The organism is Paenibacillus taichungensis, from assembly GCF_003287275.1.
GTDB lineage: Bacteria > Bacillota > Bacilli > Paenibacillales > Paenibacillaceae > Paenibacillus > Paenibacillus taichungensis_A.
The window spans coordinates 229,830-287,500 of sequence record NZ_QEVW01000003.1 but is presented as its reverse complement, the minus strand read 5'-3'; the positions used below and the strand labels follow the sequence as shown (position 1 = coordinate 287,500).

General features: G+C 45.2%; 59 protein-coding genes (2 of these 59 cut by a window edge). 7 read left to right on the top strand and 52 right to left on the bottom strand.

From position 1 onward, the window contains the following. The 9 genes from DC345_RS04840 to DC345_RS04800 all read right to left on the bottom strand — a co-directional run. Positions 1–1,624, bottom strand: the 5' portion of a protein-coding gene (locus DC345_RS04840) for an ATP-binding protein (RefSeq protein WP_113052129.1). It extends 455 nt beyond the left edge of the window; 1,624 of the gene's 2,079 nt are visible here — the first part of the coding sequence; its start codon is at positions 1,622–1,624; its stop codon lies off the left edge, out of view. Next, entirely contained in the window at positions 1,621–1,824 is a 204-nt protein-coding gene (locus DC345_RS04835) for a hypothetical protein (RefSeq protein WP_062319452.1), read from the bottom strand. Before DC345_RS04835 ends, DC345_RS04840 begins: the two co-directional genes overlap by 4 nt. Before the next feature lie 93 nt (positions 1,825–1,917). After that, entirely contained in the window at positions 1,918–2,166 is a 249-nt protein-coding gene (locus DC345_RS04830) for a hypothetical protein (RefSeq protein ID WP_113052128.1), read from the bottom strand. 149 nt (positions 2,167–2,315) lie between these two features. Continuing rightward, complete coding sequence (locus DC345_RS04825) at positions 2,316–2,552, bottom strand: hypothetical protein (RefSeq protein ID WP_113052127.1); 237 nt, start codon at positions 2,550–2,552, stop codon at positions 2,316–2,318. Beyond that, the gene (locus DC345_RS04820) at positions 2,549–2,821 is read right to left on the bottom strand and encodes a hypothetical protein (RefSeq protein WP_113052126.1); all 273 of its coding nucleotides are present in this window, start codon (positions 2,819–2,821) and stop codon (positions 2,549–2,551) included. The genes DC345_RS04825 and DC345_RS04820 overlap by 4 nt, the downstream gene beginning before the upstream one ends. A 10-nt stretch (positions 2,822–2,831) precedes the next feature. Next, entirely contained in the window at positions 2,832–3,347 is a 516-nt protein-coding gene (locus DC345_RS04815; protein ID WP_113052125.1) for a helix-turn-helix transcriptional regulator, read from the bottom strand. A gap of 91 nt (positions 3,348–3,438) precedes the next feature. Further along, positions 3,439–3,684, bottom strand: coding sequence for a hypothetical protein (locus tag DC345_RS04810; RefSeq protein ID WP_113052124.1), 246 nt, complete (start codon positions 3,682–3,684; stop codon positions 3,439–3,441). Next, positions 3,684–4,001, bottom strand: coding sequence for a MerR family transcriptional regulator (locus DC345_RS04805; protein WP_113052123.1), 318 nt, complete (start codon positions 3,999–4,001; stop codon positions 3,684–3,686). The genes DC345_RS04810 and DC345_RS04805 overlap by 1 nt, the downstream gene beginning before the upstream one ends. Before the next feature lie 38 nt (positions 4,002–4,039). After that, positions 4,040–4,246 (bottom strand): helix-turn-helix domain-containing protein, encoded by a 207-nt coding sequence (locus tag DC345_RS04800; RefSeq protein ID WP_397333631.1) that lies wholly within the window; start codon positions 4,244–4,246, stop codon positions 4,040–4,042. A gap of 187 nt (positions 4,247–4,433) precedes the next feature. On the opposite strand from DC345_RS04800, the gene DC345_RS04795 reads away from it, so the two are divergent. The 4 genes from DC345_RS04795 (at position 4,434) to DC345_RS04780 (ending at position 7,449) form a co-directional block, all read left to right on the top strand. Beyond that, positions 4,434–4,769 (top strand): helix-turn-helix domain-containing protein, encoded by a 336-nt coding sequence (locus tag DC345_RS04795; protein ID WP_113052121.1) that lies wholly within the window; start codon positions 4,434–4,436, stop codon positions 4,767–4,769. Between the two features lie 32 nt (positions 4,770–4,801). Next, positions 4,802–5,530, top strand: coding sequence for a hypothetical protein (locus DC345_RS04790; RefSeq protein ID WP_113052120.1), 729 nt, complete (start codon positions 4,802–4,804; stop codon positions 5,528–5,530). A 78-nt stretch (positions 5,531–5,608) separates the two neighbouring features. Then, on the top strand, positions 5,609–6,229 hold the full coding sequence (locus DC345_RS04785; RefSeq protein ID WP_258530555.1) for an ImmA/IrrE family metallo-endopeptidase: 621 nt from the start codon (positions 5,609–5,611) through the stop codon (positions 6,227–6,229). A 14-nt stretch (positions 6,230–6,243) separates the two neighbouring features. Further along, a complete protein-coding gene (locus tag DC345_RS04780; protein ID WP_113052119.1) occupies positions 6,244–7,449 on the top strand; it encodes a tyrosine-type recombinase/integrase in 1,206 nt (401 codons plus the stop codon). 77 nt (positions 7,450–7,526) lie between these two features. On the opposite strand, the gene DC345_RS04775 is transcribed toward DC345_RS04780, so the two are convergent. The 14 genes from DC345_RS04775 to metH all read right to left on the bottom strand — a co-directional run bounded on the left by DC345_RS04775 (position 7,527) and on the right by metH (position 22,282). Further along, positions 7,527–8,168: a hypothetical protein gene (locus DC345_RS04775; RefSeq protein WP_181586482.1), complete on the bottom strand. Its 642-nt coding sequence runs from the start codon at positions 8,166–8,168 to the stop codon at positions 7,527–7,529. Between the two features lie 6 nt (positions 8,169–8,174). Next, positions 8,175–9,005 carry a CpaE/TadZ family protein gene (locus DC345_RS04770; RefSeq protein ID WP_113052118.1) on the bottom strand — a complete coding sequence of 277 codons (831 nt, stop codon included), beginning with the start codon at positions 9,003–9,005 and terminating at the stop codon, positions 8,175–8,177. Further along, positions 9,002–9,715, bottom strand: a complete 714-nt coding sequence (locus DC345_RS04765) for a hypothetical protein (protein WP_113052117.1) — start codon at positions 9,713–9,715, stop codon at positions 9,002–9,004. The genes DC345_RS04770 and DC345_RS04765 overlap by 4 nt, the downstream gene beginning before the upstream one ends. 67 nt (positions 9,716–9,782) lie before the next feature. Beyond that, positions 9,783–10,805 (bottom strand): SAF domain-containing protein, encoded by a 1,023-nt coding sequence (locus DC345_RS04760; protein WP_113052116.1) that lies wholly within the window; start codon positions 10,803–10,805, stop codon positions 9,783–9,785. 26 nt (positions 10,806–10,831) lie between these two features. Continuing rightward, positions 10,832–12,310 (bottom strand): serine/threonine protein kinase, encoded by a 1,479-nt coding sequence (locus tag DC345_RS04755; protein WP_113052115.1) that lies wholly within the window; start codon positions 12,308–12,310, stop codon positions 10,832–10,834. Between the two features lie 179 nt (positions 12,311–12,489). Further along, complete coding sequence (locus DC345_RS04750; protein ID WP_113052114.1) at positions 12,490–13,539, bottom strand: SAM-dependent methyltransferase; 1,050 nt, start codon at positions 13,537–13,539, stop codon at positions 12,490–12,492. A 6-nt stretch (positions 13,540–13,545) separates the two neighbouring features. Next, a complete protein-coding gene (locus DC345_RS04745; RefSeq protein ID WP_113052113.1) occupies positions 13,546–14,325 on the bottom strand; it encodes an ABC transporter ATP-binding protein in 780 nt (259 codons plus the stop codon). Beyond that, positions 14,322–14,639: a thioredoxin family protein gene (locus DC345_RS04740; RefSeq protein ID WP_053780884.1), complete on the bottom strand. Its 318-nt coding sequence runs from the start codon at positions 14,637–14,639 to the stop codon at positions 14,322–14,324. Before DC345_RS04740 ends, DC345_RS04745 begins: the two co-directional genes overlap by 4 nt. Further along, on the bottom strand, positions 14,639–14,977 hold the full coding sequence (locus DC345_RS04735) for a cyclic-phosphate processing receiver domain-containing protein (protein WP_113052112.1): 339 nt from the start codon (positions 14,975–14,977) through the stop codon (positions 14,639–14,641). The genes DC345_RS04740 and DC345_RS04735 overlap by 1 nt, the downstream gene beginning before the upstream one ends. Positions 14,978–14,998: 21 nt before the next feature. Then, positions 14,999–15,847 (bottom strand): deoxyribonuclease IV, encoded by an 849-nt coding sequence (locus DC345_RS04730; RefSeq protein WP_113052111.1) that lies wholly within the window; start codon positions 15,845–15,847, stop codon positions 14,999–15,001. Next, positions 15,837–16,658, bottom strand: coding sequence for an Fpg/Nei family DNA glycosylase (locus tag DC345_RS04725; protein WP_113052110.1), 822 nt, complete (start codon positions 16,656–16,658; stop codon positions 15,837–15,839). Before DC345_RS04725 ends, DC345_RS04730 begins: the two co-directional genes overlap by 11 nt. Positions 16,659–16,665: 7 nt before the next feature. Further along, positions 16,666–17,475 carry a TIGR01457 family HAD-type hydrolase gene (locus DC345_RS04720; protein ID WP_113052109.1) on the bottom strand — a complete coding sequence of 270 codons (810 nt, stop codon included), beginning with the start codon at positions 17,473–17,475 and terminating at the stop codon, positions 16,666–16,668. A gap of 354 nt (positions 17,476–17,829) precedes the next feature. Further along, positions 17,830–18,768: a ribonuclease Z gene (gene rnz / locus DC345_RS04715; protein ID WP_113052177.1), complete on the bottom strand. Its 939-nt coding sequence runs from the start codon at positions 18,766–18,768 to the stop codon at positions 17,830–17,832. Between the two features lie 73 nt (positions 18,769–18,841). Then, positions 18,842–22,282: a methionine synthase gene (metH, locus tag DC345_RS04710; protein WP_113052108.1), complete on the bottom strand. Its 3,441-nt coding sequence runs from the start codon at positions 22,280–22,282 to the stop codon at positions 18,842–18,844. A 178-nt stretch (positions 22,283–22,460) separates the two neighbouring features. Here metH and DC345_RS04705 point away from each other — a divergent pair, with 178 nt between their 5' ends. After that, positions 22,461–23,006: a cupin domain-containing protein gene (locus tag DC345_RS04705; protein WP_113052107.1), complete on the top strand. Its 546-nt coding sequence runs from the start codon at positions 22,461–22,463 to the stop codon at positions 23,004–23,006. 89 nt (positions 23,007–23,095) lie between these two features. Here the strand turns inward: DC345_RS04705 and DC345_RS04700 are convergent, their stop codons facing one another. From DC345_RS04700 to DC345_RS04665, 8 genes are all read right to left on the bottom strand, one after another. Further along, on the bottom strand, positions 23,096–23,770 hold the full coding sequence (locus DC345_RS04700; RefSeq protein ID WP_076289099.1) for a GntR family transcriptional regulator: 675 nt from the start codon (positions 23,768–23,770) through the stop codon (positions 23,096–23,098). A gap of 104 nt (positions 23,771–23,874) precedes the next feature. Continuing rightward, positions 23,875–25,506 carry an ABC transporter substrate-binding protein gene (locus tag DC345_RS04695; protein WP_113052106.1) on the bottom strand — a complete coding sequence of 544 codons (1,632 nt, stop codon included), beginning with the start codon at positions 25,504–25,506 and terminating at the stop codon, positions 23,875–23,877. 69 nt (positions 25,507–25,575) lie between these two features. After that, positions 25,576–26,445 (bottom strand): carbohydrate ABC transporter permease, encoded by an 870-nt coding sequence (locus DC345_RS04690; RefSeq protein ID WP_024630394.1) that lies wholly within the window; start codon positions 26,443–26,445, stop codon positions 25,576–25,578. Between the two features lie 12 nt (positions 26,446–26,457). Continuing rightward, a complete protein-coding gene (locus DC345_RS04685; protein WP_371121626.1) occupies positions 26,458–27,387 on the bottom strand; it encodes an ABC transporter permease in 930 nt (309 codons plus the stop codon). Between the two features lie 583 nt (positions 27,388–27,970). Next, positions 27,971–28,777 carry an HAD family hydrolase gene (locus DC345_RS04680; RefSeq protein WP_113052105.1) on the bottom strand — a complete coding sequence of 269 codons (807 nt, stop codon included), beginning with the start codon at positions 28,775–28,777 and terminating at the stop codon, positions 27,971–27,973. Positions 28,778–28,805: 28 nt separating this feature from the next. Further along, entirely contained in the window at positions 28,806–29,318 is a 513-nt protein-coding gene (locus tag DC345_RS04675; protein ID WP_113052104.1) for a hypothetical protein, read from the bottom strand. A gap of 126 nt (positions 29,319–29,444) precedes the next feature. Next, positions 29,445–29,654, bottom strand: coding sequence for a DUF896 domain-containing protein (locus tag DC345_RS04670; protein WP_062325454.1), 210 nt, complete (start codon positions 29,652–29,654; stop codon positions 29,445–29,447). A gap of 96 nt (positions 29,655–29,750) precedes the next feature. After that, a complete protein-coding gene (locus DC345_RS04665) occupies positions 29,751–30,128 on the bottom strand; it encodes a LysM peptidoglycan-binding domain-containing protein (RefSeq protein WP_113052103.1) in 378 nt (125 codons plus the stop codon). 306 nt (positions 30,129–30,434) lie between these two features. Between DC345_RS04665 and lexA the strand changes: the two genes are divergently transcribed. After that, positions 30,435–31,061, top strand: a complete 627-nt coding sequence (gene lexA, locus DC345_RS04660; RefSeq protein WP_024630400.1) for a transcriptional repressor LexA — start codon at positions 30,435–30,437, stop codon at positions 31,059–31,061. Between the two features lie 112 nt (positions 31,062–31,173). On the opposite strand, the gene DC345_RS04655 is transcribed toward lexA, so the two are convergent. Next, positions 31,174–32,475 carry an aldehyde dehydrogenase gene (locus DC345_RS04655; RefSeq protein WP_113052102.1) on the bottom strand — a complete coding sequence of 434 codons (1,302 nt, stop codon included), beginning with the start codon at positions 32,473–32,475 and terminating at the stop codon, positions 31,174–31,176. Positions 32,476–33,005: 530 nt separating this feature from the next. Between DC345_RS04655 and DC345_RS04650 the strand changes: the two genes are divergently transcribed. Next, positions 33,006–33,665, top strand: coding sequence for a CatB-related O-acetyltransferase (locus DC345_RS04650; RefSeq protein ID WP_113052101.1), 660 nt, complete (start codon positions 33,006–33,008; stop codon positions 33,663–33,665). Positions 33,666–33,774: 109 nt separating this feature from the next. Here the strand turns inward: DC345_RS04650 and glnA are convergent, their stop codons facing one another. The 20 genes from glnA to DC345_RS04550 all read right to left on the bottom strand — a co-directional run. Continuing rightward, positions 33,775–35,103, bottom strand: a complete 1,329-nt coding sequence (glnA, locus tag DC345_RS04645; protein WP_113052100.1) for a type I glutamate--ammonia ligase — start codon at positions 35,101–35,103, stop codon at positions 33,775–33,777. A gap of 129 nt (positions 35,104–35,232) precedes the next feature. After that, positions 35,233–35,646 (bottom strand): MerR family transcriptional regulator, encoded by a 414-nt coding sequence (locus tag DC345_RS04640; protein ID WP_063563200.1) that lies wholly within the window; start codon positions 35,644–35,646, stop codon positions 35,233–35,235. 83 nt (positions 35,647–35,729) lie between these two features. Further along, the gene (locus DC345_RS04635; protein ID WP_113052099.1) at positions 35,730–36,983 is read right to left on the bottom strand and encodes a methionine gamma-lyase family protein; all 1,254 of its coding nucleotides are present in this window, start codon (positions 36,981–36,983) and stop codon (positions 35,730–35,732) included. An 84-nt stretch (positions 36,984–37,067) separates the two neighbouring features. After that, positions 37,068–38,354, bottom strand: coding sequence for a GTPase HflX (hflX, locus tag DC345_RS04630; protein ID WP_113052098.1), 1,287 nt, complete (start codon positions 38,352–38,354; stop codon positions 37,068–37,070). Positions 38,355–38,473: 119 nt separating this feature from the next. Beyond that, positions 38,474–39,445 (bottom strand): AAA family ATPase, encoded by a 972-nt coding sequence (locus DC345_RS04625; RefSeq protein ID WP_076289088.1) that lies wholly within the window; start codon positions 39,443–39,445, stop codon positions 38,474–38,476. 109 nt (positions 39,446–39,554) lie between these two features. Next, a complete protein-coding gene (locus DC345_RS04620; protein ID WP_076289087.1) occupies positions 39,555–40,118 on the bottom strand; it encodes a ribonuclease FAU-1 family protein in 564 nt (187 codons plus the stop codon). A 283-nt stretch (positions 40,119–40,401) separates the two neighbouring features. Further along, positions 40,402–43,062 carry a transglycosylase domain-containing protein gene (locus DC345_RS04615; protein WP_113052097.1) on the bottom strand — a complete coding sequence of 887 codons (2,661 nt, stop codon included), beginning with the start codon at positions 43,060–43,062 and terminating at the stop codon, positions 40,402–40,404. Positions 43,063–43,230: 168 nt separating this feature from the next. Further along, positions 43,231–43,473: an RNA chaperone Hfq gene (gene hfq, locus DC345_RS04610; protein WP_017687918.1), complete on the bottom strand. Its 243-nt coding sequence runs from the start codon at positions 43,471–43,473 to the stop codon at positions 43,231–43,233. A 234-nt stretch (positions 43,474–43,707) separates the two neighbouring features. Then, the gene (locus DC345_RS04605) at positions 43,708–43,929 is read right to left on the bottom strand and encodes a hypothetical protein (protein ID WP_113052096.1); all 222 of its coding nucleotides are present in this window, start codon (positions 43,927–43,929) and stop codon (positions 43,708–43,710) included. 233 nt (positions 43,930–44,162) lie between these two features. Further along, positions 44,163–45,110, bottom strand: coding sequence for a tRNA (adenosine(37)-N6)-dimethylallyltransferase MiaA (gene miaA, locus DC345_RS04600; RefSeq protein WP_113052176.1), 948 nt, complete (start codon positions 45,108–45,110; stop codon positions 44,163–44,165). Beyond that, a complete protein-coding gene (locus DC345_RS04595; protein WP_113052095.1) occupies positions 45,094–45,879 on the bottom strand; it encodes a class I SAM-dependent methyltransferase in 786 nt (261 codons plus the stop codon). The genes miaA and DC345_RS04595 overlap by 17 nt, the downstream gene beginning before the upstream one ends. Before the next feature lie 17 nt (positions 45,880–45,896). Next, a complete protein-coding gene (gene mutL / locus DC345_RS04590) occupies positions 45,897–48,119 on the bottom strand; it encodes a DNA mismatch repair endonuclease MutL (protein WP_113052094.1) in 2,223 nt (740 codons plus the stop codon). Positions 48,120–48,140: 21 nt separating this feature from the next. Further along, positions 48,141–50,945 (bottom strand): DNA mismatch repair protein MutS, encoded by a 2,805-nt coding sequence (gene mutS / locus DC345_RS04585; RefSeq protein ID WP_113052093.1) that lies wholly within the window; start codon positions 50,943–50,945, stop codon positions 48,141–48,143. A gap of 198 nt (positions 50,946–51,143) precedes the next feature. Further along, on the bottom strand, positions 51,144–52,394 hold the full coding sequence (locus tag DC345_RS04580; RefSeq protein ID WP_258530554.1) for a putative amidoligase domain-containing protein: 1,251 nt from the start codon (positions 52,392–52,394) through the stop codon (positions 51,144–51,146). Between the two features lie 113 nt (positions 52,395–52,507). Then, the gene (locus DC345_RS04575; RefSeq protein WP_076289080.1) at positions 52,508–53,068 is read right to left on the bottom strand and encodes an outer spore coat protein CotE; all 561 of its coding nucleotides are present in this window, start codon (positions 53,066–53,068) and stop codon (positions 52,508–52,510) included. Positions 53,069–53,143: 75 nt separating this feature from the next. Next, entirely contained in the window at positions 53,144–54,121 is a 978-nt protein-coding gene (locus DC345_RS04570) for an aromatic acid exporter family protein (RefSeq protein ID WP_113052092.1), read from the bottom strand. A gap of 452 nt (positions 54,122–54,573) precedes the next feature. Further along, positions 54,574–55,365, bottom strand: coding sequence for an ABC transporter permease (locus DC345_RS04565; protein WP_371121628.1), 792 nt, complete (start codon positions 55,363–55,365; stop codon positions 54,574–54,576). A gap of 38 nt (positions 55,366–55,403) precedes the next feature. Then, positions 55,404–56,198 carry an ABC transporter ATP-binding protein gene (locus tag DC345_RS04560; protein WP_113052091.1) on the bottom strand — a complete coding sequence of 265 codons (795 nt, stop codon included), beginning with the start codon at positions 56,196–56,198 and terminating at the stop codon, positions 55,404–55,406. A gap of 30 nt (positions 56,199–56,228) precedes the next feature. Continuing rightward, the gene (locus DC345_RS04555) at positions 56,229–57,230 is read right to left on the bottom strand and encodes an ABC transporter substrate-binding protein (protein WP_113052090.1); all 1,002 of its coding nucleotides are present in this window, start codon (positions 57,228–57,230) and stop codon (positions 56,229–56,231) included. A 147-nt stretch (positions 57,231–57,377) separates the two neighbouring features. After that, positions 57,378–57,671, bottom strand: the final stretch of a protein-coding gene (locus DC345_RS04550; RefSeq protein WP_113052089.1) for a carboxypeptidase M32. The gene runs 1,221 nt beyond the window's last position; 294 of the gene's 1,515 nt are visible here — the last part of the coding sequence; its start codon lies off the right edge, out of view; it ends in the stop codon at positions 57,378–57,380.

Here is a 57,671-nt window from a genome sequence, read left to right as displayed (position 1 = left end):
ACAGCTCGTGTTCCAGCTTTTCAAACTCCGCTGCAAGCTTCCGCTCTTCCTCGCTCAACTCAGTGATCCGCTTTTCAGTAGCCGCTACTGTTGCCAGCTTCGCTTTGTCCACTTCCAGGTCGTCAACCTGACCGCGAAGGATTTGGATCTCGGCTTGTACTCTGCCCATAGCATCAGCAGCGGAAGCACGCAGCTGCTCGATCTCAGAACGGATTTGATCTCCATCTCGTTGTATGGATTGATACTTGGTATTGTCAGCAGGATCAGCAATGTTGGTTTGCAGGCTTTGCAGAATCGTTTCTGCTGCCATGACTTCTGCCGCCTTCGATGCAATTTCCTCCTGCAGAGTGGTTAACTCGCCTTCAAGTGTTTTCAATGCCTTTTCCAGTTCATTTTTCTCTGCTGCAGCAAGCTTACCGTCAGCGCTTATTGCTTCAAGACGTTTGGACTTGTCCAGATTAAATGCTTCCAATGCTTTGTCCTTAGCAGACTGCACTTGATCATCCGGGAGTGCTTGTCCGCATGTAGGGCAGTTGGCATCATGTTCGTGTTCGTGTACCGGATACTGGAGACTATCAAGGGAAGTCCATTCTGCCCGCAGCCTTGTAACCTGGCTATCAGCACGAGTGATTTGTCCTTTAAAGCGCTCTGCCTCGCGTTGTCCCGCGTTTAACCGTGACTGCAATTCAGAAGCTTCGCCTTTAAGTTGCGCGATCCATTCGCGCTGACCAGCAACTGCCTGCAAGCCATCTGCCTGGATCACTTGCTTGATTTCGGCCAACTCCGCATTGATTTCACGCAAGCGGATCTCCTTTGCCGACAACTCACCACCGGATTGAATCCGTTGAAGTTCCGCTGTCTTGGCATCCACCCTGCCGCGCATCGTTTCGATGTCCTCCTGAAGCAGCTCAGCGTCCAGGTCGGACACTTCTGGCATACTCCGACGAGCTTCATCGATGCGAACCGGAATCTTATCCAGCTCTTTGTTAATCTCAGTCCGACGGGCTGCAATCACCTTGCGGTGATCCTCAAGACTACGATCTCCCAGGATGTTGGCCAGCGGTGCCAATTGCTTATTGCCTGCAATGATCTCGGTATCCGTCATTTCACCGCAAACTTCCAAGAGAACTTTGCGACGTGCATCCGGTTTAAGAATCTCGTTGAAGTAAGCAGGATTGGTCAGCAACTTGAAGATATCTTCACTGATCAGTGCATCAATCTCAGCTTTGTACTGACCTTGTTTAACTGGAACACCATCCACGTAATAATCTGTTGTATGACCCCCAAATTCAGCCGCTGCTTGCCCCCGTTTACGTGTCCACTTCTCAGCGAACACCTTTTTGAAAGAACGGCGACGACGATCAACCATCAGGATAGCTTCGACTTCATGTTGCAAGCCGTGTTCAACAACTTTCCCGTTCTCATCCAGGCCTTTGATTTCGAAGTCAGTCCGGTTCTGACTGTCTTTTCCGAACAGCGTCCATACGAATCCATCAAACAAAGTTGTCTTGCATGTGGCGTTATCCCCGTAAACGGAAATACTGCGACCGTCAGCTTCCAATACAAAATCCCGTAACCCTTTAAAATTGCGAAGGATCAGGGAGGTCAAAGTAATTTGTCTCATGCGCTCTTCTCCTTTGATTTGAAGTGCTGGCTGATTGCATCCGCTACAGCCGCAAGTTGATCGTCATCGGCCATCAGTTCAACGGAACCAAATGTACCCGAGACGGAAAGTATTGCAGGCGTGTAGTGCATCGCTGGTTTAACAGCAGCGTCAATGGTTTGAGCGGATAAGTCGACAGTAATAGCAGTCGTTTTACTCATAACGTCCTCCTTGTTTGGAACGGTCACCCATGGTAAGATGACCGTGTATCCATATTTAGTTGTGAAAGATCAGGATGACCGCCTAGCCCGCGGTCATTTTTCATTTTCTGGAACAGGTCCGTCTTCTGCGATCGTCTTCCAATCAACAATTACAGGGGCGTTCTCAACGCTTGTAATCAGTTGACCGTTCTCATCCAACACATAAAATTCAGAATGCACATGATCGGAATATTCGCACCCCATTTGTTTGATCTCAATGACCTCACGGCCATAAATCTCGGTTCCCACTTCAAAAACACGCGTGGGATTGCTTACAACCGTAAGCCGATGAATAATTTGCACGGGTTATCCTCCCTTCATATGTATTGATGCGTCAGCCGCATCTTCTGGCACCCTGGAGTCAACCACCCGAAGGCTAGGCTCCTTTTTATCGAAGCTCCCCCAGGACGCCCGAAGACAAGGCCGACAGGCTTGTCCATATCTCGTTTAAGTTAAATCTTCTCAATCTCCGCTACAGCCTGCGCCATGTATTCTGGTGGTAATTTTCTTAAGCTTTCAGCCGCATTATGCCAACGATGATAGATCATATCCCGCTCCTGCCAGAGAGCTTCGAAGTCCGTTCCCTGAACCGACCCATTGAATGCTGTCACATCCGCCGTGTTCTGGCGGAGGGCCTTGGCTGACTCAACGTAATTAATGATGATTTGGATGTATAATTGATTACTCATACCGATTCCCCCTTGCGTTTATCAGAGGAAGACGATAAAATAAGCAGCACAAGAGACTTTAGACGAGTTCTCAGACCAAGTGTCCGCCGTGCCAGGCGGGCATTTTTCATTTCTACTTCCGCAAACCGTATCATCCGGTTAAGATATTCTTCTGCGTTCTCCATTCGCCCAGGCAACATTTTTTCGGGTTGCTTCCGGATCACTTCCAAATTGTGCATCGAATTCATCCCTGCCTGCAGCGCTTCGTATGCCAACTGTTCACGAGTCATTTGCTCATCCTCATTTCATATATTTTTTAGCTTTCAGATCCGCGCGATGTTCTTTCCACGTCCCAAACCATGAAAACGAATATTCCTTACACAACACTGCTGCGAAATGCGTCAGCGCTGTGATCGCTTCGACCGTCTCCATAAGTAGCCGCTTCATGATCTGCCGATCAGCTTCGGTGAGCTGGTCGCCTGTCTTGTTGATCGGTGCCTCGGATGACAAGGCCAAAACTTCCTTTACCTCTTCCACCGTCTTGAACAAAACGCTAGCTCTATGTAGATCAACATTGTCCAGCCAGGGAGCAAACGCACCGCCTGTTACTTCCCCAGCCGCTGCAATGTATAGTTGGCCGTCATCGTAATGTTCAGCCGCACTACGCATTAGTTCTTTCGATGGATTACGAGTTCCCTTGATCACTTTTCCAATCTGAGAGCCATCCATGTGAACCGCTTCTCCGGCCTTTGCCAGCGTATCGCCAGTGCGCTTAAGCACTTCTCCCAAAGCTCCGGGAAAATGTCCGATTGTCATAGCTTTTAGATCTCCTTTGTCCGTTTTAGTCTGATGAATTTGGACAGAGAGCTGATGTAATATTGTGTTGTAAGATCTTCCCCTGATCCCTTCATCGTCCGCCGGTAGCCGGTACAGCTCCGGCGGATTTTCTTATTTGCTCAAGGTGAGCTTGGGTTGTTTCCTTCAATGTATTTAGTTCGTCAAACGTAATGTCTTCTGGATTATCCGTATGTCGACCGTTATATAATGTTTGCTGGAGTGCTTCATCCGGGTCTATGCCTTTTAATAACACTCGAATAGCTGCTCCTGCGGCACATGCTGCAGGTGAGGTTTTCCGATACCAGTGTAGTGACATTAGGCAACGCCTCCTCGCTGTTCCCAAAAGCCTTTGGCGTTGGCTTTCACCCACTCGGTATGCTCATCAATCCAAGCCATCAATGAGTGAAAAGGAACTCTCGGGTGACCAAACTCTCTGATCACTGGGAAGTCTTCTCTATTAAGAAGCTCGGCTGCTTTCGTAGCACCGATCTTTAGGAACTCCATCAATTGCTTCTTATCCATCAGGGTTGGATGCGTTTGAGAAGAAGCAAACGGTGATTGCTCGAGCGCCTTCTGAACAGCCGACATAATCATCTGTTCCAGCTCACTAGGATTGACTTCAATTTTGAACATTTTGACTTCACCTCTTTATAGAATTCTGAATTAGACAATCATGAACCCGTCTTTTCTGTAGAGTTTCCAACGAAAACTTCGCGCAACGCGTAGCGACTAGCCAAAAAAATTTCTTCTTTATTTTTCTTATAAAGTTGGGCTATCTGACCAGCACGTTCAGAACTAACTTGCCTTAAACCATTTTCAATCTGAGATAGATATCCCGCTGATATACCTAAATTTTTCGCTGCCTCTTCAAGACTCATATTTGCATTAAGGCGAGCTAATTTTGCAGAGCTACTCAATCGAATTCCTCCTTTCAAACTTTGCATAACGTGAAGTTAAGGTAATAATACATCGCATAAAGCAAAGTGTCAACGCGTTTCGCAAAGTTTTATGTATTTTATTTTCATTATGCAAAGTGCAAAGTATAATAAATAAAGGTGATGCGCTATGTTTAATGGAAAAAGATTGCGTAATTTACGCAAAGAAAAAGGTCTAACAATGAAAGACCTTGGAAAAAAATTTAGTTTGGCTGAATCAACAATTTCGGGATACGAAAATGAAACACGTAAGCCAGATCTAGAAACAGTCGATAAATTTGCTGATTTCTTCGAGGTATCAGCTGATTATCTTATGGGTCGATCTGTTTCGAAAGCCGCCTCAGGTGGTAGTGCCTATATGGATGGCGGTAAAGGATGGACGGAAGAAGAAAAAGAAGTGGCGAATGCAGCAATTCAAGCTTGGAGAGAAATGAAGAAAAAGCAACAGGAGCAGCAGGACAAATAGAATTACGACAATAGAATTTAAGAGGTGAGATTTTGCAAAGCCTATTCGTTTTAATGTTTTTATTAGGTTTTTTAGCTCTTTTCGTATTTCTCACTCTTGGAGTCTCGGCAGTCAAAAAGCAAAATGGTAAGGCTAAGAGACATTTTATTCTCACTTTAGCTTCTATCGTGATGGCTTGTGTTGGCGTTTTTGGAATTCGACTCTTCTCGGACGATTCAACCATCAGTACGACAACACAGACTGTAAATACTCCAACTGAAGCTTTAGCTGTAAATAAACAGGAAAATGTAACTTCGTCTGCGCCTGCACTCTTCAGCATGTCTACGGATGAGTTCAAAAATGAGTTTAACGCTATAGTTGGAAAATACAGATTAAATGGTTTAGGCATAACCAAACTCGATTTAACTAAGTCTCAAGAGAGCGATACGAGAACTTTCCAATATACTTTCAATGATGACTTAAGTATGGTTGGTGTTTTAAACTCAAATGAAAAAATACAAGAAATGATTCTAATAGGAACTGGCGGTTTCAGTGAGCAAACTGGTGCAACGCTGATGACAGCCGTAGCAACCCTTATTATGACAAGCAATAGCGAGTACACATATAACGATGCGCAAGATGTTCTAAAAGATATAGGCTTACTCGATAGTGATATGAACATAAACGATTTTGATGGAGCAACTGTTAGAAACGGTTATAAATATCGATTCAAAATTCAAGACAATAACATTTCTACATTTGGTATCACTGCAGCTAAGTAATTCTCTAAAGCCCTTCTGGGCTTTTCTTTTAAACCAAAAACCGAACATATGTACTATTCTACAAGGAGAAATGGCACAATGCTTCCATATTATGAACCAACAGATACAGAACTGTTGATCTGCGATTTGTATCAAGTGTTTGGAATTAAACATCCGCATGAGCTGGATATCGACCTAATTGCCTCCATATGGGGCGCGGATATCATTTACTACAATGGAAAACCGAAATCTCATTGGGAAGATTGGGGGAGCGTTATTTTTCTAAATAAAGATACTTCTCTCATACAACAACGGGCAGATTTCTTTCATGAGCTTGCTCACATTGTTCGTCACGAGGGCCACCAAGATGAACTTCCTAAGCTTTTTGTAGATCTTCAAGAGATCCAAGCATCGAACTTTAGATTAATGGCTTCTATGCCCTACTACCTTCTCCCTACGCCTTTAGATATGACTTGGGGTGAATATATAGGGCTTCTATCAGAAGAGTTCAGAGTGCCTATTGAGCTCGCTGCAGACCGTGCTGAACAAATCGCCTCCAGGTTACATGAAGAATATCATACTTACCGCGAAGATGTTGAGATGATGAAAAGTAAAATTCAAATGGCAGTTTCACTATTTCGTTCATCACAAACAAAGCAACCTTCAAACGAGTCAAGGCGGCTTCTTCGTCAATTAAAAAATCAGACTGGTGAATATTAAGGAGTTGATCTTAAATGGCATATTTCTATAAAGTCACAGCCAACAATAAACAAGGTTATAAATGGGTTTGTGTTGGAGATGCTCCACCTGACCCTTACACAGGGAAAAGAAAACAAATATCACGAAGAGCAGACACAAAAAAGGAAGCCGAAAAACGAGTTAATAAATTTATTTCTGATTTAACATCCTACGGAATTGATACCCAAAAAAATAAAAAACTCACTTTTGAAATGGTAGCTAATGAATGGCTGTCTATATATTCAAAAGGTAAAATAAAGCAACGCACCATAGATCAGCGAGCATCAACTATTATTTCAATCTGTAAGTACCTTGGACAGCTTAAAATTGATCGAATTACACATAAACAGTATCAAAACATGCTTAATGATTACGACAGTAAAAGATACTCAACCAGTGCAATTATTACTTTGAACAGTGTAGCCAATATGATTTTTAAGTACGCGATAAAAAATAAATTGAGATTAGACAATCCGTGTTTTGGGGCAGTTATTCCTAAGAAAACTCGGACAGTTGAAGAGATTGAAAACGATGTAATTGCTGAGAAGTACTTTGAAAAAAATGAGTTGATAGAGTTTTTGGAAGCAACAAAAAGATATGGTCAGTACCAGGACATTGAAATGTTTTACTTATTATCCTTTTCAGGCATGAGATCTGGTGAAATGTGTGCATTGAAGTGGACAGACATATATTTCGAAACTAATGAAATTCGAATTACAAAAACTATTTACAGTAAAAACGATAATCGCGGTAATTATATTTTAACTCCACCTAAAACAGACGGTTCGATCAGGACTATTGACATCGACAGCAGCATTATGAAATTATTAAAAGAACATAAAGAGCTTCAAAGAAAAGCACCTCGGACAATGAATTCTCATGATATGAATTTTGTTTTTTGTAGAATAAATGGATCTCCTTTTTTCCCAAAGATTGTATTAAGTCGTATGAAAAAAATTCTTCTCAAGACAACTATAACAAAACCTGCCACCCCTCATATCTTTAGGCATACGCATATTAGTATGCTTGCGGAAGCAGGAGCCGATTTGAAATCAACAATGGCCAGAGTTGGACATACAAATGCAAAGACGACTCTGCAGGTATACACTCACGTTACAGATAAAATGAAAAAAGACACCTCTAACAAGATAAAAATACGTTACTCAGATATACTTGATTCAACAGAATCGCAAGAAAAGTGATTTTTTTTGTGAGTTTTAGAAATTTTCAAACCATCTATTCCCTTGTATCCCTTGCGATATAAGGGATTTCTATTTATCTAACCTTTATAATGTTGATAGATACGTTGAACGATGATATCCGTTTTTTCTCTGAATCCAAGCTCTCTATACTCACACTCAAACACATATCGGATGTCCTCCTCGGAGATATAGTAACTTCCTCCGTCGTCTGCACCTTCACTCAGCCTCAGTCTGCCCAGATCATAAGTGTCAATCATGCGCGACAAAGCATCAACACCAAATTGCTGCCGGTATAGATAAAACACAATTTCGAATTGATCCTGAACCGTCAGCAGCTCCGTTTCACCAAAATAAATGACCTCATCAATGTTCGACTTACTCAGTCCTATACTGCGAGTAAGAAGATCACCTATCAGATTTTTGACATATGTTTTGTCACTGATGCTTCCTGATACACAACCTTTAAGCGCCTTGCGCATTTCGGCACGTTGATTGATTCTCCGGCGATATTCTTCTTCATGCAATCCGGCATCAGCAAGTTGACTATGACTAAGCTCATGAAGCGAGTTCTTTACTTTCTCCGTCAGCACTTCAATTGTGAAGGATTCACGCTCAGGGGCACGATTATGCTTTTCACGATGGGAAGCTCTATATTTGAACCAAACATACGCAAGGCATAACAGCAAAATTAAAATTAACCATAGGGTATTCCAGGGCATCAGAGGTCAGGCTCCCCTTTCTAGCCTCTTTAGTACGGTTCGCATCCCTGCTCCGTCCATAATGAGGCGAGCAAGTTCAGTCATACTTGCGGCAAAGCTCCCTTTACGAATATCTTTATTGTTGCTCAGACCTTCCAGTTGCAAGTACGCAGCCGCATCACGACGATTGAAGGCATCCAGAAATCCGGTGGAATAAGGCAACACTGATATCGAGCCTTTGTATCGAAAACGCCGACGAATGTTGGTGATGGTTGCACGTGAATGAGGATCATACTTATTCAGCACGATGTGCAGCTTCTGATCACTCATACTCTCGGGTCTGATTTTTTCAAAAAAATACTCCAGATCCCTCATATTTTGATTCAGGTTCACCACAACATAGTCCGCTTGATCCACCAGAACCTTGTTATTAGTACCTGCGCGATCTGCATCGAGAAGAACCAGATCATAATATTCGTTGGCTACGTGCAGCAGCGTTTTTAATGTATCCACATGCTCTTCTGAGGAACGCTCCAGCCTGTTAATTCTGCCAGTCAACAAATCCAGACGATCTTTGAGCAGCGGCTTGGTGTAATCCCTCAAATTGTGCTTGTTCAGACTCCCGCTGATATGCAGCCGTTCCACAGCATCCCATCCCCCCTCCTCGAATGTAAATGCTGATCCCGTGTCCTCTATTTCTTTAGGTGGAAGGGCTGCTTCTGCGCTGCTACCGACTGGACCTGTATTTACAATCAAAATTCTTGTCCTATATTGAAGGGCCATTGCATAGGCGCCGATTAACGCACTTGAGGTGCTGCCTGTTCCTGCAAAAGGACTCCAAAACGTAATGGTGCTCATGCCCTCATCCTTTCTGCTTCTTTAATAGCCCGGCGACTCTGGACATTTTCCCATCCGGTCAACTGCTCCACTAATCTGCATAGCGATCTTTTATAGTTCCGTGACAGTGGCCCCAGGCGAATACGGCGATGATGCTCGTTTTCCAGTTTGACTGCTGCAGTCAGTTCATCCCAAGGCAACATCAGCGATTCCCCTGTCCATACAAATGGACTACCTTCCAGATACGCCCACAAATATCGAGCTTCCAGTTTGCATTCAACGGCATTAATCAAAATGCGCTGGAACGGTAGTTCTGCTGGCAGGGACTGTTCTTCAAGCAAACGCTTGAGCCACCCTTTACCTCGTTCCAGATTGTAGCGTTCATAGTCACTGACCCAGACACGAGTATCTGCTGTGAGCCATAGATCACGTGACGCAAAGTGTGATGTTTCCATGTCGTAAAGGACATAATCATAACTCTCTAATTTCTCGCCATTCGCTTCAAGATGACTCTCTACCGCTGTTGAAGTTACGAACTGACAAGCGATATCAAAACCTTCAAATTCTGTAATACGCAGAGATTGCTGACTTTCCCCAACGCCGTATCCATATTTTTGTTGTAGTGTTCCATCAACAAGCAAGACACGTTTACCGGAGGATGCTAGTATTTTGCAAAGGTACAGCATCAGGTCATTCTTTTCGCATAACCCAGCAAAGATCCATGTTTGCATAGCTATCAAAGCTCCTTAAAGTTTCTTTATACGTTGTTAAATGCATAATAATTATATTTCCTACGTTTTACTCCCCGCCCGTTAGCAAGCTTTTCTGCTCATCCGTACTTGAAGTTGATGTTGAAAAATCATTGCTCTCTGTACCCGTCGTTCCGCTGCTACCTGAACCGTCATTCCAGATGACCCCATCAGTAGACGAAGAATTATTCGCTCCAGGGCGACTATTGTATGAAACGGAAGACTGTGCAACATCCTGCTCTACACCTTGGGATGGCGCTGACATGGATGCGGCGAGTGAACTTTCTAGCGAACTTCGTACTTGCCGCGCTAACTCCACTTCAGCCCGACGTACAAGATTAGGATCACTCTCCAACAGTTTTAACACTTCATTGTTGGCAGGGTATGTCGGGATTGCTGGTGTCTGGAACTGGGGTTCTACATAGGTTAGGGCATAGATTGAAGCTTTATGTAAATAGGCATCTACAATTGCACTTGAAAGGGACAGGATCTCCTCCTCCGACATTGTAATCCATAGTGTAGCTGCATTTAACCTTTCAACTTTCTTTTTGGACAGGAGAATATAGTCTTGACCCGTTGGAAACTGAATACGAATATCAATGATGTCTCCCTTCGCAAGTGAAGAGGGTAATAACACAACCTGTAGTTCACGGTTTCTTAAATCCGGCGGTGCCGGGGTATCCTCATACACCATTTCAGTTGTAATAGCAGTTCCCTTTTTTAATTCTATTTTCGCCACTTGACCATCCATCTGCTTGGAGCTGGACCACAGATTCCTTGGTGCCTGAGCATCTGGAACGGCTATCAGTTTGATATCCTCGGGCAATATCGGCTCTCCTGCTTCAACATCCCGTATAGTTACCCATCCCTGTGCCCCCGAGTTCCATTGTTGCATCAATTCAGCTTCTTTTTGTTCGTAGGCTGACGAGTAACGGGACTCCACTTCAGCTCTCGTATCACTCATGGTTTTGACATTGTAAATGACATATGCCCCAAACAATAAACCGATTGCTCCTGCTCCCGTCAATCCAGCGTAAATCAGTTGACGGCTTTGTTTTCTTAATTTAGACAAAAGAGGCTCTCCTTTCGCAATCTCTTCTAATCATGTACTCTTTTTCTTGCAAAGAATGAACGTTTCTTGGGAAGCTGCCCCATCATATGAGTCAGAATATGTGCAAAAACCTTATCCATCTGCGGCTCCCGATCAAAGGGATCGATATGTAAAGGCAGGCCGTAGACACTGGAAGTATCCAATGTTTTTCGGATGCGCTGAACGGCATCAGATGCTGCCAGTGGCAGGCAGTAGATCCATTTGTCTTTCGGGTACCGGTTGTGTGAACGGACAAAAGATCCAATCTCAGCTTGTCTCCATTCGGCACCGGAACCTATAACAATGGGCAAGTCAGCTCTGAGAAACTCTTCAAGCCGGTTCTGATCCTGACCACTGCCCAGATCCATCACAATGAACTGATAGCTGCCTCCCAATAAAGACAGGATGTCTGCACGTCCAGATTGTTTCCAGTAATGTACACCATCCACTGCAAACTGTCTGCCTGCTGGCACGGGTTTACCTGCATGCGCCACTTGTTGAATCCGTGTAAACGATTGGGAACGTGGCGACATCTCGATTATGGCCACTTTGAAGTTCTGCCGCTCCAGATAGTGACTTATGGCTATGGCCGTATGCGTAACTCCAACACCGGATGATGCCCCTGTCAAAGCGATCACTCTTGTTCCTCCGCTTATCGTCACCGTCGTTTCTGAACCACCAGCAGCTATTCCCGGTCTGCGCAGCAGCTCCTTACGAACTTCATCAGCCGATTGAAAACGTTCATTCGGATTCAGTCGCAACAACCTTCTCGCAACAGGAATATAGGTACGTGGAACATCGCTGCGAATGGAACTCTCTACTCCCTGAATCCATTCGGTATAAGTCCCACAAGTCATGAGATAAAGCAGCAATGCTCCAAGCCCATAAAGGTCAGAACGCGCATCCGTCTGGCCTGAACCATATTGTTCTGGTGCAGCGAAGCCGGCCGTTCCCAATTTAACCGTATCATCAACTCTTTGTGCTTTATAGCTCCGTGCTATCCCAAAATCAATCAGTCTAACTTCATGTTCTGGTGTAATCATAATGTTGGATGGTTTCAAATCCCGGTAGATGACAGGCGGGTCCAGACTATGCAAATAACTCAATACATCCAGCAACTGAAGCACAAACTCCGTCATATGCTCAAGCGGAATCTTCCCCCGACATTGCTTGAAATAGTCACTAAGTGTCAATCCTTCAATGTACTCCATCACAAGATAGGTATAACCGTGCTCATCAGGAACAAAAAAATCTACGATTTGCGGCAATCTGGGATGCCTCAGAGATGTAAGAAGAGCAGCTTCTGACTCCATACTGCCTTCGTATGGCATCGCCGTCACACTTTCTTTAATCGCCCAGGTTTTGCCTGGCAACTTCAAATCCTCTGCTTCATATACATGGCTCATGCCACCTGAACCTAGAATGGACACAATACGATACCTTCCTCCCAGCAGGCTTCCACGCTCGAGCCTGGCCGGATGTCTCATATAGACTCCTCCTTGTATGCATAACAAAAAAGGGAAAGCTTCACCGAAGCGGAACAGACCGGATAGCCGGACTCTTCACTTCGGGATGCTTTCCCTCAACTTGTTATGGTTAATATTGGTATCATTATAGTATAGGCAATGAGGTGTTGTAAAGCATAAAATTTAATGCCTTTAATATCTTAATACTTAATCATATATAGCGTGATTTCTTCACGGTTATGAAACAACTGTTTGGAACGTTGAATCTGCATCCGGGAGCGCTCAAATGTATCGATGACTTCTTTTATCAACGCAAGCGGCTTCTTGTGCAGTAACTTCACTGTCACAACTGCTGTCCCCCCTGATTGAAGACTGTATAACAAGTCCGATATAAGACGGCTCATCAGCTTGGGACTCCAGCTCATATCACATACGAGCAGATCGAATTCCGCTTCGCGGAAACGTACATCACCAGCATTCTTTTTCAAAAACGTCAATTTGGGAGATTCCAGCAGGGTCGCATCCATCTTGGCAGGATCAACAGCTGTAACTTCAAGCCCGCGCTCTAGCAGGAAAGAGGTCCATCCACCAGGCGCAGCACCAATGTCCAATGCTTTGTGAAAAGAAGTAAAGTCGATGCCAAATGTCTGCTCCGCTTCAAGCAATTTGAATTTGGCACGAGAGATTTGGCCCTCTTCCTTCTGAAAACGAACTGCTCCGCCACTCCAGTCCGACAGATTTTGATCCGGTCTGGATACACCGGCATATAACATGTCATCGGCAACGAAGACTGATATAACATGATCCGCATCACGGACAACCCAATCACAACCAAGGTCATCCAACTTCTCGGTCAAGAGCTGTTTCAATGAAGCAGCGTTCTCCCTCCAGAAGGCCCCTTCGGTTTTACGAACTTGTAATGCAACTTTAGTGCCTGTTAACTCCGTATGGTTCAACACAAATGAAATCAATTTTTCCATTGCTTGCGCTGAATCTTCCGTATTTTCCTGAAATTGAACAGGTTGAATATGACGTAAAAACGTCGGGCTTTCTTCCAAAAGCTTGATCGCTACCTCTTCTTCCGCAATCGGAAGACCGGCAAGCAGAATCTCACCTGGTACGAGTACCGTGCTCTTTACTGCCCCAAATGTACGGCGCAATTCCTCCTGAGCATAGGGTGCAAAACCATGATTGGCTGTGCAGATAAAACGGGAGAAGTCTCCTTCACCCCAAGATGACTGTGTACTCAAAATGTGTTACCCTCCAGAACGTACGCGAATCCAGGGACGTCCATCTTCCCACTGGATATCAACCGGAACATCGTACGTATGCTTAATTGTATCTTGTGTTAAAACTTCCTGTTTGGGCCCTGCCGCAGCAATACGTCCATCGCGGATCAAGGCCACATGTGTGAACAAAGGTACGATCTCTTCCACGTGATGTGTTACATAAACGACAGTGATATTACGCTTACGTAGCCGATCAATTTCGGCCAACATTTTCTCACGTTCATACAGATCTAGTCCGGCACAAGGCTCGTCCATAATCAGCAATTTGGGATCTGCCATCAATGAACGAGCCAGCATTACTTTTTTGCGCTCCCCCTGAGAAAGGGTGCCGAGCGGATGATTAGCAAGTTTTGCAAAACCCATTTCATCAAGCAGGTTGAATGCTTTGGCCTTCACGTCATCCGGAATCGTTTGATAGAAACGCAAAAAAGCATAAGCTCCTGTTGCGACAACTTCCCATACAGGATCTCGATGTGTCAGTTTCTCAATCAATGTCTGACTGATATAACCAATTTCTTTCCGAACCTCCCGAACGTCACATTGACCATACAGATTGCCCAATACTTCAATACGCCCCTGACTTGGAAACATATATCCATTCATCATTTCCAGCAACGTTGTTTTACCTGAACCATTGCGTCCAAGAATTACCCAATGTTCGCCTTCTTTAACATGCAGATGAACGTCATCCAGAATCTGATTGTCTTCCCTTCTAAGAGAAACATGCTCCATTGAGATTACACTCATTTCAGTACCGCCTTTCGGATTTCCCCTAACAGATGCTCGACAGAGTTCATCCGATAAACCATTCTGGGTACATCATGCTCTCCATCAAACAGCATAACAGCAGGCACACTCGAAATCTGAAACTGCTGCACAAGTTCCGGGATATCGTGAATATTCATCTCGGTCAAAATCCCTTCGGGCAGCAAATGTTCCGCGATCTCAAGCATTCGACGTGCTGCTGCGCAAGTTCCGCAAAGCGGGGTATAGATAAATACAGCCTGAGGCATGCCTTCCCATACACCGCGCATTAACATTTTGGTCGTAATTGGCTTCATCAGCTTTCTTCTCCCGCAGCAACACGCAGCATAACTTCACCCGACATCGGACCATTATGGATGGTAACAGAGTCTGGTTTATTGCTGTACAACAATTCGTACATCTGACGTTTGCCATACATGCTGGACGTGTGCAAATAGATCTGTCGTGGAAACAAACCTTCCCGGACGATTGAAGCAGCAACTTCACCGCCATTCGGCGAATCTGGACCCAGTTCAAAATCCAGGGATAGAATGTCCACATCACCTTCTCTAAGCAGCATCAGGCATTCTTCTGCGTTGGTAGCCAGAACAAACCCTTTCGGACATGCCCGGTAATCATCCAAAAAAACATGCATTACATTCGCTCCTCTCCCCATTTAAAGCCAGGAACGCATGAGCTCAATGTCACCACGGTGTGTTCCATCTTCGCCTGATTCGGTTTCCAGCACAACTACCGCTTGCTGAAATTCAGGCGCACATAACAGTTCCTGCATCGCTTTTTTTCCTATATAACCTTGTCCAATTCGTGCATGTCTGTCCTTGCATGAACCGGAAGGATATTTCGAATCATTAAAGTGAACAGCCGCAAGAGCATCCCAGTATCCCAGCAGTCTGCCTTTTTCCAGCATCGATGCCTCATTGCCTGACGTCCACATGCCTGAAGCAAAAGCATGACATGTGTCAAAACAAAAAGCAATATGTTCAGGATACCGGCATAGCTTACGAATCTGTATCAACTCTTCCATCGTCGTACCCATGGGACCATGATCTCCAGCCTGATTTTCAAGCAGAACCTTAGCCTGTCCATCCCAATCTGCTAAAGCGGTATCCAGACAGGATATGAGATTCTGATATCCTTCGAGTGGTTCATTGCTCTTGAGATGACCAAAATGAACTACAGTCCCTACTGAACCGCAGGCATCTGCAATATGCAAATCATTTTGTATCGATGCAATGGTTGCATGAAAACCCGCCTCTCCTCGGGTTTTGCCCAAAGCCGGATTCGTGGGATAGGGTGAGTGCGCAATGGAAGAAATCCCCTGCGTCTCACACCAGTCCCGACACTGTTCAGCATCTTTGAGGTCCAATTCTTTCAAGCCAAGACTCCGCGGGTTCTTCGGAAAATATTGAAATGCCGTAGCACCCATCTCATATGCCCGTTTGGCTGCCTGAAGAAATCCACCTCTGGTGCTAACATGTGCCCCGATTCCGCTTTTAGGCCTCATGCTGGCAATCTGGACAGAAGAAAGCCTTCTTGCCCGTAATTTCCACGCGCGCTATCGTTCCCCCACAACGAGGGCAAGTTTCCCCTTCACGATCATACACTCGGCACTGCTCGTCAAAACTTCCCGTCTTGGTATCTCCCTGCATCAACGGCATTTCCATATAACCGCCTTCCGAAGCAGCTTCCCGCAACACGGATTGCATAGAATGGTACAAACGTGCTGTGAGTTCAGGCGATGCAGCAATATTTTGAGTCTTAGAGCTTGGTCTCAGACCTGCTGCAAATGCAATCTCATCTGAATAACAATTTCCGATGCCTGCAATAATGTGCTGGTTAACCAGTGTAGTTTTGAGTGTACCTCGACGTCCTTTCAACAGAGCAGCAAAGCGTTCTGCATTCATGCGCCGATCAAGAGGTTCAGGTCCAAGATCAGACATAGCCTCTTCCGTCTCTTTGGAAGTAAGCAAATGTAGATATCCTAAACGGAGCCCAATAAAGTATAACGTATACTCTCCAAACTGAATTTCCACTTGCGTGGAACGATCAGGACGTTCAGCTTCCGTGCCCCAGAAAATCATTCCGCCCAGCATGAGATGAAGCACAAGCCGCTTGCCATTAGCCAGATGAAAGATCAGATGTTTGGCCCTACGCTCTACAAATATGATACGATTGCCTGTCAGTTCACGGGTAAACACATCAGGATCGGTATTAATCGACTTTTCACGGTTAACCACCACACTTGTAATCGGCAAATCGAGTATTTTCTCGGACAGCAAGGTCCGGTAGTTTTCCATTTCCGGCAATTCCGGCATCGTACATCTACCCCTTCTTGGATGCTTGGCCTGTCGTCTGCGACAGCCACTCAATCAGTTTATGCAAATCTTCAAACACATGATCAGGACGAACCTTGGTCGCCTGGATGTGGCTATCCATATTGTCCCGTGTCGTTATCCCCGTAAGAACCAGCAGAGTTTCGCATCCCGCCGCAGCTCCTGCGGCAATATCTGTACGCATATTGTCTCCGATTACAGCAACTTCATCAGACTTTAAGTTCAATCGGCTAATGGCAGACTTCATAATAATACTTGATGGTTTGCCAATGACGGTGGGATGAACTCCGGTTGCCGCTTCTATCGCTGCCCCAATCGTCCCTGCTCCCGGCGTAAGCCCATCATCAGAAGGTAGCTGCAAATCAGGATTGGTCATAACAGATTTAGAGCCACCATTGATCCAGCGAAGCGCTTTAGTCAATTTATGATAGGAAAATTCACGATCAATTCCTTGTATAACGTATTCAGGTTCATCGTCTGTTAGTGAAAGACCTGCTGCTTCAATCGCTTGCAACAGCCCTTCTTCCCCGATACAAGCCACTTTCGCACCCGGAGACTCTTGTGCCACGTATTCCGCAGCCGCCACCGCAGAAGTACATACCTGAGATGCATCGGCGGGGATGCCCATCCCATTCAGATGATCTGCCACACCTTGCGGTGTACGCGAAGAATTATTAGTCACAAACAAATAAGGCATGCCTTGTTCATTCAATGTCCGAATAAGCTTATCGGCTCCTTCGATACGATGTCTGCCATGATAGAGCGTACCATCCAGGTCGATCAGATAGGCCTTAATCATATACAGCACTTCCTTTCTTTATTGCATTAACATTTCATGTCCTTAACCATTTGCATCGAACTACAATGCTAACCTATGTATACAGTACATAAAAATGGCTTGCTCGCATCTGCACGCAACACGTCGAACTGAATCGAACCTGGACGTTTAGCCCCGCGCGTCTTCTGTACAAGCTTGTCATTTCCTGCGCTTTCCCGGAAAATAATTGAATCATTTCCCTGCTCATATTGCCCATCCTACACGCTTTCCGGCCAGATTGCAAAAGGGACCTCGGGAGTAACTTCCCCTCAGTCCCGTGTAATTAACGGCTTGTTCTCCCGTCGTGTTTGGCTGTACTCTTTTGCACATCCACCATTAGGATTCGCTCTTACGGTGAACAACTGGAATAAGCTCGTGTTCAATCGCAAGTTTGGAATTCGGGAATATCGATTGCGCCTCCTCCAGAAGTGGCTGCAACTGATCCTCATCTTTGTAACGAGAGCTAAAATGGGTCATGATCAGCTGTCCCGCACCTGCCGCTCTCGCCGCCTCAGCCGCTTGCTTCGAAGTACTATGATAGTACTCATGTGCCGTATCAGCCAAATCATGCAGGAACGTAGCTTCGTGTACAAGAACATCCGCATTTAGAGCGAGCGGCTGCACATTGTCACACGGGCGTGTATCGCCCAAGATGGTAATGACCATACCTCGCTTGGGTGCACCCAACACATCTTCTGGACGAAGGAAGTCCCCGTTGTCGAGGGTAATCGTTTCTCCCCGTTTCAAGCGACCAAATAGCGGCCCCGGCTTCAAGCCATACTCAGCCAGTTTTGCAGGGTCCAGACTGCCTGGACGATCCTTTTCGGTAATCCGATATCCATAACTGTCGATACGATGTTCTAGCAACGCAGATTCTACAATGAAGCTCTCATCTTCGAAAAGCACTCCGCCTGTATGTTCCACAATGCTTAGTTCATAGTTTAGCCGTGATTGGCTCAGCTCCATGGTTGTCATGATCATTCGTTCAGTTCCTGGCGGTCCATACACCGTTAACGGTGTAGTGCCACCCTGATATGCTCTGCTGGAGAGCAGACCTGGTAGTCCAAATACATGATCTCCATGTAAATGGGTGATAAATATTTTCTCCAATTTGCTCAATTTAAGGGGAGAACTTAAAATCTGATGCTGGGTTCCTTCCCCGCAGTCAAACAACCACAATGCTCTGCGCTCATCCAACATGCGCAGCCCTATGGAAGTTACATTCCGCTGAAGCGTAGGTACACCAGCGTTAGTTCCCAGGAAATATAGTTCCATCTGGATCGCACCTCTTTCTGCTGCCAGCAAAAAGCCTCCGACAATGCGGAGGGCTTTGCCTGACCTTTTACTTTTAAGCCTTATCCACGTTAAAATACTTCGCTTGCGGATGGCTGAATACCATCGCCGATACCGATGCTTCAGGTTCCATCATGAAACCTTCAGTCAATTCCACACCAATATCCTCAGGCTGTAACAACTTGAACAGTGGGCCTTGGTCTTCCAAGTCGGGACAAGCCGGATATCCGAATGATACCCTGATTCCCTGATAGCGTGCTCCATGACGTTGCTTCATGGTCATCTGTGCTGGATCCGGGAATCCCCAGATATCTCTCATCATATGATGAACCCGCTCAGCTAATCCCTCTGCTACTTCAAGCGCTACGGATTGCAGAGCATGTGAACGAAGATAATCACCTTGCTCCTTCCAAGCTGTCGATAACTCCCGTACACCATGCCCAGCCGTTACGACCATGAAACCAACGTAATCCATTTGTCCGGATTCCACTGGCTTTAAGAAATCGGAAAGACACAGGTATGGTTCAACTTTTTGACGAGGGAACGTGAATGTATGCAAGATATTACTTGTATTCTCCGGGTCATAGATGATGACGCTGTTACCACTGGACTGAGCTGGGAAGAAACGATACATCGCATGCGCCTGAATAATCCCGTCACGAACAGCTTCCTGCATAATATCATCCACTACCGCTTTCAGGTCAGTGGCTTTCTGATCACCCGAAGCAAGCAACTGCTCTACTGAGCCACGCAAACCAAGATGGTGACCTAGCAACATCTGCATGTTCACATACGGTAATATGTGTGATAGCGGATAGTTGCGCATCACATGTCGTTCCAGATCCGGTGGAACGAGAACCGGATTGTCTACTGCGATATCCGAACGCTCTACCCGTGTAAGCTCGGGAAGTGATGTAACGGTTTCTGCGCCAGCTGCGTCCGCCTCTTTTTCAGCGTCCATCTCCAGCTGCATCACTTCACGAGTACTTGGATTCATCAGCTTGTTGGCCAAATCCAGGCCATCCATCGCATCTTTTGCATATACAACCATGCCGTTATATTCCGGGCGTATACGATTCTTGGTGAATTTGCGTGTCAATGCCGCTCCACCAACCATAATAGGCACATCAATACCTGCTGTGCGTAAGTCCTGAGCGGTTAAAATCATCTGTTGTGCCGATTTCACCAACAGACCGGATAAACCGATAGCATCGACTTTCTCTTCTCTGTATGCCTCGATAATTCGCTCTGGTGGTACTTTTATACCCAAATTAATGATCCGGTAACCGTTATTGGAAAGGATGATCTCCACCAGGTTTTTGCCGATGTCATGCACATCGCCTTTGACCGTCGCTAAAATAATCTTTCCTTTAACTGACGTCTCATTTTTCTCCATGAACTGTTCCAAATAAGCAACCGAAGCCTTCATAACTTCCGCGCTCTGAAGCACTTCTGCTACGATCAGCTCATTATTGTTAAACAGTCGCCCTACTTCTTCCATGCCCCGCATCAACGGGCCATTGATTACTTCAAGGGCTGTATATTTGGCGAGTGCCTGCTCCAGATCGGGCAGCAAACCTTCTTTGCTTCCTTCAACAACATACGATGCGAGACGTTCTTCCAACGACAGGTTCGAAATCTTTTCTTTTTTCTCAACCTTTTTGTTACGGAACGCGGCTACGAAAGCAGCCAGTGTTTCATCATTCGTATTATATAACAGCTCTTCCGAGAGTCTGCGCTCTTCTTCGGGAATGGATGCATAACGCTCCAGCTTCTCGGTGTTGACGATGGCATAATCGAGACCTGCTTTGGTACACTCATATAAAAATACAGAGTTCAGCACTTCACGCCCAGCTTCAGGCAATCCAAATGAAATGTTACTGATCCCCAGTATCGTATGACATTCAGGCATCGCTTCTTTAATTACACGTATACCTTCGATTGTTTCTTTCGCCGATCCGATATACTGTTCATCGCCCGTCCCTACTGGAAACACCAGGGTATCAAAAATCAGGTCTTCGGCTTTTAAGCCATATTTGTTCACCAGCAAATCGTAAGACCGCTTGGCTACCTCCAGCTTGTCCTCACGACTAATGGCTTGACCGCGTTCATCAATCGTTCCAACAACGACAGCACCGCCGTATTTATGCAAGAGCGGAGTGACCAGCTCGAACTTTTCCTCGCCGTCCTCAAGGTTAATGGAGTTAATTATCGCTTTACCCTGAGAGTATTGCAGTGCAAGGTCGATGACGGCTGCATCTGTCGTATCGATCATAAGTGGCACCTTTACTTTTTTGACAACAAGTTCAAGGAATTTCTCCATGTCTTCAGCTTCTTCACGGTCCGGGTCTTGAACACAAACGTCGACAACATGTGCCCCATTTTTCACCTGAGCCCGAGCAATTTCTGAAGCTTCTTCATATTTACCTTCAACAATAAGACGCTTGAATTTTCGTGATCCAAGTACGTTCGTACGTTCCCCAACCATGTAAGGGCGATTGTCCTGTTCGACGTAGACTGGATCTATTCCTGACAACGCTGGTGGATGTGTTCCGTTCATTTCTCTGGGAGGGTACTTGGCAAGTGTATCCCGCATTGCCCGAATATGTGCAGGTGTTGTTCCACAGCAACCGCCCGCGATGTTCAACCAGCCTTGTTCGGCAAAAGCACCGATCTTCTGGGCAAGCGAATCCGGGGATTCATGGTAATTACCATTTTCATCCGGAAGACCTGCATTCGGATAACAACTTACTGCAACTGAAGCCATACCGGAAAGTGATCGAATATGGTCACGCATAAATTCCGGACCTGTAGCACAGTTTAGTCCCACTGAAATTGGGTTAAGGTGTTCTAAGGATATATAAAAAGACTCAATGTTCTGACCAGCTAGGGTTGTACCCATCGGTTCGATCGTTCCTGAGATCATCAGAGGAAGTTTGATGCCGCTTTGCTCGAATGCCTGTTGAATTCCAATGCTACCTGCTTTTACATTAAGCGTGTCTTGTGAGGTTTCGAGCAGCAACGCATCAACGCCTCCCTCAATTAAAGCAAGCGCTTGCTCGAAATAACTGTCGATGAGCTCTTGAAAAGTTACTCCACCCGTTACTGACAGCGTTTTGGTTGTAGGTCCCATTGCACCTACCACATAACGTGGAGACTCCGGTGTCGAAAATCGATCCACGGCAGCTTTTGCGATTCTGGCTGCCTCGAGATTAATTTCACGTGCACGGTCCTGAATGTCATATTCAGCAAGTACAACAGAAGTTGCACCAAACGTATTTGTTTCAATCAAGTCAGCACCGGCTTCCAGATATTCCTCATGAATACGCTGGATTAGATCCGGACGTGTAAGCACAAGCATTTCATTACATCCATCCAGGTCTTCTCCGCCAAAATCTGCGCCAGTGAGATCAACTTGTTGAATCATGGTCCCCATTGCACCGTCGAGGATCAATATTCGTTGTTTTAATGCATCATGTAGGCTAAGCTTGTCCAATATCGTCACCTCCGCAAAACGTTAAATCTTAGTTTAACAGAAACTAACTTAATGTGAAAGATCGGGTTTGATCAGTCCCCAGGCGGTTTTTATGAAGTCCGAATGAATTTGTGAATCGACAAAAATAGTGGAATCCGATATAATAGCGATTAAACCAAGTGGAAAAGAGGGAAAGAATATGGCTGAAATTGTAATCCGAAATACGAACGAACGTATCACTGGAGACGAAAATGTTCGAAATTTCTTAAACAAATATGAAGTATTATTTGAAAAATGGGACGCGTCCAAATTAAACACTGATCTGCAAAACAACTTTGGACTCACTGATGAACAAAAAGAAGAAGTACTAAAAACATTTGATTATGAAATCAGAGACTTGGCTGCACGTCGCGGGTACCAAATCTGGGATGTCATTACGCTGTCTGAACAAACACCAGATATTGAAGAGAAGCTTGCCAAATTCGAAGAGATTCATACTCATGCTGAAGATGAAATCCGTGCTATTGTAGCCGGCAAAGGAATCTTTGTCATCAAAGCTACAGATGATGTAGGTTACTTTAATGTAGAATTGTCTCCTGGAGACGTAATCTCTGTACCTGAGAACACCCCACACTTCTTCACATTGATGGAGAACAAACAAATCATTGCCGTACGTCTGTTCATTGAAAAAGATGGCTGGATCGCAGATCCTTACCCAGATTCAACGTTTATCAAACAAGCCTAATAAGCAAATTCTATTATTTGCTCAACAAACCCCTGTTCAATTCGAACAGGGGTTTCTTCATATTCAGATAGTATACAACATTAGATGTCCTATATAAAATAATGTGGATATTTTGCCTTCATCTTCTCTTGTTCAACAACAACTAGTCTGAGATGTGCTTCCATAACTTCAACAGCTCGCTCGGTTTCACGTTCCGTAATAAGCCGGTATATTTCTTTATGTTGTGAAATAATAACCTCTGCATCGGAATCTTCAGACAAGCGTAATAAACGAAGGCGATTAAAGGGAATATTGAGCTGCTGCAGCATTTTCCAAGTTCTCATTTTTCCTGTGCCTTGAAACAATATCTGATGAAACTCTTCATCCAGTTCAAAAAGCCGATAAAAATTATTTTTTCCTATACATACTTCCTGCATAGCAATATTGGTTTCAAGTCTGAATCTGAATTCTTCCGGAAAAGAAGCACAAGCCAGCGTAACAATTTCCTTCTCCATCTTCTCTCTCATAAACCGGCCTTCTTCAACATGCTCCAGATTAATATGGGAGACAATGGTACCACTCTGTGGAATGATATCCAGTAATTCTTCCTCGGCAAGCTTCATGAAAGCTTCACGTACTGGTGTTCTGCTTACTTGCAATTCATCCGCAATTTCCTTCTCGGAAATCTTGGTACCAGGCTCAAGTTCAAGGTGCAGAATCCGTTCCTTTATCAGATTGTATGAATAAGCCCGGGTCGAACCTCTAATCTTTTGATTAAGTGACATGCCTTAACCTCTTCCTCTCAGCCATATTCATCCATCTTAGCACAATTTGCCGTTCCACTAAAATTCCCTAAATGAAACGGCAACGGGCAAATTTCAGTTCAGAACTATTGTTGCTTGTTTTCTTTGTACTTCTTATATGTGTCATTGGAAAGCTGCATATACTGAGGCAAGCCTTGGCTCTCCAGCTCTTTTACAAATGCATCAAACTCGGAAAGATTACGTTCTCCCAGAATAAATTTAAGCGTATTTTGATCCGAGAAATCCTTGAGCGGTGTACTAAGCAGTGTCACCTGTTCACGATCAATATCTGAGTAAGGAATTGGCGGCTCGGCAGGGATCACTTCTTTGATATCTTTCATGTCTTGCTGGAATTTCAGCTCTTCCTCACTAAACATGGAGTGCAACAAGTCTGTCGTTCCTCCATAGGCAAACACACCACCGGAGAATCCGTAATCAATACGCAAGTCCTTCGTACCTTTTGGATTCAATCCGTTATAGTTCACATCTTCTACCAATTTACGAACGCCATCCTGTTTGGTGAAGGTTTCGCCTTCTACTCCCCATTTGGCAAATTCCTGACCTTCATCACTATAGTATAACCAGTCAATAAATTGCATGGTTGCTTTGAAATTCTCGTTGTCTTTAATTTTCCCGGAAATCATGACACCGTTTTCAAGTCTGGATCCGGACATCAATTGACCTTTTGGACCACCAGGAACTGTAATTTTGGCGATGGAGAAATTCCCTTCTCCCAACGTTTTGTTCATATCGTTACGATGAAGCACTACCGTTTGCGAGTTACCGTTAATAATAAAGGATTTTCCAGAAACAAACTTTTGAATAGCCTGGTCATCGTCCTGGGTGAAGCTTTCCTTATCCAGCAACCCTTCCGATACAAGCTTGTTAAAGTAAGTTAACATTTCCTTGTATTCCGGTGTAGTCGAAGTGTATACAAATTCATCCTGATCTTCTTTATACGTTAAACCATTTCCAAATCCCCACCCAGCTTTCGTTCCAAAACTGGTAGCAGCAATATTCAATGTACTGTTAAATTGGAAACGATCTGAGAACGGAGTTGAATCTGGATAGATTTCTTTCAGCTTTTTGGCTGCATCATACAATTCGTCCCAAGTTTTTGGAATGGCAATGTTATTTTTCTCAAAAATATCAGTTCTCACAATAAGGGTATAGTCCGGCCAAACCTCTTCATGTAAGCCTGGGAGTACATAATATTTTCCATCTTCTTGTCGAAGACCCTCAAGTTCATCTTGGAGTCCCCATTTCTCAACCTTATCTTTGAAATTTGGCATCAAATCAACATAGTCACTCACGGGCAAAATCGCACCAGAGGATACAAAAGCAGATTCTTCACCCGGATAGGTTTTCGGAATAACCAACGGGGCATCTCCAGAGCTGATTAGAAGAGATCTTTTCTGGGAATAGTCACTCATCGGAACGATGGTAGGTTCCAGCGTGACTCCGGTTTTTTCCGTGATTTTTTGAAACAGGAGCCAGTCTTTTTTGTACGGGTATGCTGGCTGGTCGCTGTACAGAATAGATAGATTAAATGGTTCAGCCGCTTTGAAGGTTTCTCCTACACCGTATGATTCCATGGCCCCCTTGGATTCTGGCTCAACTTTCTCTCCACCAGCACCACTGCTACATGCTGCCAGAACGACACTCATCATTGTTGCCAATACCATCTTGCCTACAAGCTTACGTGGTCTATGTTTCATTTAATTCTCCCCCTGCATGTGGTTTAGATTGGCCTTACAATCAAGATGTTGAACTATATCGGGTTAGGATTACTGTTTAACAGATCCCAACATGATACCGGTTACAAAATATCTTTGAACAAATGGATAAATCGTTAAAATAGGCAAAATGGTGAGTACCATCGTGACCGATTTGATATTTGCAGAAATTTGAGTCAGATTATCCGCTGAAGCACCAGCCGAAGCACCGCCAGTTGCACCTGCAATCATGTTGCGCAAGTAGATCGTAACGGGAAACAGTTCCTTTTTGTCGAGATACAGGAAGGCTGGAAACCAGGAGTTCCAATGTCCCACAGCGTAAAACAGAACCATTGTTGCCATGACAGCTTTACTCAGTGGTAGAATGATCCGCAACAAAATGCCATACGTATTCAAACCGTCAATAGCTGCCGCTTCCTCAAGCTCTTCAGGCATGTTTTCGAAAAATGATTTCATAATTAACATGTTATAGATACTGATTGCACCAGGCACAACCAATGCCCACATCGTATTATTGAAGCCCAGAGAGTTAATCAGAACATAGTTAGGAATCAAACCTCCACTGAAAAACATCGTGAACACAGCGAACATCGTCAAAAATTTACGTCCCATCAATCTTTTCTTGGATAAGGCATAAGCGAAGATGGTCGTCATGAACATGGAAATCAAGGTACCTACAACGGTATATATAATTGTGTTTTTATAGTTGGTCCAGAACATACTATCGCGTGAGATGGTCTTGTAGGTTTCCACATTAAATCCTCTTGGGATAATGCTCACCTTGCCTGAATTGATATAAGCCTCGCTGCTGAAGGATTGGGCTACAACATTCAAAAATGGATAGAGCGTGATGAATACCACAAGCAGCAGAAAGATGGCATTGAAAACTTTAAATACTTTGTATGATTTTGATTCCAGCATATTGCTCCTCCTTTACCACAAGCTTCGTTGTGTCAGTCTGCGTGAAATTGCATTAACCGAGAATACCAGGATCAGTCCAATAATGGATTCGAACAAACCAATGGCGGTAGCATAGCTGAAATTGCTCGACTGCAAACCTACCCGGTACAGATAAGTAGAAATCACGTCAGATGTCTCGTAGATCAGCGGATTGTAAAGGAGCAAGATTTTCTCAAATCCAACCGCAAGGAAATTACCCATGTTCAAAATCAGCAATGTAACGATCGTTGGCAAAATGCCTGGTATGGTTATATGGAGGGTTTGCTTCCAACGGTTCGCACCATCGATCCGCGCAGCCTCATACAAAGAATCATCAATTGTTGTTAATGCAGCCAAATATAGAATGGCTCCCCACCCCATACCTTGCCAAACCTCAGAGGTGATATAGATTGTTCTGAACCATTCCGCACGTTGCATGAAAGGAATGCTGTCTCCAGTAAAGAATGATACCATTCCGTTAATGGAGCCATTAACTGCCGTTAATTGCAGAATCATTCCGGCAACGATAACGATGGACAAGAAGTGCGGAAGATACGATGCGGTCTGCACAAACTTTTTGAAACGTTTGCTTTTCACCTCATTCAGCAGCAAAGCAAAAATGATCGGGACTGGGAAGGTGAAAAGTAACGCAAGTCCACCGAGCATAAGTGTGTTCCCAAATACTTTCCAAAAGGTTGGGTCTTGAATGAACATCTGAAAATACCTGAATCCAACCCACGTCTCTCCAAAAATACTGCCTCCCGGTACAAATCGTCTAAATGCGATTACATTACCGAGCATGGGCCCATATTTGAAAATAATAAGATAGATAATTGGAAGAATTAACAGTGAGTACAGCTGCCAATCTTTGCGAAGCAGTGCTGTAACAGTTCTTAACCTGCTTTCTTTACGTAAAGATGTCATCGTTAGCGTGGTTTTAGCGGTTTCCGACTCCATATGTTATTTCACTCCGATCCTTAGCTTGATAAAATAAAAGCGTTTTCGATCATTTTTTATCATCTCTTCTTTTTGTAGAAGACAAGTAATCAGATGCACTTCACCCCCACCTGCAGAATAAACCAAACAAGAAAAATGTAAGCGATATCAATTCTAGGAATCACTAGAGATACAGATCGGATAAGATGCTTACCCTCAATTTCTCACTAACTACTTCATGTTGTATTTCCAGAACTAAATGGTTCACTTCGATTATGTAAAGCGCTTACAAACGATGTGAAAATTATAGCCAATAACTCCCGCTTCCACTTCATTCAAGTAAGTCAACAGATATTCGCTGAATTCATTCGCATACTAGTCATACTAGTATGTTAGTTATATTCTAAATCAGCAGTTCTATAATTTCAATAACTTTTAGTAAAAAAAATTATATTTTGTTATTATAATATGGTTCAAACTGCACCAAAACAAAAAAACATTGTTAGGTTTTATGGATAAATTATATCTCATAAACCTAACAATGTTTGAGTAGTACATTAAAAACACGATTTTATGATGCACTCATTGAGAATTCAGCAATGATCCGTTCCAATTCGGATAAATGCTTGATTTGATGGTCAGGCACATACGATTCGGTATTCTCTTTATTCTCACGGTTAATCCAAACAGATTGAATACCTGCAGACAACGCTCCACGAATATCAGTCGTTAGCTTATCTCCAACCATCATACTTTCCTCAGGTTGAACTCCCAGCTTATTCAATGCGTGCTCGAAGATCGAAGGATCAGGTTTTCCTTTACCAAACGTACCCGAGATAATAATTTCATCAAAGAAAGGAGCCAATTCAGGAACGCCATCAAGCTTCTCTTGCTGTAAAGCAGGACAGCCGTTAGTTAAAAGCAAAAGCTTGAACTTCCCTTGTAGATGACTCAACGTTTCCATCGTTTCTTCATAGACATGGGGTCTTGATCTCCGCTCAGCCCCAAATTGTGAGGCAAGTCGTTCCGCCAGATCTTCACGATCAACACCCAGCTTTAACAAGCCACGATGCCATGATTCTTTTCGATATGCGGGTGCAAGCTGCTCCAACTGGCGAAACTCAGGTTGATCCCCACCCGTGAAGTTGGCCCAAAGACCTTCAAACGGGTTAATCCCAATCATTTTGGTAAACGTAAAAGTTTCATAGGACTCATACAGATTACGTGCCTCATTACGAACAGCTTCCTCAAGGTCTTCAGGTTTAACGCCAGTCTCTTGAGCTGCAATCAGGCAAGTTTCATGAAAAGCCTCTCGAACACTGCGCTCATCCCACAGTAAAGTATCATCTAGGTCGAACAAAATCGCTTTTAACGCCATTTCGGTCATCTTCCCCTTTATGCAATAATTACTTTTTCTCGTATGTTTCCACGGTGATCTGATGTGCTTTGGCAAATTTCAGAAGACGTTCAGTGATTGCATCGGTATCATAACGATTAAGTAGTTTGGTAAATACCCATCTCTTACCTCGTGCATTATGCTCAATCACAACTGTACCTGGCTCAATTCTGAATTTCACAATATCGTCGACTCCAATTGAACGCTCACGGTTCCCTTTTGTCGTCAAAATCCGATTACTTCCTATTTTGACATAAGGGCGACGGAGCATGAAGATGACTGCCAAAAATACATACAGCAACATGGTCACCCAGTCCCAAGTGGTCATCGGAGCTTTGACAAGAAATGTACTCATAAAGAGATACAGAAATGCTAGTCCGATCAGGAAAATAGGAAACAAAAGGCTGCGTCCTTTAAATACGTCCTCACCTGGTGTACCGGAAACCGGTTGACCGCTCTTTTTACGTTGCTGATTCAACTGCTTAGAATTTTTCCGAACCGTTCTCTCGAACGAACGCGACATGAGAATCCCCCTTAGATGTTCTTTGTATCGGCTTACATAACTGTAAACCAACATTTCCCCCTATAATTTGCAACCTCTAGATAACAGGAAGAAACCTAAATATCATATTGATATCATTAGGTTTCCTTAATGTTTGAGTTTGCCTTGGTGGCCCTGATCGTTCTCGTCATCTACAATTTCAATAGAATCCAGTTGTTGTCTGAAATTGCTACGAATGTTATTCAAATAGATTTCTCTAAGCTTGGCACGTTCTGCGAGCTCTTCCTCTGTCAAGCCAGTGGATTTTTGCTTACGGGCCAATTCATTAATACGTGCTACCAGACTATCTATATCCAAGCTTGTCCCCTCCAAAAATACAAAGTCATATTAACTTTGACATGATAAGGGCAGCTTGTCAAGCTGACACGCATTAGTGCGTGTGGATGTGCAGTTTTATTCTGTGAATTGAGGCAGTATTAAGACTTGCCCCACCTGTATCGAAGTTGAATGAAGTTGATTCACTTTCTTGATTGCTTCTATATATACACGTGTATCCATTGTTTCAGGTTTGTGCTCCAATGATATACTCCATAGCGTATCTCCTTGTGAAACTGCCATCTTCCCTCCAGGCAACAAATCGTTCTCATTGCCAGCGAACACAGTGAGTACTGTACTGCATCCAACCAGTATAATTAAGCTTACGATTATTAATTTCAAGACCCAAGTTGGGACATTACCTTTTGCAAAAACCTTCTTAAAATTCCTTATGTTAGTTTCAACCACATCTGAATGCACCGGTTCGTAAATGCTTTGATAAGTAGAATATCTCATTAAATATCGACCTCCAAACGTTTGTTCCTATCCGTTGAAATCAATATAACACGAACACTTGTTTTGTACAATAACTTTTTAGAACAATTGTTCGCTTTTTTTTGTTACATACTACATTCCATTATCTTTCTTCTATTGTAGGGGAACTGTCATTTGCAGTATTTGATTAGACGAAAAGAAAATTTTCATTTTTAATTTGCAAAAAAACATTGATTTTATAGCATTTTATTTAGAACTTATGTTTGTACGAACGGAGGTTCTATGTTATAATTTTCCCAAACGTTACTAAAATGGGGTTGATACGGTATGTCGAAGATATCCAGCAGGCAACAGGCTATTCTGGAGTTTATACGCAATGAAGTCCGGTTGAAGGGGTATCCTCCTTCCGTACGCGAAATTGGTGAAGCCGTTGGATTGGCCTCCAGCTCTACAGTTCATGGACATCTGGATCGTTTGGAGAAGAAAGGTCTGATTAGACGTGACCCAACCAAACCAAGAGCCATTGAACTACTTAGCCAGGAAGAGTCAGAGCATTCACATCAGTTTGCTCACAGCGTTGCTCGCATTCCTGTCGTGGGTAAAGTTACTGCAGGGGTTCCAATCACAGCAACAGAAAATATCGAAGATTACTTCCCTCTTCCTACTCATTATGTAGGCGAACAGAAAGTATTTATGCTTTCGGTCGTGGGAGACAGTATGGTTGAAGCAGGCATTGTTAACGGAGACTATGTTATCGTACGTCAGCAGCAAACTGCAGATAACGGCGATATCGTAGTAGCCATGACTGAAGACGATGAAGCAACGGTAAAAACGTTCTACAAAGAGAAAGATCATATTCGTCTTCAACCGGAAAATTCGACTTTTGAACCGTTGCGTTTGAAACACGTTAGCATCCTGGGCAAAGTCATTGGCCTTTTCCGTGATATTCATTAATATGTATTGAAGTTGTACAGTGGTCTCACAATAAGATACTTAAAGAGGTTGTCCCCTTGAACGGGACAACCTCTTTTTTCTTATACTACTTATATTGTTCTACGTTAGTCGATTATTCGCTGCGTTTAAGAATGCTTTTATGATGAGAGAACACATCAAAACTCTGTTTACCATGGTAGGAACCCATTCCACTTTCCCCTACACCGCCAAACGGGAGATAATGTGATGTCATATGAGACAAAGTATCATTAATACAACCACCACCAAAAGATACTTGATTCAGAACCTGATTCTGCAGATCCTCATCCTGAGTGAAGAGATATAATGCCAGTGGTTTTGGACGACGAACAATCTCATCTAACATGGGATCGAGGTCGGTATACTTAAATACAGGAAGAATTGGACCAAAGATCTCTTCTTGCATCACTGGGGATTTCCAATCCACTCCCCCCAGAACTGTTGGTTCAATGAGCAGCTGATCACGTTCAGAACGTCCACCGATCATTGCTTTGCCATCTTGGAGCAACACCGATAAACGATCAAAGTTACGTGCGTTGACAATGTGCGGAAAATCAGCATTTTTCATCACATCATCTCCAAATTTATCCTGAATTTCTGCACCGATCAATTCCATTAATTTGTCATGAACATCCTCGTGTACAAGTAAATAATCCGGAGCGACACAGGTTTGACCAGCATTCAGAAATTTACCGCGAACAATGCGCTGAGCTGCCAGCTTCAAATCCGCATCCTGATGAACAACGACCGGGCTCTTACCACCTAGTTCTAACGTAACTGGAGTCAAATGCTCAGCAGCTGCCTTCATAACAATACGGCCAACACCTGTACTGCCTGTAAAGAAAATATAATCAAACTTTTCTTTCAACAATGCCGTACTCGTCTCCACTTCCCCTTCCATAACTGCCATGTACTCACTAGGAAATATCTCATGAATCAAATCATAAGTTAGACGTGACACGGCTGGAGTTAATTCAGACGGTTTAATAATGGCACAGTTACCCGCAGCAATGGCTCCAATTAGAGGGCCAAAAGCTAATTGGAACGGATAGTTCCAAGGTGCAATAATAAGAGCAACTCCATAAGGTTCAGGATAAATTAAGCTTGTGCCATCAGGTATAGCAGAATTTGTAGGCACAGGTTTTGGTGTAGCCCATTCCTCCAAATGTTCCAATGCAAAATCCAGTTCACCCAACACGATCCGAATCTCAGAGCCATAAGCCTCTGTAGCTGATTTATTTAGATCCGCACGAAGTGCGTCTAGAATACGTTGCTGATACTTCTCAATTCCCTGTCTTAATTGCTGAAGAGCACGAATACGGTACTCAATAGACTTAGTTTGTCCTGTATAAAAAAATGTCCGCTGTGCGGCAACCAGTTGCTTCTCTTGTTCCATATTAACATCTCCAATTAATTGTTCAAAATTTAATTTCTAAAAACATAAATGAATTATAACGCAATTATATGAAACTATCAACATATAGATACTGTAAAAATAGAGCAAAGAATTAAAACATACTCTCGCTTCAACGATATGATCATATTTTAATTAACCATTCTATTTCTTATTGACTACATAAAAAGCCTTAACACTAATATGCCAGAACTTATGCCAGCTTCCTCTTAACATTCTTATTCCCGTCCCCGTTTTAGTCAAACATGATGTATCCATCCTTCCAAATGGTGGGCACGTGTTCTGTCTATATTTTCTCTTCCTGAATTTTTTCTTCATTATATGAAGGATCCACACTGACATCTCTTTATTAAAATTGGATTGACAAAAAAAGAGGGCATTGTTATAATCGCCCTCATATCTTATGGAAGGATGATTCAGATGATTCGTCGTTTAAAAAAACTAAAGAATGTGGCTACTGCATCACGCTTCTAAGTTGCCCAGAAATATAACTTAGAAGCGAGGAAACTAAAATGAATATAAACCAATTGAATCACTGGTCTGAAATTAAGTATTTAAAGGACATTGTAACCAATCCATTAATCGAAGTTGGCGATTACTCTTATTACTCCGGTTATTATGATAACAGTTCATCTTTTGAAGACGGATGCGTGAGATATTTATGGGGAGATGACAAATCGAGGAGCTTATTCAACCCCATTGATGAATTCGGATGGCAAATAGACCGCTTAATTATTGGTAATTATGTATGTATTGCAGCTGGTGTCGTCATTCTTATGGGAGGAAATAACAATCATCATGCGGAGTGGATCACTGTCTATCCATTTGCTGATCAAATTAGCCGTTCCTTCTCACCCAAGGGAGATACCATTATAGAAAGCGATGCATGGATCGGTATGAATGCCATGATTATGCCGGGTGTTACCATTGGTGAAGGTGCGATTGTTGCAGCAGGCTCAGTTGTAACAAAAGATGTCGCCCCTTACACGATAATTGGTGGCAATCCTGCAAAAGAAATTAGGAAGCGTTTCTCCGAAGAAGAAATCATGAAGTTAAAAGAAATGCGCTGGTTTGATTGGAAAAGAAAATCGATTGAAGCAGTCACTCACTTACTTTCTAATTCTTCTATTGACGAGTTATATGAGTACTACTTATCAGAAATTAAGGACTGAGTTCCTATAGATATAAAGCTAGGTTGGATACTATCCTACCTGGCTTTTTTAATCCCCTCACCACAAAAAGAAAAACCCCTCAGCGCTAGAGCGCCAAGGGATTCAACTATTAGTACAACGTGATATATTGATCGCGTTCCCATTGGTGGACTTGTGTACGGTACATGTCCCACTCAATTTCTTTCAGCTCATAGAAGTGAGCCAGGGCGTGGTCGCCGAGAGCATCACAGATAACTTCGCTGCGGATCAATTCGTTCAATGCTTCTTTCAGGTCAGCTGGCAAGCTTGGAATGCCTTCTTCCACACGCTCTTCTTCTGACATGATGTAGATGTTACGGTCAATTGGTGCTGGTAAGGACAGCTCACGTTTGATTCCGTCCAAACCTGCTTTCAATAAAACAGACAAAGCCAAGTAAGGGTTAGCAGCCGGATCCGGATTACGAACCTCAACACGTGTACTCAGACCACGGGAAGCTGGAATACGGATCATTGGGCTACGGTTACTGGCAGACCATGCTACATAACAAGGGGCTTCATAACCTGGTACAAGACGTTTGTATGAGTTCACAGTTGGGTTCGTAATTGCTGCAAACGCACGCGCATGCTTCAAAGTTCCAGCCATGAAGTGACGTGCAGTTTTGCTCAGACCCAGCTCGTCAGACTCGTCTACGAATGCGTTCACTTTGCCTTGGAACAAGGATTGGTTACAGTGCATACCTGAACCGTTCATGCCAAACAGCGGTTTCGGCATAAAGGTAGCATGTAGACCATGCTGACGTGCAATCGTTTTAACAACGAGTTTGAACGTTTGGATCTGGTCTGCTGCTTTTAGAGCATCAGCATATTTAAAGTCGATCTCATGCTGACCTGGAGCTACCTCATGGTGGGAAGCTTCGATCTCAAAGCCCATTTCCTCAAGTGTGATAACGATGTCACGACGACAGTTTTCACCAAGATCCGTAGGCGCAAGGTCAAAATATCCACCTTGGTCATTCAGTTCGTTAGTCGGGTTTCCTTTTTCGTCTGTTTTGAACAAGAAGAACTCTGGTTCAGGACCGACGTTGAAGGAAGTAAATCCCATTTCTTCGGCTTCTTTCAGGTTTCGTTTCAAGATGCCACGCGGATCTCCTGGAAACGGATTACCATCCGGAAGATATACGTCGCAAATCAGTCGAGCAACACGGTTCTCGGCTACCCAAGGGAAAATCAGCCAAGAATCAAGATCCGGATAGAGGTACATGTCGGACTCTTCAATACGTACATAACCTTCAATGGAAGATCCATCAAACATCATTTTATTGTCCAGAGCCTTGGTAAGCTGGCTCACAGGGATCTCAACGTTTTTGATTGCTCCAAGTAAATCGGTAAATTGCAAACGAATGAATCGTACATTTTCTTCTTTTGAGATGCGTAGTATGTCTTCTTTAGTAAAACTCACGATACCCTCTCCCTTTCTTCTCTGCATATTTGGCTTGCCTGTTATATTTGTACATTAGAATATAGCATGGGTCAAGGAGTCCTCCTACCCAAAAGCAGGATTTCCCCTGACCTACGAGGTTATACGAACTTATTTTTTATTAAAGAAACGGGAAAGCTCTCCCTGGATGAGAGATACTTGTCCAGGTCTCTTACCTGACACCAGTTGTTGTTTAAGCAAACGATGCAGTTGGGAATCCGACAGCTCTCTACGTTTCACTTCCGTATCGGCCGTAATAACCGTTGCTTCTTCTGACTCTTTGGAAACAGGATTCATCACTTGTTTAATACCTGCGATGTTAACTCCTTTTTCAATTAGAGCCTTGATTTCCAGCAATCGTTCTACGTCATTGAAAGAGAACAAACGCTGATTACCTGACGTTCTCGCAGGAACAATCAAACTGTGCTGCTCATAATAACGAATCTGACGCGCGGACAGATCCGTAAGTTTCATTACAATACCTATCGGGAATAAGGCCATATTTCTGCGAATTTCGTCACCCATCATTCATCAACCTTCCAGTCATCTATTCTTCACTCTATTGTACATTTAGTTATTACTAAGTGTCAATGATGTGTTAGATAAACTCACAATAATTTACGTTCTTTCATCGTCTGTAATGCCATCAAAACGCCATATTTAACATGAGAGTATGTTAAACCACCCTGCATATAGCCAATATAAGGCTCACGGATAGGCGCATCTGCAGATAATTCAAGGCTCCCACCCTGTATAAACGTACCTGCCGCCATGATGACAGGATGCTCGTAACCCGGCATATCCCACGGTTCAGGAACAACATGGCTATCTACTGCAGCAGCCCGCTGTATTCCTTGTACAAAGGCAATTAAATGTTCGGCCGAGCTGAATTGAACAGCCTGAATCAGATCTGTACGTATCTCGTTCCATGCCGGTTTGGTTACAAATCCAGATGCAGCAAACATCGCCGCAGCGAATGTGCTTCCTTTAATGGCTTGTCCCACAATTGTCGGAGCCATGTAAAGTCCTTGGTAGATGCCACGAGTTGTTCCCAACATCGCGCCAACCTCACCGCCAATTCCGGGAGCTGTCAAACGATAGGCAGCTAATTGTACGTACTTTTCCTTCCCGCATATGTATCCACCGGTTTCCGCCAGACCTCCACCGGGATTTTTAATCAGTGAACCTGCCATCAGGTCTACCCCGATTTCGGTTGGTTCACTTTCCTCCGTGAATTCACCATAACAGTTATCCACAAATACGATGACATCTTCCTTGATCGCCTTTACACGTGCAACCATATCAGCGATTTCTTCAATACAGAAGGAAGATCTCCAATCATATCCTCTGGAGCGTTGAATACCAATGACTTTTGTCGCTGCATTGATACTTTTTTCTACTGCCGTCCAATCTACTCCGCCATCTTCTAACAGAGCCGTCTCTTGATAGCCAATGCCGAAATCCCGTAACGATCCTGTTCCATCACCAGGCTTGCCAATGACCTTATGCAATGTGTCATAGGGCTTACCCGTAATGTACAATAACTCGTCACCTGGACGGAGCACACCGAACAAAGCTGTTGCAATGGTATGTGTACCAGACGCAAAATGGGGACGTACCAGTGCCGCCTCTGCACCAAACACATCGGCATATACTTCATCAAGCACCTCACGCCCCCGATCGTTATACGCGTAACCCGTTGAACCCGCAAAGTGAAAATCGCTGACTTTTCTACGTTGAAAAGCATTGATTACTTTCCATTGGTTATAATCGGTGATCCGGTCAATCTGTTGCAATTGCCCCGCAATCTGACTTTCAACTTGTCGTTGAAGTTCAATAATCTCTGAATCAAAGCTTGCCATCTTACTTCATTCCCCTTCATAGCACGAATCTGACGTCAAACATCAATTATCGTGTCAACTTATCATACAAATATGTCATCGATGTTACAGTTGTATGAAATCTTCAAGTAAATAACCGAATTTCTCATATTCGCCTTTTTGCAGTTCCACTTCATAAATTACATCATTATCTTCAAATGTGGTCTCAACTACATCACCAATTTTGTAAAGTACAGATGTAAGATCACCACGCTCAGCCGGAATACGGAACCGTTTCGTGTCACCAGTCAACTCAGCCTGGATAAGCTCCCGAATTTTCAGCAAGTCGTCCGCATCCAGAGCACTCACTTTAATATGCTCTTTATCCAAAGGTAGCATTTCAAGCTGCTCCGGTGTACAAGCATCCTTTTTGTTATACAATACCAATTGAGGCTTGTCCCCTGAACCCAGCTGCTGCAAAATGGTGTGTACCGTTTTCATCTGATCTTCACGCATGGCAGACGATGCATCGACCACATGTAATATAAGGTCCGCTTCATTTACTTCCTCCAGCGTTGCACGGAAAGCCGCAATCAGATCATGAGGAAGGTTCTGGATAAACCCAACCGTATCTGTGAGTACGATTTCTTTACCACTTGGCAGTTCCATCGTCCGAGAGGTTGGATCCAGTGTGGCAAACAGCTGGTCTTGAATATACACATCTGCCGCCGTTAATTGTTTAAGCAAGGTGGATTTACCCGCATTCGTATAACCTACAAGGGCTACCTGAATGATACCCGTCTTTTTGCGACGCTCCCGGTGCAGCTTGCGATGACGTGTCACTTCTTCCAAATGACGCTTCAAGTCATCAATGCGGCCACGAATATGTCGACGATCCGTCTCCAGTTTACTTTCACCTGGACCCCGCGTTCCAATTCCCCCGCCAAGTCTGGACAAATTCTTCCCGTGACCCGACAAACGTGGTAACAAATAGCTCAACTGAGCCAATTCAACCTGAATAATACCCTCTCTCGTGTTGGCGCGCTGCGCAAAGATATCCAGGATCAGCTGGGTGCGATCAATAATTTTGAGATCCAACGCTTCTTCCAGGTTACGAACCTGAGCACCAGACAGCTCCTGGTCAAAAATAGCTGTTGTTGCTCCCGTTTCCTCAGCTATTGCACGAAGTTCTTCCACTTTCCCCTTACCAATGAACCATTTGGTGTCCCGGGTTTTCAGGTTCTGTGACAATACACTCAGCACTTCCACGCCTGCTGTTTCGGCGAGTTTTACCAACTCCTCAAGGGAGTACTCCGGGTTAATACCCGAGCGTTTGACCTCATCGGTAACCAGACTCACCAACACGGCGCGATCCTTCTTCACCATATCTGTATCATGTGTGCCATTTGTCATCGTGTATATTCACTCCTTCTAATACGTTTCCGCATATATTCTGTGCCACCATGGTTTCATGGCATGCTTTAAGCCGAACCGGTTAACCCGGCCGGCTGCTTTAAAAATTATATTATCGCTTACTTTTGATCAAACTTCAAATCCTCTGTGCGGATAGTCATCAGCTCCAGTTTTCCCGGATTTCCTTGGGTATACTGTTCCAATAGTCGAACTGCCTGATGACGAATCGATCGTTCAATGGCATTTCGGACATATCGGGCGTTGCTAAACGCATGAAGAGACTCATTTTTTTCCTGAAGCAGATGCTGCTTTAGTTTGAGTATGGTCTGTGGCATGAGAATATAGTCACGTTCCTTGGCCATAATTTCGGAGATTTGTATCAATTGATCAATGCTATAGTCTGGAAATTCAACCTGGATTGGAAAACGGGAAGGTAATCCGGGATTCGTCTGCAGAAAAAAATCAATTTCTTCCGAGTAGCCCGCCAGGATGAGTATAAATTGATTCTTATTATCTTCCATTGACTTTACAAGTGTATCGATAGCTTCCTTTCCAAAATCCTTCTCGCCCCCGCGAGCCAGACTGTACGCCTCGTCAATAAACAAAATTCCACCCAATGCCTTTTTGACCAAGTCTCTGGTTTTCTGTGCCGTATGCCCAATGTATTCCCCGACCAAGTCTGCACGTTCCACTTCAATTAAGTGCCCCTTACTCAATACACCCATCTTCTGAAAAAGCTTCGCAACAATTCGTGCTACCGTTGTTTTTCCGGTTCCCGGATTGCCTTTGAAAATCATATGATACACGTGCGCCCCACTTATCAGACCAGCTTCGGTACGCATCTGGGCAATCTGTAAGAAAGCATAGATTTCAAATACTAAGTCTTTGATATTTTCAAGTCCAACCAGTTGCTCTAACTCGCCTTGAATTTCCTGAAAATGCGCATGTTTGGCTAAGCCTTTTGCTGCTTGTATTGCTGTCTCTTCTTCTTTGACCAACATCTGAGGTTCCTGGTTACGTAAAACAACATTAATTTGTCTGGATGGTCTGCCTCCCGGTTGCCCTCCTGCAGCCATGACCCGTCCGTTCATTCGCCATCACCTCTATTTTATCGGGCTGAACTCTCCTGATTATTAATGTATTCTATCAGGTGCTCTAATATTAGAAGGATGGCGAAGAATTATGGGACTTTTCCATGACTCAAATCTGAATATTTTTTCTAAACTCCCCATTCTCAAACAGGGTTTGTCTATGCTTCAGAGACAGTTGGAAATATGGAAATACATGTGCATCAATAGCATGCAACAATTCCTTTGCTGTCCGGTTAGCCAGATCATAATCCCCCGTCGTAATGTGCTTACGAGAAAGAGCATCTTCAAGTTCATCCTCGTCCAGCAAAAATATTTCTCCATCTTTCAGGACAACGACATCCAGATACAGATCATCAAACCACGGAACACCCTGATCGGTTATGCCCTGGCTACGGCATGTATCAATGTACCATTCAACAATCCGCTCCTGATCATCAAACATGGCCGTAACAACAAAGTGCTCGCCTTTCGGATAATACTGCAACCAGGAATAACCTTTATCCGCAATGCAGAAGGTACTTCCTCCATAGGTCTTCCACAAAGGCTCTTTCAAATCTTGTATCGTATACAGCGTAATGTAACCCGTAAAAATTTTGGATTGAACGAACCGGCATGTAAATTGTCGGTTCGTAATCCGGCGCCAGTTCGCGCGGTCCCCGAATTTCCGTTTCATACGAACCCCTCTTTGCCGACCACAGGTCCGTGACCTGCTGATATTGGTGAACAGCGAATAACGTCCGCATTACCGATTCCACAAGTGCCTGAATCCGCTTTGCACAACGTATTACGAATAGTTACAGCTTACCATATTTAAGTTATACACTCAAAATCAAGCTTTACCCCATCTATTGGAGAGCTATGGTTCCATGCCAAACATTACACAAACCAAAAAACCTGCTTCCCCAACATCAGGGAGCAGGTTTTAGGCTGTAATTATTTAATGCGGCTTATTCTTGTTAACCGCCAGTTCCAGCTTGAGAATCAGTAGGTGTATCCGTTTCTCCTGTGTTACCGTTGTTTCCACTATCTGGTGGCGTGACCACTTCGCCTGGTGTCGTTACAGATCCATCATTGGAACCCCCACCCGTACCTCCAGGCTCTGTCGTTCCCTGTCCAGGCGGTGTGTTTCCTTCTCCGGTCTGTCCGTTCCCTTGACCTGTCCCGCCATTGTTTCCATTTCCATTATTGCCGTTACCATTATTACCATTTTCATTTCCGTTACCGTTGCCATTGTTACCCTCAGAACTTCCATTCCCCGGGGAACCGTTGTCTGGATTTTCGGTTCCAGGCTGTTCTGTACCTGGTTCAGTTCCTGGCTCCGTGCCAGTATCTGGCTGTTCCGGTTCCAATTCTTCCGCTTCTATCATCAGCGATATGATATTGGACGGATCCGTTTCCTGTCCGGAAGCCAAATCATATGCTGTTACATAATACTCATAAGTGAGACCAGGGAGCGCACTTAGATCCTGCGCACTGGTCGAACCAACAGCATCAATGAGGTGAGTGAACTGTCCCTCAGATGTTTCTTTTCTGTAAATCCGATACTGTGTAGAGGAATCCCCCGTTGCAGTCCAATTTAACGATACAGTTTGCGTAGATGGATCATAAGCACCATTCAAACCACTCACTGAAAGCGTTGGTTGCTCTGGTTCTTTTTCCGGTGGAGGTGTCTGGGCACCTGCTGGAGCTTTGAAGTCCTTCACAGGAACTCCTTTCAAAGCATCCCCCATAACTTTGGCAAAGAACGCCGCTGACAGCTTACTGCTATTTTTGAGCATATGGTTTGCATCTGGATTGTCGTAACCCATCCATACTGCCGCAGTCCATTCCGGCGTGTATCCGACGAACCAAACATCACGGTTGGCGCTGTTGCCGGAAATACCACTTTGAACGGTCCCCGTCTTACCAGCAACTGGTCGATCCAGACGTGCTGAACGACCTGTACCGTCATTCACGACATTTTGCAGCATCTTAGTCAGGGAATAAGCATTTTGCTCACTCATGACACGTGTTGTTTCCGATTTATCGTGTTTATAGGTCGTTTTCCCCGCGCTATCCTTAATTTCCTTAATGGAATACGCCTGCTGGTACTCTCCCAGATTAGCGAACGCACTATAGGCTTGCGCCATTTCCAGCGTATTCGTCCCTTTGCTAAGACCACCCAGCGCGATCGCCAGGTTTTTGTCTTCATCCGTAAGTTGGATACCTACGCTTTTCGCAAACTGAACACCTGTATTCACACCAATTTTGTTTAGGAGCCATACTGCCGGGATATTCTCCGATTTTGTAATGGCATCCGTCATGCTAATGGTTGAAGAGTATCCATGCAAGTTACCCGGACAGTAATTGCCGAAACATTGCTTTTCATTACTGAGAGCTGAGTTTGCATTGTAATTACCTGATTCAAGAGCCGGTGCATAAGTCACAATCGGTTTAAATGCCGATCCAGGTTGTCTGCGGCTTTGTGTTACCCGGCTGTAGCCCTTTGTTTGATAATCCCTGCCGCCCATCAAGGCGACGAGACTGCCGTTTTCATGGTTCATAATTACCATGGAGCCTTGAACGGGCTGATCATCTTTACTTGACTCAAACAAACTATCATCCGAGAAAGCACTTTCCATGGCTGTTTGTGCCTGAGCATCCATCGTCGTGTAAATTTTGTACCCGCCGATATTCAGATCATCCTCCGTTTTACCAGTCACTTTTTCTGCTTCACGAAGAACATAGTCGATAAAGGCTTGATACTTTTGATCTTTCTCAGGCGGTGTATAGTCATAATCAACTGCTTTGGCTTCATCCATTTCCGCCTTCGTGATGTAACCTTGCTCATACATCAGTTGCAATACGACAGCGCGACGTGCCTTGGAATCGTTGGGATTGCTCAGCGGGTTATAAGCTGAAGGCCCTTTAGGCATCGCTGCCAATGTGGCAATTTGCCAGATCTTCAACTCATTAAGATCAGACACCCCAAAATAAAATTCAGACGCAGCCTTAATTCCATAACGCTGATGACCAAAGAAAATCCGGTTCAGATACATCGTTAGAATTTCGTCTTTTGTGTACTTGCGCTCCAATGCCATTGCAATGGAAACCTCCGTTGCTTTACGGAAGAAGGTTTTGTCACGAGACAAGAACATATTTTTCGCAAGCTGCTGGGTCAGTGTACTACCACCCTCTACCATGGAGCGGGCCATGACGTCTTTAACCGCCGCCCGTCCGATAGACCAGATATCCACGCCCTGATGCTCGTAGAATCGTCTGTCCTCCGTAGCAACAAAAGCTTCCTTTACTAACTCTGGAATATCTTCTTCATTGACCGGCTCCAGCTTTTGAATGGACAACTCGCCCATTAACTGACCGTTACGATCATATACTTTCGAAGTTTCATTGATTGTTGTTTTGTCCTTGTTGGCTTTGAGCAGATTTTCACCACTCACCATAATAAATAAATATCCACCCAGTGCACAGAATATGGCGATTGCCATGGTGAAAAACAGTGTCCATCCAACGCGTTTACCCGTAATTTTTTTCTTTTTAGAGGTCTTTGGCTTCGCTTTTTTGGTTGACTTGTTATTGTTGTTGCGATTGTTAGACCTCGACAACGGATCGTTTGGCATGTTACCTCCTGACTCCCTTTCAGTTGCATGATTTCTATTCGTCTGCTGGCTCAAACTCCTATAGAGCTTATTTTGCCCGGAATGAAAAGAACAACCCTTATTCAGGTTGCTCTGTTTCAATTCCTATACATGTAGACGAAATGGTTGATAAAAAGGTTTCGTAATTTTTTAAGCTTCGCCGCTATTATCTTGCTGCATCAGCGATACGCTGCGTTGCGGCGTGAACGTGGAGATGGCGTGCTTGTAGACCATTTGCTGGCGTCCGTCGCTGTCAATGACGATCGTAAAATTGTCAAATGCCTTGATCGTTCCGCGGATTTGAAAGCCATTAGTCAAATAGACTGTAGCTGGAATGTTTTCTTTCCGCAGTTGGTTCAAGAACGTATCTTGGATGTTGATGGACTTGTTCATTAGCCGTACCCCCATTGGTTCATTTGAATTCGTGTTATAAGTAATATTCAATATCGCTGAGTAGCTTTCGTGCTATTATATCATGAACGGATTCATATAATCCACAAAAACCCCTTGTCTGCTATTTTGCACCTATGCCTGAGCTTCGCTTGCAACTAGAAGACTTATCCATTATACACCGCTTGTCAGAATTGCAAAAGAGGGACAAATTCTACCTTTTTCCACGCTTCCCTTCTACTTTTCTTGATTTGTATACGGTTTCTCTTCTTCTCTGACTAGCGTAATATTTTTCCGATTCTTTCTATCATTGATCAAGAGTTTCAGGTATGTATTGGTATTGATTAGAACAATAATTAACCAAATTAAGGCTACAAGACCTCCAATGGCGAAACCAATTCCAATCAATCCTGAGAAAAAGAGATATAAACTCGCCACTCCGCTCGGTTCTGTACTCATAAAATCTCCCCCTCACCTTAGAAATAAATCCAAATAAACTGTCATGTGAATTCATTTTAATATTTATGTTATTTTTTTACAATGAATTTCTCTGCTTAAATCTGTAGACACCACCGATTATCCTCTCTTTTAATAATGTCATTTCATATAAAAAAAGTAAAAACCTCTACCTTTTATTTCTAAAAGATAGAGGTTCAAAAGTCCTAATAGGTGGCAAATTCCACCTTCGATATTCAGTCAAACTTGCGTTTTATCATCTCACATACATGGGCATAATTCCCTGCAAAATCTTCCGTATCCGTCATATCCACCCATTCAATGTCTTTCATATGCCGGAACCAGGACAATTGCCGCTTGGCAAAACGACGCGTATCCCTTTTCAGCCACTCCACCGCAGCATCCCAGCTTACTTCACCCTGTAGATAAGCCGCAATTTCCTTATAGCCGAGTCCCTGCATGGAGATATGTCCTCTCGCTACGCCACGCTCCAGTAAAGACTTAACCTCATCTACCAGTCCCTGCTCGATCATAAGATCAATTCGCTCTTCCACTCGGGCATACAGTTTCTGACGATCCATTGTCAACCCCACAATAAGCAGGTCATATGGGGACTCTTTTTTCTGGGAAGCCAGCTGCTCGGACAGCTTCTCACCTGTGAGGTGATAGATCTCCAGTGCACGGACAATTCGGCGCTGGTCATTCGGATGCAGTCGCTCTGCGCTAACCGGATCGATGACCCTCAGCTTATCATGTAACGCCTGCGGGCCATGTTGCTCTGCATAACGGAACTGTTCATCCCTGAACGCTTCATCTGAGCCGCTGTCCGAGAATTGAAAGCCGTAACATACCGATTCCACATACAGACCAGTACCACCAACAATAAAAGGCAACTTCCCACGCTCATGGATTTCCCCAATCAGACGTGTGCAGCTCTCCTGAAATTCCGCCACGGAATAGGGGTATTCCGGTTCGTGGATGTCGATAAGGTGATGGGGCACACCCTTCATTTCATCGCGAGTAATTTTGGCCGTTCCGATATCCATTTCGCGATATACCTGCATCGAATCCCCCGAAATAATCTCGCAATTGAACGCCTGTGCAAGCTCAATACTCATTCTTGTTTTGCCTACAGCTGTTGGTCCAACCAGCACAAGCAGCTTCGGTTTAGCTTCCGCTTTCAACATTAATCACTCCGTACAGTGTTTTTGCATTGCCCCGGTCGTGCACTTCAAAACCGAGTCTCGTAAACTCCGCGCTGCCGCGCTTCTCTTTCATAACTACCCGCTTGCGGGCAACTCTTTTCGCTTCAAGAATACTCTGTTCATCCAATGCACTTGGATTTGCATAATCTCGCAAAGGCTGAATGGCACTTGAATCGAGCATTGGCTCACGGAACATCGGATCGAAATAAACCGTGTCACAGCTTCGGTCTGGCAAGGAACGCAGCAAATCGAGATGATTCGCATGCCGCAGCTCAATGCGCCGAAAAGCTTCGTTTACCGCAGGCTTAATGCTCTCATACTGAGACATGCCTTCTACTAATAACGTGTACAGTGGCAGGGAGCTTTCACAGGCGATGACCTTACCAGTTTTGCCTACAGCAACCGAGAATACCAGTGCATCGGTGCCCAATCCTGCTGTACAATCGATAACGGTATCCCCTTCAAGGATCGCCCCCGCGTCCAGCATCGGATCAGCTTCTCCGTTTAACACACGTTTGGCTCGTACAAATCCCATACTGGGGTGAAACTCAAGCAGCGGTGAATCGGGACGAAACAAACGAACTTTCCCCTGAAGCACAACTACAATTTCATCTATCCCATAATGTGCAATCAGTGCAGGCAAAGACATTTTTTTGCGCGGTACATAGGTCCCTCCTGTTGTTTCCGCCAGGTTTCGTGCACGTTCCACAAGGTGGCCTGCTTCCTTTTCACCGGTTGTAATATACATAACTTCCTCCTAAATAGCTACATGACCCGTTTGAACAATTTCTCCAGATCATAGGTTGAAAATGACACCACAATCGGTCTCCCGTGTGGACAAGTATATGGTTGACGGCAAGAACCTAGTCGCTGAATCAACACTTCCGCCTCCTGATCCGTCAATTTCTGATTGGCTTTGATGGAAGCCTTGCAGGAGCACATAATGGACGCCGCTTCTCGCATCTTGGCAACATCAATACTACGTTCACTCAGCACCCATTCTGACATCTCTTCAATAATGTCTTTCTCATCCCCCTTAGGGAACCAAAACGGATGGGATCTCACCCGGAAGGTCTGCCCACCGAAATGTTCCAAATAGACACCTGCCTGCTCGAACCAAGCCAGTCTTGTTTTGAGCTTTTCGGTCTCGGATGGTGTGAACTCCAGTGTAATGGGCAGCAGCAACTCCTGCGAAGCCTGAGCCGGATTGCCAAACTGCTCGTAGTAATATTCATAATTCACCCGTTCATGGGCTGCATGCTGATCAATCAGATATAGACCATCTTGATTTTGTGCAATCAAGTACGTCCCGTGGTGCTGCCCAATCAGACTTAGCTCGGGAAACGCAGGCATGGAAACATCCGACTTAATGGCGGATGCCAGCCTTGCCGGGTCCGGTAAACTTGGAGCCTTCCAGCTCCGCTCTCCTTTTGCAGCCACTACAGATGAATTATATGATGAACGCCCTTCTCTAACCGGAGAATTCACCGAATTAGAACGATACGCAGAAGCCTGAGCCTGTGAAGTAGATAACCCCTTATCTTCAGTTGGAGGTAATGCACTTTTCGCAGCACGATCTGCGTTAGCACCCGTACTTCCACTCACAGTAGAAGCAGCTGGATCGCTATGGGAGTTTTCGTCAGGACCATAATTTTGCTCCAGGACATTAGATCCTAGATCTCCGCTCAACATCCCGAACGGATCATAGGATGGTGGTATCTCGGGTGGGGCTTCAGGCAACGGCAGCGTCTGACCCTCACCGGCTCCATCAGGAACTGATTGCACATTAGACGGAGCCACATCAGCCGGAGCATCCAAATCATCGTCCTCTGAAGTCGTTTTATCGAGGCCAGCAGTTTTCCCTAATGGACCCTGTTGCCCATACCCTGCAGATTCCGATTCGTCCTTTAAAGGACCTCTTGGGAACAGAAACTGTTCCTGAATAAAGGAACTATTATCTCCACGTCTGATTTGCTGCTTGGTTACCTGGGGAATGAGCACTTCCTTACGTAAGATTCCACGCAGTGTCGTTTCCACAAACTCGTACAGCTCCGCTTCCTTGCTAAAACGAACCTCCAGCTTCGCCGGATGCACGTTCACATCGACCAGGGATGGATGCATTTCCAATTGCACCACGACAAGTGGGAAGCGATTAATGGGCAGCAGCGTATGATACGCTTTTAGAATAGCCTGGTTGAGTCCGTAATTCCGAATAAATCGTCCATTCACAATGGTTGACATGCCTCCACGATTGGCACGAGTCCATTCCGGCAAACTGATCAGCCCACTCACACGATAGTCTAGACTTTCCCCCTCAATGGGAAGCATCGCTTTGGCGGCACTGGTTCCATAGATCGCTGCAACCACTTGCAGTAAATCCCCATTGCCCAACGTTTGAAGTAGCGTGTTTTCATTATGTCGCAGCGTGAACGAGATATTAGGATGAGACATCGCCATGCGATAAAGAACATCCGAGATATGTCCCAGCTCAGTCTGGATCGTTTTCATATATTTAAGTCTAGCCGGCGTATTGAAAAATAGTTCTTTCACCTCAAAGTCAGTGCCTTGAGGTGATGCCTCATCCTCATGTGAAAGAAGTTTGCCACCCTCAATCACGATTCGGCGTCCTCGCCCGTCATTCCCACTGGCCGATAATACTTCCACTTTGGAGACAGCCGCAATACTCGCCAAGGCCTCCCCCCGGAATCCAAGACTTGTGATCTGGAACAGATCGCGGCCATGAGCTATTTTACTGGTTGCATGACGATAGAAGGCCTTCTCCATATCCTCCGGCTCGATACCGGAACCATTGTCTTTGACCCGAATGCGGAGCAGTCCGCCTTCTTCCACCGTAACATCAATTTTGGAGGCGCCTGCATCCACCGAGTTTTCGAGCAGCTCCTTAACGACTGAAGCAGGCCGTTCGACCACTTCACCTGCCGCAATCTGGTTGGCAATATGTTCATCAAGCACATGAATTTTCGCCACAGGTTTTCCCCTCCCCTATACTCAGGATAATTGCTGTGCCTTTAATTTGAGATCATTCAGTATTTGCATCGCCTGAAGCGGCGTCATGTTCATTACATCAATATCTTTCATATTACGAATAAACTCCCTAGCAGGCTTATCAAGAGCAACAACCTCCGTTTTCGGAGTTACACTTGGTTCTTCATCCCCAAAGATGGACAGTTGAACCACATCGGCATGTTTGGAGACTGACTGCTGCTTGCTGGTTGGTTTATTAGCGAGTTGTTTCCGTGCTGGATCTTCAGTCGCAACAGTGAGTTCGACAGATTCCGCAGATTCCCGCTCCCGAATCAATGACGAATGGTCAGTTGACTGAAACTCTTCTCCAGCTCGAGCATGATCACCCGTTTGCTGCTTGTCCTGCCCGGCAAATTCACTTCCAACCGCAACCTGAACCGCCGCATGTTCGAAACCGTGCAGCAAGCAATTCGCCCGCTCAATGATGCTGTCCGGCAGACCTGCAAGCCGCGCGCAATAGATTCCGTAGCTGCTGCTGGCAGCCCCGGCGATCAATTTACGCAGGAAATTAACCTTGTCCCCGCTCTCCTGAACGGCCATCGAGTAATTCGCCAACTTGTCCAAACTCTCTTCCAAATGAGCAAGCTCATGGAAATGAGTTGATACCAGCGCTTTGCACCCAATGATATCGTGCACATATTCAATGACAGACTGGGCAATCGCCATTCCCTCACTGGTAGACGTTCCCCGGCCCAATTCATCAATAATAATCAGGCTGCGTGGTGTTGCTTTATCCGTCATGACCTGAATGTCGGCCATCTCCACCATAAACGTACTTTGTCCGCCGATGAGATCGTCTGCCGCACCAATCCGTGTGAAAATACGATCCATTATCGGTACTTCAGCTTGCCCAGCTGGCACGAAACAGCCAATCTGCGCCAGAATCGAAATCAGTGCCACCTGCCGCATATACGTACTTTTCCCTGCCATATTTGGGCCGGTAATCAGCAGAATACGCGCCTCATCCTTCTGCATCGCAGTATTGTTGGCAATGAAAGCTCCATCTCGCATCACTGCTTCAACTACCGGATGGCGCCCTTGTTCTAGGACCAGATCGTAACCATCGGTCAATGTAGGTCGTACGAAATTGCGCTCTGCACTGATGACGGCAAAGGATTGATACACATCAATCTCCGCGACCAGCTCAGCCAGTTTTTGCAGTCTGGCGATCTCCTGATTAAGCCGTTCCCGCAATTCCGCGAACAGGCCGTACTCAATATCAACCATCTTGTCCTGTGCTTCCAGAATCAGCGTCTCTTTTTCTTTCAGCTCCGGTGTAATATAACGTTCAGCATTGGCAAGGGTTTGTTTCCGCTCGTAACGGCCTTCTGGCAGAGAAGCCAGATTCGACTTTGTAATTTCAATATAGTATCCAAACACCTTGTTGTAGCCAATTTTCAGCGAGCGAATGCCTGTAGCTTCACGCTCTCTGGCTTCCAGTTCAGCAATCCACTGCTTACCATTGACGGAGGCTTCCCGGAGCTCATCCAACCGCTCGTGGTACCCTTCACGAATTAAGCCGCCATCACGCACGGAAACCGGAGGCTCATCCACGATTGCCTGACCAATTGCATCTCGCAAATCACTGCAATCATCCATAATGCCAGCAATGTGCTGTAGCGTCGTGGAAGGCGAAGTTGCACAATACTGACGTAACCCCGGAATTTTGTCCAGTGACACCTTCAATGCATTCAGATCCCGGCCGTTGGCGTTACCGAAGGCAATCCGCCCCACCAGGCGTTCCAGATCGTAGATGTCTTTGAGTTCTGCACGCAGGTCTTCACGCAATATAAACTGGTTATACAGCGTATCTACCGCTTCCAGACGTTCATTGATTTTGCCTTTTTGCAGCAATGGTTTATCGACCCAACGACGCAGCATCCGGGCACCCATGGACGTCTCTGTGCGGTCCAGGAGCCAGAGCAGTGAACCTTTTTTCGAACGCTCACGTACCGTTTCCACCAGTTCCAGATTGCGCCGAGTAAAGGGGTCCAGAATCATAAAGTGATCGGGCTCATACGTTGAAACCTGTGTCAATTGGCCAAGTGAACGCTTCTGAGTCTCACTTAAATAGGAGAAAAGACGTGCTATACAGGCTTGACGTTCAGGCTCCAGACGTGCCCATACCGCTTCGCCGAATTGCTGACGCACCAAATCTTCTTTGCTCTTCGTCCATGGTGTATACACCACAGGTCGGCCAATTGGAGATGCCTGGGTAGCCACCGTATCCAGCAAGGCAGCATCCCCCACCAGTTCCGAAGGTTCATAGATCCCAATCTCATCCTTGAGCCACTCTTGCGAGTACGGAACTGACGTCACATAGAGCTCTCCTGTGGACAAGTCACAGGCAGCCAGTGCAAGTGTGTTCTGGTTCCCTGTCAGGCAAACCATATAGTTGTTGGACTTGTCCCCCAATGTCTTACCTTCCATTACCGTACCGGGTGTTATAACTCGTACAATTTCACGCCGTACCATGCCTTTGGTTACTGTTGGATCTTCCATCTGTTCGCAGATGGCTACTTTGTATCCTTTTTCAATCAAGCGCTGTATGTAATTGTCAGCCGAATGATAAGGCACACCGCACATCGGGATTTTATCTTCTCCCCCACCTGCGCGTGCTGTTAAAGTAATTTCTAGTTCACGGGAAGCATTAACTGCATCCTCAAAGAACATTTCATAAAAATCACCTAATCTAAAAAAAAGAAAAGCGTCCTGCGCTTCGGCCTTCACTTGCAAATATTGTTGAATCATTGGCGTATACTGAGCCATGAGTATCCTCCATCCGTTCCATTGTTGTCAGGAAGAGAAGCTTCCCGGAAGGAGCAATAAGGCGGTTAGGCACCTTAATCGTGCCACCGCCTCATGTTTCGGCATCTGCCGCTTCCCTCACAGGTTGCTGTTCCATTTCTTCCGTAACGATGATCAAAGTCGACTTTTTTCTCATTATAACAAAAAAGTGCCCACTCTTCATGAACCTGCTCGAATATTCCAGAGTTTACGTATATCCCGACTCTCGTCCCATGTCCTACCCAGTCTTAACTGGCTAATTAATGGAGCAGCGTAAGGTTCATAACGCTCATAACCATCCATTTGTGTCAGGTCATCCAGCAGTGCCGGAATATGCGCTTGCATCACATCACGGTTGCCTTCATAAAAAGCAGTATGAATAACAGCCTTCGCCAATGGACGTTGACGCAATTGATGGTACCCTCTCGCGATAAGACCAGCCAAAGCAACAACTCCTTTTGCAACGAGAGGAGATACCAGAAAACTGGGTAACGTACGGTATTCGAATCCACCGTAAGATTTCAGTCGAAAATCACCTAGTGCCCCATAACGTGGACGCCGGCCTGATCCTCGCGGATCCTGAAGAACGGCAAGCAGCAGCGCCAGATAATTGTCAAGTGCGCGCAGCAAGTCCCCGTTTAGTGTAACACCACTGAAATGAACATGTCCGCCCAGTGGCAAGCCACGCTGGGGCATTCCCCCTGCCTGCCAGATCAGCGAGTGATCACTAATGCTGCGGGATGCGGCCGCAAAGGCTCTCATCAGATGAGCCAATAACTCGCGCGGCTCAGAGCTGGGGGCAGGTCGCAGTTCGGCTACAGGATATATTCTTCGTCCATTAATCGTCACGGAATCACAGCCGGCTACACCTGTTCGTTCGAGAAATCTGGAGGCGGGCACGATTTTGGATTCCGGCATTTGCACAAGCAGGAATTCAGGGTCCATTCCAAGTATGGGGGGTGCATTACGATGCCGCTCTTCATTCAGTTCGGACTGAAGCTGTTTCCAGCCTGCACGGTACATGGCAGAGAGATCCGTCATGCCCTTCCATGGCCTTGGGTCAATCGAGATGACAGCACATCCACTCTTACCTGACGCTTCCAGTTTTACAGCGCCGTGATCCAATCCAACCGTATACAATGTTTTGGTGGCAAGCCGTTCAATGCGTTTGAATAACGATGATGCCGCTTCACGATCCAAAACACTTTCTTGTGCTCCACCCATGCCACTGGTGTCCCTACGTTTGATGCGAATCGCTTGCAGACAGCATATCTCTACTTCGTAACGTACACGCAGACCCAACTCCCGGTCACGCCTGCCCTGCGATGCCAGCACTTCAATCCCGGATCGTTTTAGGCGATCTGCCCGTTCACGAGGGAGCATGCGTTCATATCGGCGCACCGCCTCCTCGGCCTCATCGATCACATTCATCCTGTCACACCTCCCGATACTCGCCCAAAAATGAAAAAAGAGGGCTTACGCCCTCTTCACTGCCGCTTGCGGCGCATATGATACCTTAAGTTTATGAATCCGGATCGCTGAGCTTACAGCTCATCGTCAAGCAGGTCGGGATCGAGATCATCATAATCTCCATCGCCACTGCCGTAGTCATAATCCTTGTCTTCGTAATCCCCACAGCCATCCGTGCACACTTTCACACATACTTTGGTCTCGGCGACCAGTTCAACAGCGAATTCCCGTTCTACCCGGATAATTACGCTGCCTCCACCTGCCGACACCGTGGCTTCCACACAGCTAGGTTCCTGCGTTGCATCCGCAGATACCTCTACGGTGGCGGCCCGGTGTTTCGGGTCCAGATAGGACAAAGGCACATGTTCTACATACGACACCGTTTCTTTGGCTACATCCGTCTGTGAATTTTTGTCATAGGAATACCAAATGTTGATATCGTAAGTACCAATAACTTCAATTCCGTCCCCCGCTGATACGGCTTCATATTGGTGGTTGATAATCCAAGCCCCCAAAATACTGGTCGGACCATGTGGCGGAGTCACGGTATGTGTTACGGTAGAGAACTTACGACCTTTGCCGCAGATCGCCTTCGTGATGATCTCTCTACATTGATGTTTATGACTCAATGACATCTTTAAACCTCCTCCATACAATCATTCTTTACAAGTGTATGCAGGGCATCCGTCTAGGGTGACAACTATTTTCTATTATTCATTTGTAGATTGGGACCGGTCCGATACCGGAGATGGTGCTTTGTCCTTCTTGGCTATTTTCAGATACAGCGCGAGTTCCCGGCACAGCTGGAGAATCGCGGAACGAATCTCGAATTCTTCCCTTGTATCCGGCAACTCCATTCGCTTGAATTCTTCTTGCACATCTGCGAGAAGTTTTTCTGTACGTCCGGTGTAAGATTCAGTGAGAACATCCTGACTGAGCTGGTCGAACAGCTCCGATACCATTTCCGCATGCGGCATCTTCTGATAGATCTGGGATACCAGATGCATCATATGCTGGATGGAATCCAATTGCGTTTTGCGCATATAAAAGTAAACACTCCATCCCTCGTTCGGGTGGATGACCTGATTCTCCAATGAACGTTTGGCTGCTTCAATGCCGCCCAGCACAGCCTTGTCGGCTTCAATCAGTTCTTTCCCTGCCCATACTTCATTCGGATTGCGCAGCGTGGCTGCAAACTCCTGGAAGATAACCGAGAATAATTCATCAATTCTTTTGCGAATACGCAGCATCTGCGGGTCCGCTGCCGGCATATAGGCCAGATTGACAACCATCGCGGAACCGAGACCAATCAGCAACAGCCCAATTTGGATCAAAACCACATGTACGTCCATTTCGCCGCCGCCAAATACCCGGAAAACCACGACAGAACCCGTCACAATGCCTTCCTTGAATCCGGCCCGAACTATCACCGGAAATGCAATCAGTATGTAGACCGCCAGCACCCAATAATGGAAGCCAAGAAAGTGAAAAAGTACACTTGCAAATAAAAGCCCCACTACGGAAGCGAAAAATCTCGCAGATATGGTGCGAATACTTCTTTTTCGTGTCACATCAACGCCTAGTATGGCTAACAAGCCCGCCGATGTTGGTCCGGGCAAGCCGCACCAGTCTGCAATCAGCACGGCCATCAGCGCGGCTATTGCGGTTTTAATTACCCTAAAACCCATCTAACTTCCTCTCCCCTAAGCTGCAAAAATGTCAAAGCCAGCGAGCCATACCTATCCGGGTAAGCACTTGTCCAAGGCTTGATAGCGTGTTTTGCCATATGTCATATCCCTAGTATTACACATCCTGCCAAAAACCATTTCTTATATATTCAAAAGAATCATTCTGGAAGAACCATACATCAATTTCGCTGCTGCACTCATAAACGGCATCAACCGACATGCCTATGCATGTCGGTCACAATAACGCGCCCCGGATGAGGGACGCTGGCAATTTGATTGATGCGACGGAAGCCTCTAGGCCCTCTTCTCCAATCGTCGCATTCATTCCGGACTCGCGGAATATTCGTATTAGTATGGTACTTGATTTTACGGGTTCCGGCAACGTGACACCTCTTGTGAAATTGTATACATATCATGAAGCATTCTATTTTGCACAAGCATATTTTGCAGAATTACCTGCGTCCTGCCAGCAGCTTGCGTTCCACATATACAACGAGCTGGTACATCGCTGTAGCTACAGCCGCAATGATCAACAGGCTCGATAAAACAAGGGTAAAGTTGAATACTTGAAATCCATAGATGATCAGATAGCCCAATCCCTGCTTGGCGACCAGAAATTCACCCACAATCACACCGACCCAAGCCATGCCAACGTTTACTTTCAAGGTAGAGACAATGGCAGGAAAGGAAGCGGGTAATACCACTTTGCTGAAAATCTCGGAACGATCCCCACCAAACGTACGGATAACCTTAATGTAGTTCTGATCTACTTCATTAAAACTGTTATACACGACCAGTGTGGTAATAATGACTGTAATGGATAACGTCGTCATGACAATAGCCGTAAACCCTGCACCAAACATGACAATAAAGATTGGACCCAGCGCTACTTTGGGCATGCTGTTGAACACAACCATATAGGGATCAAGCACTTTGGACAAAAAAGGAGACCACCAGATCAGAACCGCAAGCAGTGTTCCGACGAGTGTCCCCAGCAAAAAGCCGACTGCCGTTTCCCCAACGGTTACCCCAACATGCGCCCATAGTTCTCCACTGACGATGTCCTTCCAGATCTGATTGAAAATTTTGCTGGGATAACTGAACAAAAGCACATCAATCCAGCGCAATCTTCCCGCCAGTTCCCACAGCAAAAACATAAACACCAGCATGGACAGCTGCACCGCCAGCACTTTATGTCGCCATCTGGCAACCTGCTGAATATGACTTTGGTGCAGCTGTCTCATCCAATCATCACGCATTTCCTGCTTCTGATTCGTCTGATTCACCCGTTCTTCTCACCTCCTCCGGACTGATCCAGTTCACTCCATAACGCCTGGAACAACTCATTGAACCCTGGCTGCTCCCTCGCGTGAAAAGGCTGTGCGTTTCGCAAATCTTCGGGAATGATAAACTCCTTTCGAATGCGGCCCGGATTACGATCAAGCACAATGACGCGGTCACTGACGGCGATGGCTTCGGACAGATCATGGGTGACAAGCACCGAGGTTTTGCCGGATTTCTTCAATGTGTCCGAGACCAGATCCTCCAGTTGCAGCTTGGTTTGATAATCGAGTGCGGAAAAGGGTTCATCCAGCAACAGTATCCCAGGGTCCGTAGCCAGTGTACGGACCAAAGCTACCCGTTGCCTCATTCCTCCGGACAACTCAGAAGGATACTGGGCTTCGGTTCCAGCTAGACCCATACCTGCCAGCAGCTCACGTGTGCGCTCGCGACTCTCTTCATTGAGCGCACCTGTCAGTTCAAGTCCGATCAGGACATTATCCAAAATGGTACGCCATGGAAACAGATAATCCTGTTGCAGCATATAGCCAATCTGGGCAGACGGACCTTCAATGCGTTTTCCTTTAACCTTGACCTCGCCTGCGGTCGGTGTGAGCAGCCCGGCGATGATCGACAGCAATGTCGTTTTACCACATCCGCTTGGGCCAACAAGACTAACGAACTCTCCTTGGTCGACCTGAAGATTCAAATTTTCGATAACCAGTGATGCTTCACGCTCGCTGACATAGACTTGCGAAATCCCTTCCAGTCTGATCACCGTTTCGGATTCAGGCATGCATGCTCACGTCCTTTCCCGAATACCTGGTTACTTCGTTGCTGCTTGTTCTGCATAGGAATTATCGACAATCGTATGAGAATCCACACGCTGTTTCAGTTCTCCCGCAGCACTCATGACGTCCAACAAGTTATTCCATTCGTCCTCATCAATAATTGGATCGGTTGCATATGTGCCCTGTTCCTTGTAACGGTTCACACTGCTTACCAGAATGGCCGGATCGATATCTTTAAAATAAGGTTTGATGACTTCAGCGATCTCTTCAGCGGTGTGGGAATCCACCCAAACTTGTGCTTTGTGCAAGCCGTCAGTGAACTTCTGAACGATGTCTTTGTTATCGTTGATATAGCTTTGTTTAGTCATGAAGACCGTATAAGGCAGATGACCACTTTCCGATCCAAACGAGGCTACCACCTTGCCGCGACCCTCTTTCTCAAAGATGGAGGCCTGAGGTTCAAATAGCTGCACATAATCCCCCGTACCTGAAGCAAATGCAGAGGCGATGTTGGCAAAATCCACATTTTGAATCAATTCCAGATCATTCTGCGGATCAATGCCATGCTTTTTCAGCGTGAATTCGCCTGCCATTTGAGGCATGCCGCCTTTTCTTTGTCCGAGGAATGTACTCTGTTTCAGTTGATCCCAATTGAATTCACCTTCGGGATTGCGGGCAAACAGAAACGTTCCGTCCGTCTGTGTAAGCTGGGCAAAGTTAATGACGGGATCTTCTGCGCCTTGTTGATAGACATAAATGGACGTCTCTGCTCCGACCAACGCGATGTCTACTGAACCTGCAAGCAATGCAGCCATCGTTTTGTCTCCGCCAGCCGTCGTCTGAATGTCCACTTCAAGCCCCTGTTCCTCAAAAAAACCTTGGGCCACGGCCACATACTCAGGTGCGTAAAACACTGAACGTGTGACCTCACCAATCGTAATTTTGGTCTCATCCTTATCTTTATTGCAGCTGGTGAGAGCCACGATGATAATGAGCAAAATGACGATGGCCCGGATGAACCAGGGCGTGTATTTCATGATATTTCCCTCCTTAACTGGTTTCAGCTGTTCTCTCTACTATGGATATGCTGATGCCCAGCAAAAGGTTAAGAACTTGCATGCAAAAGAAGAGCCAGGCAATGATGCCCCGCTCTTCAAGAGTTTGATGATGATGTTACAGCTGTTCTACAGCTTGTAAATCTCGGCATATTTCGCTTCCAGATAATCGGCCAAATAGTCCGGGTTCAACTCTTCACCCGTTACGGCCACAATCAGTTCGGAAGGTGTACGGCTTTTGCCATAACGATAAATTTTGTCAGTCAACCATTCCTTGATGGGAATCAGGTTACCTTCGGCGATATAGGCATCGAACTCCGGCATTTCTTTGCGCAGTGTATGTAGAATCTGTGCAGCATACATATTGCCGAGCGAGTATGATGCGAAGTAACCAAAGTCTCCACCCGACCAGTGAACATCCTG

What these genes read in the sequence shown, in the direction of transcription:
- DC345_RS04755 (WP_113052115.1), bottom strand. Translation starts at nt 12,310, where the DNA reads ATGAGACATCCGGCCAGGCTCGAGCGTGGAAGCCTGCTGGGAGGAAGG.
- DC345_RS04665 (WP_113052103.1), bottom strand. Translation starts at nt 30,128, where the DNA reads ATGAGATATTCTACTTATCAAAGCATTTACGAACCGGTGCATTCAGAT.
- DC345_RS04725 (WP_113052110.1), bottom strand. Translation starts at nt 16,658, where the DNA reads ATGCCGGAATTGCCGGAAATGGAAAACTACCGGACCTTGCTGTCCGAG.
- DC345_RS04695 (WP_113052106.1), bottom strand. Translation starts at nt 25,506, where the DNA reads ATGAAACATAGACCACGTAAGCTTGTAGGCAAGATGGTATTGGCAACA.
- hflX (WP_113052098.1), bottom strand. Translation starts at nt 38,354, where the DNA reads ATGACAAATGGCACACATGATACAGATATGGTGAAGAAGGATCGCGCC.
- hfq (WP_017687918.1), bottom strand. Translation starts at nt 43,473, where the DNA reads ATGAACAAGTCCATCAACATCCAAGATACGTTCTTGAACCAACTGCGG.
- DC345_RS04620 (WP_076289087.1), bottom strand. Translation starts at nt 40,118, where the DNA reads ATGAAACGGAAATTCGGGGACCGCGCGAACTGGCGCCGGATTACGAAC.
- DC345_RS04640 (WP_063563200.1), bottom strand. Translation starts at nt 35,646, where the DNA reads ATGGGTGACGAAATTCGCAGAAATATGGCCTTATTCCCGATAGGTATT.
- DC345_RS04735 (WP_113052112.1), bottom strand. Translation starts at nt 14,977, where the DNA reads ATGCATGTTTTTTTGGATGATTACCGGGCATGTCCGAAAGGGTTTGTT.
- lexA (WP_024630400.1), top strand. Translation starts at nt 30,435, where the DNA reads ATGTCGAAGATATCCAGCAGGCAACAGGCTATTCTGGAGTTTATACGC.
- DC345_RS04785 (WP_258530555.1), top strand. Translation starts at nt 5,609, where the DNA reads ATGCTTCCATATTATGAACCAACAGATACAGAACTGTTGATCTGCGAT.
- mutS (WP_113052093.1), bottom strand. Translation starts at nt 50,945, where the DNA reads ATGGCTCAGTATACGCCAATGATTCAACAATATTTGCAAGTGAAGGCC.
- DC345_RS04780 (WP_113052119.1), top strand. Translation starts at nt 6,244, where the DNA reads ATGGCATATTTCTATAAAGTCACAGCCAACAATAAACAAGGTTATAAA.
- DC345_RS04705 (WP_113052107.1), top strand. Translation starts at nt 22,461, where the DNA reads ATGGCTGAAATTGTAATCCGAAATACGAACGAACGTATCACTGGAGAC.
- DC345_RS04765 (WP_113052117.1), bottom strand. Translation starts at nt 9,715, where the DNA reads ATGCAAACATGGATCTTTGCTGGGTTATGCGAAAAGAATGACCTGATG.
- DC345_RS04565 (WP_371121628.1), bottom strand. Translation starts at nt 55,365, where the DNA reads ATGAGACAGCTGCACCAAAGTCATATTCAGCAGGTTGCCAGATGGCGA.
- DC345_RS04560 (WP_113052091.1), bottom strand. Translation starts at nt 56,198, where the DNA reads ATGCCTGAATCCGAAACGGTGATCAGACTGGAAGGGATTTCGCAAGTC.
- DC345_RS04800 (WP_397333631.1), bottom strand. Translation starts at nt 4,246, where the DNA reads ATGAGTCTTGAAGAGGCAGCGAAAAATTTAGGTATATCAGCGGGATAT.
- DC345_RS04770 (WP_113052118.1), bottom strand. Translation starts at nt 9,005, where the DNA reads ATGAGCACCATTACGTTTTGGAGTCCTTTTGCAGGAACAGGCAGCACC.
- DC345_RS04675 (WP_113052104.1), bottom strand. Translation starts at nt 29,318, where the DNA reads ATGTCGCGTTCGTTCGAGAGAACGGTTCGGAAAAATTCTAAGCAGTTG.
- DC345_RS04820 (WP_113052126.1), bottom strand. Translation starts at nt 2,821, where the DNA reads ATGACTCGTGAACAGTTGGCATACGAAGCGCTGCAGGCAGGGATGAAT.
- DC345_RS04685 (WP_371121626.1), bottom strand. Translation starts at nt 27,387, where the DNA reads ATGACATCTTTACGTAAAGAAAGCAGGTTAAGAACTGTTACAGCACTG.
- DC345_RS04650 (WP_113052101.1), top strand. Translation starts at nt 33,006, where the DNA reads ATGAATATAAACCAATTGAATCACTGGTCTGAAATTAAGTATTTAAAG.
- DC345_RS04615 (WP_113052097.1), bottom strand. Translation starts at nt 43,062, where the DNA reads ATGCCAAACGATCCGTTGTCGAGGTCTAACAATCGCAACAACAATAAC.
- DC345_RS04655 (WP_113052102.1), bottom strand. Translation starts at nt 32,475, where the DNA reads ATGGAACAAGAGAAGCAACTGGTTGCCGCACAGCGGACATTTTTTTAT.
- DC345_RS04730 (WP_113052111.1), bottom strand. Translation starts at nt 15,847, where the DNA reads ATGAGGCCTAAAAGCGGAATCGGGGCACATGTTAGCACCAGAGGTGGA.
- DC345_RS04775 (WP_181586482.1), bottom strand. Translation starts at nt 8,168, where the DNA reads ATGCCCTGGAATACCCTATGGTTAATTTTAATTTTGCTGTTATGCCTT.
- DC345_RS04795 (WP_113052121.1), top strand. Translation starts at nt 4,434, where the DNA reads ATGTTTAATGGAAAAAGATTGCGTAATTTACGCAAAGAAAAAGGTCTA.
- DC345_RS04720 (WP_113052109.1), bottom strand. Translation starts at nt 17,475, where the DNA reads ATGATTAAGGCCTATCTGATCGACCTGGATGGTACGCTCTATCATGGC.
- DC345_RS04700 (WP_076289099.1), bottom strand. Translation starts at nt 23,770, where the DNA reads ATGTCACTTAATCAAAAGATTAGAGGTTCGACCCGGGCTTATTCATAC.
- DC345_RS04810 (WP_113052124.1), bottom strand. Translation starts at nt 3,684, where the DNA reads ATGTCACTACACTGGTATCGGAAAACCTCACCTGCAGCATGTGCCGCA.
- DC345_RS04625 (WP_076289088.1), bottom strand. Translation starts at nt 39,445, where the DNA reads ATGAACGGACGGGTCATGGCTGCAGGAGGGCAACCGGGAGGCAGACCA.
- DC345_RS04835 (WP_062319452.1), bottom strand. Translation starts at nt 1,824, where the DNA reads ATGAGTAAAACGACTGCTATTACTGTCGACTTATCCGCTCAAACCATT.
- DC345_RS04805 (WP_113052123.1), bottom strand. Translation starts at nt 4,001, where the DNA reads ATGTTCAAAATTGAAGTCAATCCTAGTGAGCTGGAACAGATGATTATG.
- DC345_RS04595 (WP_113052095.1), bottom strand. Translation starts at nt 45,879, where the DNA reads ATGTATATTACAACCGGTGAAAAGGAAGCAGGCCACCTTGTGGAACGT.
- DC345_RS04570 (WP_113052092.1), bottom strand. Translation starts at nt 54,121, where the DNA reads ATGGGTTTTAGGGTAATTAAAACCGCAATAGCCGCGCTGATGGCCGTG.
- DC345_RS04690 (WP_024630394.1), bottom strand. Translation starts at nt 26,445, where the DNA reads ATGCTGGAATCAAAATCATACAAAGTATTTAAAGTTTTCAATGCCATC.
- DC345_RS04815 (WP_113052125.1), bottom strand. Translation starts at nt 3,347, where the DNA reads ATGACAATCGGACATTTTCCCGGAGCTTTGGGAGAAGTGCTTAAGCGC.
- DC345_RS04680 (WP_113052105.1), bottom strand. Translation starts at nt 28,777, where the DNA reads ATGGCGTTAAAAGCGATTTTGTTCGACCTAGATGATACTTTACTGTGG.
- rnz (WP_113052177.1), bottom strand. Translation starts at nt 18,768, where the DNA reads ATGGAACTATATTTCCTGGGAACTAACGCTGGTGTACCTACGCTTCAG.
- DC345_RS04555 (WP_113052090.1), bottom strand. Translation starts at nt 57,230, where the DNA reads ATGAAATACACGCCCTGGTTCATCCGGGCCATCGTCATTTTGCTCATT.
- DC345_RS04575 (WP_076289080.1), bottom strand. Translation starts at nt 53,068, where the DNA reads ATGTCATTGAGTCATAAACATCAATGTAGAGAGATCATCACGAAGGCG.
- DC345_RS04745 (WP_113052113.1), bottom strand. Translation starts at nt 14,325, where the DNA reads ATGAGTGTAATCTCAATGGAGCATGTTTCTCTTAGAAGGGAAGACAAT.
- DC345_RS04580 (WP_258530554.1), bottom strand. Translation starts at nt 52,394, where the DNA reads ATGAATGTGATCGATGAGGCCGAGGAGGCGGTGCGCCGATATGAACGC.
- DC345_RS04605 (WP_113052096.1), bottom strand. Translation starts at nt 43,929, where the DNA reads ATGAGTACAGAACCGAGCGGAGTGGCGAGTTTATATCTCTTTTTCTCA.
- DC345_RS04635 (WP_113052099.1), bottom strand. Translation starts at nt 36,983, where the DNA reads ATGGCAAGCTTTGATTCAGAGATTATTGAACTTCAACGACAAGTTGAA.
- DC345_RS04825 (WP_113052127.1), bottom strand. Translation starts at nt 2,552, where the DNA reads ATGAGTAATCAATTATACATCCAAATCATCATTAATTACGTTGAGTCA.
- DC345_RS04740 (WP_053780884.1), bottom strand. Translation starts at nt 14,639, where the DNA reads ATGAAGCCAATTACGACCAAAATGTTAATGCGCGGTGTATGGGAAGGC.